43 protein-coding genes, 1 tRNA gene and 1 pseudogene (2 of these 45 running past the window's edge) are annotated in these 57,671 nt (G+C 37.9%); 24 read left to right on the forward strand and 21 right to left on the reverse strand.

What is annotated here, in order from left to right:
* From AC1M9E_RS03500 to AC1M9E_RS03510, 3 genes are all read right to left on the reverse strand, one after another.
* A protein-coding gene (locus tag AC1M9E_RS03500; RefSeq protein ID WP_488225033.1) for an OmpP1/FadL family transporter crosses the window boundary here: on the reverse strand, window positions 1–431 show its start. The gene continues 820 nt to the left of window position 1, outside the view; only the first 431 of its 1,251 coding nucleotides appear in the window; its start codon is at window positions 429–431; its stop codon lies off the left edge, out of view.
* Window positions 432–650: 219 nt separating this feature from the next.
* Window positions 651–726: transfer RNA gene (locus tag AC1M9E_RS03505), tRNA-Arg, on the reverse strand.
* 70 nt (window positions 727–796) lie between these two features.
* The gene (locus AC1M9E_RS03510) at window positions 797–2,146 is read right to left on the reverse strand and encodes an amino acid permease (protein ID WP_481954634.1); all 1,350 of its coding nucleotides are present in this window, start codon (window positions 2,144–2,146) and stop codon (window positions 797–799) included.
* Window positions 2,147–2,468: 322 nt separating this feature from the next.
* On the opposite strand from AC1M9E_RS03510, the gene prpF reads away from it, so the two are divergent.
* From prpF to AC1M9E_RS03525, 3 genes are all read left to right on the forward strand, one after another.
* Complete coding sequence (prpF, locus tag AC1M9E_RS03515) at window positions 2,469–3,656, forward strand: 2-methylaconitate cis-trans isomerase PrpF (RefSeq protein WP_481954635.1); 1,188 nt, start codon at window positions 2,469–2,471, stop codon at window positions 3,654–3,656.
* A 234-nt stretch (window positions 3,657–3,890) separates the two neighbouring features.
* Window positions 3,891–4,853: a GGDEF domain-containing protein gene (locus AC1M9E_RS03520; RefSeq protein WP_481593594.1), complete on the forward strand. Its 963-nt coding sequence runs from the start codon at window positions 3,891–3,893 to the stop codon at window positions 4,851–4,853.
* Between the two features lie 136 nt (window positions 4,854–4,989).
* Window positions 4,990–5,901, forward strand: a complete 912-nt coding sequence (locus tag AC1M9E_RS03525) for a polyprenyl synthetase family protein (protein ID WP_092767007.1) — start codon at window positions 4,990–4,992, stop codon at window positions 5,899–5,901.
* Between the two features lie 34 nt (window positions 5,902–5,935).
* Here AC1M9E_RS03525 and putP read toward each other — a convergent pair whose 3' ends face one another.
* The 5 genes from putP to AC1M9E_RS03550 all read right to left on the reverse strand — a co-directional run bounded on the left by putP (window position 5,936) and on the right by AC1M9E_RS03550 (window position 10,655).
* A complete protein-coding gene (gene putP / locus AC1M9E_RS03530; protein ID WP_092767008.1) occupies window positions 5,936–7,426 on the reverse strand; it encodes a sodium/proline symporter PutP in 1,491 nt (496 codons plus the stop codon).
* Window positions 7,427–7,594: 168 nt separating this feature from the next.
* The gene (locus AC1M9E_RS03535; RefSeq protein ID WP_035268029.1) at window positions 7,595–8,449 is read right to left on the reverse strand and encodes an SPFH domain-containing protein; all 855 of its coding nucleotides are present in this window, start codon (window positions 8,447–8,449) and stop codon (window positions 7,595–7,597) included.
* A 24-nt stretch (window positions 8,450–8,473) separates the two neighbouring features.
* Entirely contained in the window at window positions 8,474–8,947 is a 474-nt protein-coding gene (locus AC1M9E_RS03540; protein WP_092767009.1) for an NfeD family protein, read from the reverse strand.
* Window positions 8,948–9,033: 86 nt separating this feature from the next.
* Window positions 9,034–9,963, reverse strand: coding sequence for a patatin-like phospholipase family protein (locus AC1M9E_RS03545; RefSeq protein ID WP_481595096.1), 930 nt, complete (start codon window positions 9,961–9,963; stop codon window positions 9,034–9,036).
* Window positions 9,964–10,037: 74 nt separating this feature from the next.
* On the reverse strand, window positions 10,038–10,655 hold the full coding sequence (locus AC1M9E_RS03550; protein WP_488225034.1) for a lysophospholipid acyltransferase family protein: 618 nt from the start codon (window positions 10,653–10,655) through the stop codon (window positions 10,038–10,040).
* Between the two features lie 137 nt (window positions 10,656–10,792).
* Between AC1M9E_RS03550 and AC1M9E_RS03555 the strand changes: the two genes are divergently transcribed.
* From AC1M9E_RS03555 to AC1M9E_RS03610, 12 genes and pseudogenes are all read left to right on the forward strand, one after another.
* Window positions 10,793–12,079 carry an MFS transporter gene (locus AC1M9E_RS03555; protein ID WP_481607709.1) on the forward strand — a complete coding sequence of 429 codons (1,287 nt, stop codon included), beginning with the start codon at window positions 10,793–10,795 and terminating at the stop codon, window positions 12,077–12,079.
* Between the two features lie 110 nt (window positions 12,080–12,189).
* Entirely contained in the window at window positions 12,190–12,909 is a 720-nt protein-coding gene (locus AC1M9E_RS03560) for an HAD family hydrolase (RefSeq protein ID WP_481589115.1), read from the forward strand.
* A gap of 140 nt (window positions 12,910–13,049) precedes the next feature.
* A complete protein-coding gene (locus AC1M9E_RS03565) occupies window positions 13,050–13,958 on the forward strand; it encodes an AEC family transporter (RefSeq protein WP_481590505.1) in 909 nt (302 codons plus the stop codon).
* A gap of 125 nt (window positions 13,959–14,083) precedes the next feature.
* A complete protein-coding gene (locus AC1M9E_RS03570; protein ID WP_488225035.1) occupies window positions 14,084–14,596 on the forward strand; it encodes a hypothetical protein in 513 nt (170 codons plus the stop codon).
* Between the two features lie 245 nt (window positions 14,597–14,841).
* Window positions 14,842–14,991 (forward strand): annotated as a pseudogene (gene tatA / locus AC1M9E_RS03575) (twin-arginine translocase TatA/TatE family subunit); the annotation flags it as partial.
* Between the two features lie 54 nt (window positions 14,992–15,045).
* Window positions 15,046–15,444 carry a Sec-independent protein translocase protein TatB gene (gene tatB / locus AC1M9E_RS03580; RefSeq protein ID WP_051586589.1) on the forward strand — a complete coding sequence of 133 codons (399 nt, stop codon included), beginning with the start codon at window positions 15,046–15,048 and terminating at the stop codon, window positions 15,442–15,444.
* The gene (tatC, locus tag AC1M9E_RS03585; protein WP_051586588.1) at window positions 15,437–16,183 is read left to right on the forward strand and encodes a twin-arginine translocase subunit TatC; all 747 of its coding nucleotides are present in this window, start codon (window positions 15,437–15,439) and stop codon (window positions 16,181–16,183) included. Before tatB ends, tatC begins: the two co-directional genes overlap by 8 nt.
* A gap of 137 nt (window positions 16,184–16,320) precedes the next feature.
* Window positions 16,321–16,659 (forward strand): hypothetical protein, encoded by a 339-nt coding sequence (locus tag AC1M9E_RS03590; RefSeq protein WP_035268003.1) that lies wholly within the window; start codon window positions 16,321–16,323, stop codon window positions 16,657–16,659.
* A gap of 94 nt (window positions 16,660–16,753) precedes the next feature.
* A complete protein-coding gene (locus AC1M9E_RS03595) occupies window positions 16,754–18,541 on the forward strand; it encodes a cholesterol oxidase substrate-binding domain-containing protein (RefSeq protein ID WP_481607708.1) in 1,788 nt (595 codons plus the stop codon).
* Between the two features lie 235 nt (window positions 18,542–18,776).
* Window positions 18,777–20,045, forward strand: coding sequence for an HlyD family secretion protein (locus tag AC1M9E_RS03600; RefSeq protein WP_481607707.1), 1,269 nt, complete (start codon window positions 18,777–18,779; stop codon window positions 20,043–20,045).
* 11 nt (window positions 20,046–20,056) lie between these two features.
* Entirely contained in the window at window positions 20,057–22,189 is a 2,133-nt protein-coding gene (locus tag AC1M9E_RS03605) for a peptidase domain-containing ABC transporter (RefSeq protein ID WP_481607706.1), read from the forward strand.
* A complete protein-coding gene (locus AC1M9E_RS03610; protein WP_481607705.1) occupies window positions 22,186–23,727 on the forward strand; it encodes a TolC family protein in 1,542 nt (513 codons plus the stop codon). Before AC1M9E_RS03605 ends, AC1M9E_RS03610 begins: the two co-directional genes overlap by 4 nt.
* Before the next feature lie 58 nt (window positions 23,728–23,785).
* Here the strand turns inward: AC1M9E_RS03610 and AC1M9E_RS03615 are convergent, their stop codons facing one another.
* The 3 genes from AC1M9E_RS03615 to AC1M9E_RS03625 form a co-directional block, all read right to left on the reverse strand.
* Complete coding sequence (locus AC1M9E_RS03615; RefSeq protein ID WP_092767019.1) at window positions 23,786–25,123, reverse strand: CitMHS family transporter; 1,338 nt, start codon at window positions 25,121–25,123, stop codon at window positions 23,786–23,788.
* Window positions 25,124–25,459: 336 nt separating this feature from the next.
* Window positions 25,460–26,782 carry a polyamine export protein PaeA gene (gene paeA / locus AC1M9E_RS03620; protein WP_035267989.1) on the reverse strand — a complete coding sequence of 441 codons (1,323 nt, stop codon included), beginning with the start codon at window positions 26,780–26,782 and terminating at the stop codon, window positions 25,460–25,462.
* 141 nt (window positions 26,783–26,923) lie between these two features.
* Window positions 26,924–27,916, reverse strand: a complete 993-nt coding sequence (locus AC1M9E_RS03625; protein ID WP_035268043.1) for a LysR family transcriptional regulator — start codon at window positions 27,914–27,916, stop codon at window positions 26,924–26,926.
* A 681-nt stretch (window positions 27,917–28,597) separates the two neighbouring features.
* Between AC1M9E_RS03625 and AC1M9E_RS03630 the strand changes: the two genes are divergently transcribed.
* Together AC1M9E_RS03630 and AC1M9E_RS03635 are read left to right on the forward strand one after the other, a co-directional pair.
* Window positions 28,598–30,199, forward strand: coding sequence for an isocitrate lyase (locus tag AC1M9E_RS03630; RefSeq protein ID WP_035267987.1), 1,602 nt, complete (start codon window positions 28,598–28,600; stop codon window positions 30,197–30,199).
* Window positions 30,200–30,393: 194 nt separating this feature from the next.
* Window positions 30,394–30,981 (forward strand): 1-acyl-sn-glycerol-3-phosphate acyltransferase, encoded by a 588-nt coding sequence (locus AC1M9E_RS03635; RefSeq protein WP_180028109.1) that lies wholly within the window; start codon window positions 30,394–30,396, stop codon window positions 30,979–30,981.
* A gap of 31 nt (window positions 30,982–31,012) precedes the next feature.
* Here AC1M9E_RS03635 and AC1M9E_RS03640 read toward each other — a convergent pair whose 3' ends face one another.
* From AC1M9E_RS03640 to trpS, 4 genes are all read right to left on the reverse strand, one after another.
* Window positions 31,013–31,750: a sulfite exporter TauE/SafE family protein gene (locus tag AC1M9E_RS03640; RefSeq protein ID WP_481607704.1), complete on the reverse strand. Its 738-nt coding sequence runs from the start codon at window positions 31,748–31,750 to the stop codon at window positions 31,013–31,015.
* Between the two features lie 169 nt (window positions 31,751–31,919).
* Window positions 31,920–33,629: a flotillin family protein gene (locus AC1M9E_RS03645; RefSeq protein ID WP_488225036.1), complete on the reverse strand. Its 1,710-nt coding sequence runs from the start codon at window positions 33,627–33,629 to the stop codon at window positions 31,920–31,922.
* A gap of 18 nt (window positions 33,630–33,647) precedes the next feature.
* The gene (locus AC1M9E_RS03650) at window positions 33,648–34,286 is read right to left on the reverse strand and encodes a YqiJ family protein (RefSeq protein WP_481607702.1); all 639 of its coding nucleotides are present in this window, start codon (window positions 34,284–34,286) and stop codon (window positions 33,648–33,650) included.
* A 387-nt stretch (window positions 34,287–34,673) separates the two neighbouring features.
* Window positions 34,674–35,687: a tryptophan--tRNA ligase gene (trpS, locus tag AC1M9E_RS03655; protein WP_092767023.1), complete on the reverse strand. Its 1,014-nt coding sequence runs from the start codon at window positions 35,685–35,687 to the stop codon at window positions 34,674–34,676.
* A 202-nt stretch (window positions 35,688–35,889) separates the two neighbouring features.
* Here trpS and AC1M9E_RS03660 point away from each other — a divergent pair, with 202 nt between their 5' ends.
* The 4 genes from AC1M9E_RS03660 (at window position 35,890) to AC1M9E_RS03675 (ending at window position 48,224) form a co-directional block, all read left to right on the forward strand.
* Window positions 35,890–36,813, forward strand: a complete 924-nt coding sequence (locus tag AC1M9E_RS03660; protein WP_488225037.1) for a DUF808 domain-containing protein — start codon at window positions 35,890–35,892, stop codon at window positions 36,811–36,813.
* Window positions 36,814–36,868: 55 nt separating this feature from the next.
* Window positions 36,869–37,768: a KPN_02809 family neutral zinc metallopeptidase gene (gene ypfJ / locus AC1M9E_RS03665; RefSeq protein WP_092767025.1), complete on the forward strand. Its 900-nt coding sequence runs from the start codon at window positions 36,869–36,871 to the stop codon at window positions 37,766–37,768.
* A 204-nt stretch (window positions 37,769–37,972) separates the two neighbouring features.
* A complete protein-coding gene (locus AC1M9E_RS03670; RefSeq protein ID WP_179998547.1) occupies window positions 37,973–39,472 on the forward strand; it encodes a cation:proton antiporter in 1,500 nt (499 codons plus the stop codon).
* A gap of 577 nt (window positions 39,473–40,049) precedes the next feature.
* Window positions 40,050–48,224 (forward strand): BapA/Bap/LapF family large adhesin, encoded by an 8,175-nt coding sequence (locus AC1M9E_RS03675; protein ID WP_488225038.1) that lies wholly within the window; start codon window positions 40,050–40,052, stop codon window positions 48,222–48,224.
* A gap of 96 nt (window positions 48,225–48,320) precedes the next feature.
* On the opposite strand, the gene AC1M9E_RS03680 is transcribed toward AC1M9E_RS03675, so the two are convergent.
* Window positions 48,321–49,283, reverse strand: coding sequence for an alpha/beta fold hydrolase (locus AC1M9E_RS03680; protein ID WP_092765922.1), 963 nt, complete (start codon window positions 49,281–49,283; stop codon window positions 48,321–48,323).
* Window positions 49,284–49,388: 105 nt separating this feature from the next.
* On the opposite strand from AC1M9E_RS03680, the gene AC1M9E_RS03685 reads away from it, so the two are divergent.
* On the forward strand, window positions 49,389–49,712 hold the full coding sequence (locus AC1M9E_RS03685; protein ID WP_481588556.1) for an MGMT family protein: 324 nt from the start codon (window positions 49,389–49,391) through the stop codon (window positions 49,710–49,712).
* 32 nt (window positions 49,713–49,744) lie between these two features.
* Here AC1M9E_RS03685 and AC1M9E_RS03690 read toward each other — a convergent pair whose 3' ends face one another.
* Window positions 49,745–50,185 carry a universal stress protein gene (locus AC1M9E_RS03690; RefSeq protein WP_092765923.1) on the reverse strand — a complete coding sequence of 147 codons (441 nt, stop codon included), beginning with the start codon at window positions 50,183–50,185 and terminating at the stop codon, window positions 49,745–49,747.
* 412 nt (window positions 50,186–50,597) lie between these two features.
* Between AC1M9E_RS03690 and AC1M9E_RS03695 the strand changes: the two genes are divergently transcribed.
* Complete coding sequence (locus AC1M9E_RS03695) at window positions 50,598–52,004, forward strand: KAP family P-loop NTPase fold protein (protein ID WP_481588554.1); 1,407 nt, start codon at window positions 50,598–50,600, stop codon at window positions 52,002–52,004.
* On the opposite strand, the gene AC1M9E_RS03700 is transcribed toward AC1M9E_RS03695, so the two are convergent.
* Window positions 51,987–52,604 (reverse strand): CatB-related O-acetyltransferase, encoded by a 618-nt coding sequence (locus tag AC1M9E_RS03700; protein WP_481588553.1) that lies wholly within the window; start codon window positions 52,602–52,604, stop codon window positions 51,987–51,989. The genes AC1M9E_RS03695 and AC1M9E_RS03700 overlap by 18 nt on opposite strands.
* A gap of 104 nt (window positions 52,605–52,708) precedes the next feature.
* Between AC1M9E_RS03700 and AC1M9E_RS03705 the strand changes: the two genes are divergently transcribed.
* Window positions 52,709–53,332, forward strand: coding sequence for an FMN-binding negative transcriptional regulator (locus AC1M9E_RS03705; RefSeq protein ID WP_488225039.1), 624 nt, complete (start codon window positions 52,709–52,711; stop codon window positions 53,330–53,332).
* A gap of 44 nt (window positions 53,333–53,376) precedes the next feature.
* Here the strand turns inward: AC1M9E_RS03705 and greA are convergent, their stop codons facing one another.
* From greA to carA, 3 genes are all read right to left on the reverse strand, one after another.
* Window positions 53,377–53,853 carry a transcription elongation factor GreA gene (gene greA, locus AC1M9E_RS03710; RefSeq protein WP_035266896.1) on the reverse strand — a complete coding sequence of 159 codons (477 nt, stop codon included), beginning with the start codon at window positions 53,851–53,853 and terminating at the stop codon, window positions 53,377–53,379.
* A 95-nt stretch (window positions 53,854–53,948) separates the two neighbouring features.
* Complete coding sequence (carB, locus tag AC1M9E_RS03715; protein ID WP_488225040.1) at window positions 53,949–57,182, reverse strand: carbamoyl-phosphate synthase large subunit; 3,234 nt, start codon at window positions 57,180–57,182, stop codon at window positions 53,949–53,951.
* 14 nt (window positions 57,183–57,196) lie between these two features.
* A protein-coding gene (gene carA, locus AC1M9E_RS03720) for a glutamine-hydrolyzing carbamoyl-phosphate synthase small subunit (protein WP_488225041.1) crosses the window boundary here: on the reverse strand, window positions 57,197–57,671 show its final stretch. Its footprint extends 668 nt past the window's final position; only the last 475 of its 1,143 coding nucleotides appear in the window; the start codon falls outside the window, past its right edge — the gene reads right to left on this strand; it ends in the stop codon at window positions 57,197–57,199.

Here is a 57,671-nt window from a genome sequence, read left to right on the forward strand (position 1 = left end):
CCATAAATATTCAAATTTTCATTAGGTTGAAACCCAACAATAGCTGATATGTTATTTGAATTTACTTTAACCTCTGTTGAAGAGAGAGGAAGTGTACTATCTGGCAGTAATCCTGGAAGTAATCCATCTGTGTAATAGGCTGATGCTCCAAAGGGTTGATCATAGAGTAAGCCGAAAGAGAATTTTTCATTTAATTGCAGTTTTAATGCAGCACTTGGGAAGTAATAATCCTCAGCCATATCACTGATATTTCCAAGTTGGTTTTTACCAGATACATCAGGGTCAATAATGGAGATACCAGCTTCAAAATAGTTATTCGGTTGTAAAAATGCTCCTATCGATTGACCTGAGCGATCCATAGCGGCTGCATAAGCCCCAGAAATCGGTAATAAAGCAAATAATACAGATACACTGATGGTTTTTAATTTCATGTTATCTATCCTTAGATAATGTGAATTTTTAATTTAATAGAATTTTTTTAGTTATTTCCTTAAGAGCTGATAAATAAACGATTTATGCTAAAATGTTTATTTTTTACTCTACAAACAACATATCATAAAGGTAATGAGATGCAACAAAAATTTGACTGAAATGACATTATTTTTTTTATTTTGGGTCAATTTGTTGATAAGTGTATTAATCTTAGAAAATGGTGCGCCCTGCGGGACTCGAACCCACGCCGGTCACTTAGGAGGCAACTGCTCTATCCAGTTAAGCTAAGGACGCATACTAATCTGATCAAATAAATTTCTGAAAAAAAGTTATTGCTTAGCAATAACTTTTTTAATGCGTCTTACTATTTTCGGTAAAGTAATTTAAATAATACCAACATCAGGATAATCCAGATCGGAATCATGATCACAGCACCGCTTAAGCCCTGAGTCCACATGATGTAAAGCACGACAATAATAAACCCAAGAACCAAATAGTTACTGGCTGGTGACCATAGAGCAGGAAATTTTGAAGTGGTATTTGACAGTTTCATCGCTTGTTTAAATTTCAAGTGAGTCAACGCAATCATCGCCCAGTTAAGTACTAGAGCACCAACAACAATATAAATTAAATTACTTAAAGCATCTTCAGGTGCAAAATAGTTTAATAAAACACATCCGAAAATTAACACTGCTGACAACAATACCGCAGGAACAGGTACACCTTGTTTATTGGTTTTTTCAAAAATTTTAGGGGCATTCCCTTGTTTTGCTAAACCAAAAAGCATACGGCTATTCGCGTACATTCCACTGTTATATACCGATAGCGCAGCAGTCAAAATAATAAAGTTGAGCAGGTGAGCAGCCCAATCAATACCCAGTTGACTGAAGATCATTACGAATGGACTTTTATCTAGACCACCAAGTTGTAGTTGATTCCATGGAACTAAAGAAAGAAGAATTGTAAGCGACCCAACATAGAAAATCAGAATACGGAAAACAACTTGATTAATTGCTTTAGGAATCGTTTTCTCTGGATTTTCAGCCTCAGCTGCCGCCATACCAATCAGTTCAATGCCACCAAAGGCGAACATCAGGAATGCCAACATGAAGAATAAACCTTCGAATCCATGAGGGAAGAAACCACCGTGAGTCCAAAGATTACTGAATGATGCAGTAGAGTCAGATCCTGCTGTAAACAACAAGAATAGACCGAAGACAATCATCGACACGACAGCTGCTACTTTAATAATAGACAGCCAAAACTCTGATTCTCCATAAAATTTAACATTACAGAGGTTAACTAAGGTAATGATAATAAAGAAGAAAAGAACTGATGACCAAGCAGGAATGTGAGGCCACCAATAGTTAATATATTTTGCAACAGCTGTTAATTCGGTCATCGCGACCAAAATATAAAGAATCCAATAGTTCCAACCTGCTAGGAATCCAGGAAACTTACCCCAATATTTATTTGCAAAATGACTAAATGATCCAGCAACAGGTTCATGAACAATCATTTCGCCTAATTGGCGCATAATTAAAAAAGCGATTAAACCACCAATTGCATAACCCAAAATAATAGATGGGCCGGCAGATTGGATCACGTGTGCGGAACCTAAAAATAAGCCTGTACCAATTGCACCACCCATAGCGATTAATTGGATATGACGATTCTTTAAGCCACGCTGAAGTTGTGAAGACTTGTTATTCAAAGTATTCAGCCCGACGATTGAAATAAGTTACAAGATTGTAATAGATCAAATTGCATTAGCCTAGTACGTCAGCGTTCATGAATGTGTTTTATGATTTTAATAAAATAAAATTATTATAGAAAATTGATTTAATTATTTTTTAATCAATCATTTAATTTTATTAGAATTTATTTTTGTGAGAGTGAATTAAATTTAATCTATCGTAATTGATGGAAATTCATACCATAGTGTTAAGTGCTCATGTTCACATAAAAAATCATTTATACTGTGTTGAACTAAAAATCACGATTGATAACAAATATTAAAAGAGAAGGAATGAGCTATGAGTTCAACACCACAAATTAAAATTCCAGCCACTTATATGCGTGGAGGAACGAGTAAAGGTGTTTTCTTTAACTTAAATGATTTACCTAAAGAAGCTCAAGTTCCAGGTAAAGCAAGAGATCAGATCTTATTACGTGTGATAGGAAGCCCTGATCCTTATGGCAAACAAATCGATGGAATGGGTGGTGCTTCATCTAGTACCAGTAAGACAGTCATTCTCTCTAAAAGCGCTCAATCTGATCATGATGTAGATTATCTTTTTGGACAGGTTGCGATTGATCGACCATTTGTCGATTGGAGTGGCAACTGTGGCAATCTTACGGCAGCAGTAGGCTCATTTGCGATTTCAAATGGTCTCGTGAGTGCAGAAAAGATTCCAGAGAATGGGATTTGTACGGTAAAGATTTGGCAGGTCAATATCCAGAAATCGATTATCGCGCATGTCCCAATTACAAATGGTCATGTTCAGGAAACAGGTGATTTCGAGCTTGATGGGGTAACATTTCCAGCTGCAGAGGTGCAAATAGAATTTTTAGATCCCGCAGATGATGGAGAGGATGGGGCTGCAATGTTTCCCACAGGAAATGTGGTTGATGAGCTGGAAGTCCCAGATATTGGTCGCTTTCAGGTGACGCTGATTAATGCGGGTATTCCAACTATTTTTATGTGTGCTTCAGACTTAGGGTATGAAGGAACTGAACTTCAGGATCATATCAATAATGATGTCGAGGCCTTGGCCAAGTTTGAAAAAATTCGTGCTTATGGTGCTGTAAAGATGGGTATTATTCAGCATATTGATGAAGCGGTTCAACGTCAGCATACACCTAAAATTGCATTTGTATCTGCGCCTAAAAATTACATCTCATCTAGCGGAAAAGCAGTACAAGCTGATGAGATCGACTTGACGGTTCGTGCTTTATCAATGGGTAAACTACACCATGCCATGATGGGAACCGCAGCTGTAGCGATTGGAACCGCCGCTGCAATTCCTGGAACATTAGTCAATTTAGCCTCAGGTGGTGGTGAAAAAAAATCAGTCAGATTTGGGCATCCTTCTGGAACACTCAGAGTAGGCGCTGAAGCGGAGAAAATTAATGACCAATGGACGGTAAAAAAGGCCATTATGAGTCGCAGTGCTCGAGTACTCATGGAAGGATGGGTGCGAATTCCTGGCGATACGTTTTAAGATGAAAAAACCACTTTCGAGTGGTTTTTTTACGCGCTTAAAATATGTGATAAGTATACTAAATTAGTCTGGAAGCATTACTAACAGTACGATTCACTCATAAATAAATAAGACTATGACAATTTTGACATGTTATATTAAGGAAATAAGTCAACGTGATTATATTCACCGAATTCATAAAATTAAGTTGCTGAATAGCCTTCGCTCCACGAATAATTAAAATGAGAAAGACCAATGAAGAAGGATAATAATTTTGAGCAGGATACGCCCAAGATTGATCAAGAGTTTCTAAACCAAATTCATGCTACAAATAAATTAGATTTGGTATCTGTGATTGCCAAAATCCCTGTGCCTGTGGCGCTAGTTCAGCATGATGGTGTATTTATTAGTGCAAATCAATTATTTGCTGATATCTATGAGAGTGATGCACTCTATTTACTCGGAAAGAAATTAGGTTTCGTATCAACGACGGTTTACCAATTATTTCAAGATGCGCTGCAATTGTTTCGACATGATTCACGCTTATACAAAATTGAAAATGAATTCTATTCAAAAGGGCATTTTTTTCAAATTTATTTTAGTGCTTTAAGAGATAAATCAACCTCTTTGGATTGCGTGTTGATCGTATGTGCAGATATAACAAAATTGAAAAGACGTGAACGTGTCTTGATCCAAAATAATAAAAGGTTGTTTGAAGAGCTATATTTGGATCCTGTGACTGGGATGAACAATAAGCTGGCATTTGAACAGTTTTTAAAAGATCGCTTCCTTATTCAAGATCGGAAAAATTATTCTTTTATCAAGTTTGAAGTCGAAAATTTTAAAAAGTTTAATCAGCTCAATAGTTATACCATTGGCGATGAAATTTTGAGTCGTATTGGATCTCTGATTAAAGAGGAGTTGAATCAAGATTTAGCAGAAGTCTATCGTTTGAATTCTGCAAGTTTTATCTTGGTGATTCAAGAATCGACTCCTTGGAAAATTCTCACCATTGCTGAACGCCTAAAACAAACATTGGTCCGTGAAAAAATTTATTTCGATCCTCAAGAGGATGAGGTACTCACGTGTGCGATTGGGATTTTTCATCCTAATTGCCAGAAAATGTACTCAGAAAAGCAAATATTAGAAACCTTAGATCGGGCTGTTGACATTGCACATGTATTGGGTCGAAACTCGATTCATGTGTTAGATGAATAGTCACTCTTCATTTAAACCTATCACTAAATAAAACAAATCAGCATTGTGTATTGTAGCAATCACAATTGGTTGTAGAATAAAGACAATTTTATATATACCGACATGAAACGGTATAACTTGAGGTTCAAAGACGGCAGTGACAGTACATATCTCTGTGAATAGTGAAGTATTACAACGTGCTCAACAGCAAATCCAACAGGATCTGAAAATTGCCCTAGATGCTTTTTTCATTCCAGAGCCTTTGAAAAGTGCTGTAAATCATGCAGTCATGTTAGGTGGAAAACGGGTTCGTCCAGCTTTAGCGTATGCAACAGCAGAATTAAGTGAAGATCATAAAAATTTTGCTGCTGTGCGACGTGCAGCAGTTGCAGTCGAGTTAATTCATTGCTATTCACTTGCTCATGACGACTTACCATGTATGGATAATGATTTGTTGCGTCGTGGTCAACCAACTTGCCATGTTGCATATGGTGAAGATACAGCACTACTTGCGGGAGATATCTTGCAGTCGATGGCATTTGAGGTTTTAGGAAGTCGCCTTTTTGATACACAAGTCACTGTAGATCCTTCTATTGTGTTGAAGCAAATGCAGATATTGGCGACATCATCTTCTAAGATGGTTTGTGGTCAAGTCCTAGATTTGCAAGCGGAAGGCAAGAAAATTGATCAGGAAGCATTGGAAAATATTCATCGTAATAAAACTGGTGCACTGATTCAGGCGGCAATCATGATGTCAGCAGTGACAGTGATGGACGGTGTAGATGCAGGCATTCCAAAATTGCGTGAATTTGGTCAAGCATTAGGTTTAGCATTTCAAGTTCAAGATGATATTTTAGATATAGTTTCAGATACTGAAACGCTTGGAAAGACCGCTGGAAAAGATGAACTTGTCGAAAAATCGACATATCCAGCTTTATTGGGTTTAGATGCTGCAAAAGAATATGCAAATAAGCTTCATCAGCAAGCGATTAGTGCTTTAGATTATTTTGGTGATTCAGCATCTGAACTTAAACAGATTTCAGCTTTTTTACTTGCTCGAAAGAGTTAAAAAAAAGAGGACTGAATGTCCTCTTTTTTATTTGTTATTTTGTCGCTTTATATAATCGGTCTGCTTCGTCAAATCGGTCAGTAACATCAGAATTTGGTTGCTTACCTAATAAACTCACAACAATGATTGCGATGAGGGAGCAAATAAAGCCAGGAATGATTTCATAGATTCCAGTATCAGCCCAAATATTTTTCCATACAATAACGGTCACTGCACCAATGATCATCCCCGCCAAAGCGCCATTTAATGTCATGCGTTTCCAGAATAAAGACAGAATAATGAGCGGGCCAAATGCTGCCCCAAAGCCTGCCCAAGCGTAGGCAACTAGACCAAGTACTTTAGATTCAGGGTTTGACGCTAAAACAATCGCAAGTAAAGCTATCAGTAGCACCATCAAGCGACCCACCCAAACCAGTTCTTTTTGAGAAGCAGTTTTACGGATGAAAGATTTATAAAAATCTTCGGTTAAAGTGCTTGAACATACAAGAAGTTGACAACTCAATGTACTCATTACCGCAGCCAAAATTGCAGCTAATACAATGCCTGCGATCCATGGGTTAAATAGAACTTTCGTTAACTCCATAAATACAGTTTCAGGGTTAGCATTCACAATATTAGCGAACTGTGGATTTTGCTGAAAATAAGCAATACCGACATATCCAGCAGCCACTGCACCACCAAGGCACAGAATCATCCAAGTCATACCAATACGACGAGCATTAGGAATCGATTTAACTGAATCAGCAGCCATAAAACGTACGAGAATATGAGGTTGTCCGAAATAGCCTAAACCCCAAGCCAGTAATGAAATAATTGCGACGGTACTTAAGTTACCCATTAAACTGCTTGCTTCTGGTCGCGCTGCTTCAAGTGCTAGATTCACTTGAGATAAATCGGAAAAAGTCAGTAAAGCCACGATGGGGGTAAGCAATAAGGCAAAAATCATTAATCCCGCTTGGATGGTGTCTGTCCAAGAAACAGCTAAGAACCCACCAATAAAAACGTAACTGATCGTTGCAATTGCACTAATCCAAAGGGCAGTGCTGTAAGAAAGATCAAACATACTTTCAAATAATCGAGCGCCTGCCACCATGCCTGAAGCACAATAAATGGCAAAGAAGATTAAAATGACAAATGCAGAAACGATTCGTAGAATTTTTTTCTGATCATTAAAACGATTGGAAAAGTAATCTGGGAGTGTAAGGGCATTGTGTTGAACTTCAGTATGAACTCTGAGACGTCCTGCTACTAACAGCCAGTTGAGCCATGCACCAATAATTAAACCAATTGCAATCCACATTTCTGATAGACCAGAAAGATAAATAGCACCTGGCAAACCCATAAGTAACCAGCCACTCATGTCAGAAGCACCAGCTGAAAGGGCTGTTACAAAACTTCCCAAACGTCGTCCACCCAAAATATAATCTGAAAAGTTCGTGGTCGCTCGATACGCGATTAAACCAATCACGACCATGGCGACAATATAGAACAAGAAAGTGATTAAGGTGGGATCAAAGGTGCTCATACAATTTCCATGATGCAGTTAGACGATAGATTGTTTTCATGCAATCTTTCAGGATGCGAAATTTAACCATAAATTTAAAATAAATGCTGAAGAATTGAATCTTGAGTCATATCAATAACAAAGGCAGCCGAAGCTGCCTTTTTAAATTTTGAAGAGTGTTTGAGCGATTTAAGGATTATTACGACCCATTACCCCACGAATCGTATTCATGATGTCAGCAGGCAATACCACAGTTTTAGCATTATTAGATTTAGCCATATCCTGCATTGCTTTTACATATTGTTCACCAAGTAGATAAGCGACAGGGATCTCTTTGTCGCCTACAGCATTGGTAACCATATTAATGGCTTTTTCTGAAGCTTCAGCGAGTACAACTTGAGCCTCAGCATCACGACGTGATGCTTCAAGACGACCTTCAGCTTCAAGAATCGCAGCTTGTTTTTCACCATCAGCACGTGTCACTGTCGCACGACGCTGACGTTCAGCTGCGGCTTGGGCTTCCATTGCGGATTGCATTGTACCTGATGGTTGAATATCTTGGATTTCAACCGTTTTAAGCGTAATTCCCCAATCTGAAATATCATCAGAAATTGCTGCTTTTAGCTTCGCTTTAATGTGATCACGTGAAGATAAAGCATCATCCAAGTCCATTTCACCTACGATTGAACGTAAAGAAGTTTGGACAAGGTTTTGGATTGCCCAAGTATAGTTTTCGATACCGTAGACTGCTTTTTCTGGTGTAGTAATGTTGATATAGGCAACAGCGTTCATTAAAAGAACTGCGTTATCTCTTGTAATCACTTCCTGAGATGGAATATCGAGAACGATATCTTTTGTCGTGACTTTATATGCGACTTCATCAACATAAGGAATCACAAAGTTTAGACCTGGACTTAAGGTTGTATGGTATTTACCCAGACGTTGTACGATCCATTTATAGCCTTGAGGAACAATACGAACCCCTTTAAAAATAGTGATCCCGACGAATGCCAAAAATGCGATGGCAATAATTGAACCAGACATTTCTACTCCTTTAAGAATTATTGTTTATAACGGTGAGTTGAGGTTATTGTGCGCTTGAACGACCAGCTCATTACCTAAAATATCTGTAACTCTGACACGATCACCGACCTGAACAGGGTTCAGTGTTCTGCAATTCCATTCGTCAGAGCCGAGAACTGGAAGCTGAAACCGAACTTTGACTAATTCAGGTTCATGACCAATTTGAATCACCATCCCAACTTGTCCGATTGTCGCTTCACGTGAGAGCCCCGCTTTAGTCTTATCAACGGAAAGTGGTTTAATAAATTTAAACCAAATCACCGTACATGAAATCGATAGGACAACCCATAAAATAATTTGAGCTGGAAGCCCCATAGAAGGAAATAGCCACACCAGTATGCTAATAATGACTGCAGCTATACCAAACCACAGTGCAGCAAAGGCCGGTAAAATGAGCTCAGACAGGATGAGCAAAATACCTAATACAAACCAATGCCAAGGTTCAATCAATAAGTCCATACATCTACTCTAATCGTTATCTTGTTATAGACGAAAACATCTATATCAAGATAACAGACTAGGGCAGAGAAGCCTATAAAAAATGCTTAAAAGCGAGCTGTTGGTGCAGGTTTGAAAGCAGCAGGAGATTTTTTGAAATTGGCAATTGCGGTATCTATTGATTTAATTTTCAGTTGCGCTGCTTTCTCACCTTCAAGTATTGCCTCATTGCTGGCTTTCAAATCCAAAGTTCCTAAATGGCCAACTTTTGGCTGAATCACGACTGTAGCTGCATTGAGTTCAGTATTGATACTTTGTTGACCCATAATATTAATCGTTTGATCCAACAGTCCCCACATGCTCATCGGCTTATTGCCTGCAGGGCGTGCAGAAATATCAACTGCTATCACAATATCTGCACCCATATTTTTGGCAGTTTGAACTGGAATTGGACTCACGAGTCCACCATCAACATATTTGGTTTTGCCAATCGTTGTTGGAACAAAGACGTTAGGGATACTACATGACGCTCTTACGGCTTGACCTGTATTACCTTTGACGAAATCAGCGCGTTTACCATTATCTAAACGTGTGGCAACTGCAGCAAATCGAATCGGGAATAGTTCAATCGGTTTGTTCCCAACCTGTCGATTGACATAATCTTGGAGCTTTTGACCGAGGACCACACCCTGTCGATTTAAAGTTAAATCACGAATATCGGACTCTTTCAGTTGAAGTGCAATTTGCTGTAGTTGATAGGGAGATTTGCCTGAAGCATAAATACTACCGACAAAACTTCCAGCACTTGTACCCGTAACAATTTTGGGTTTTATACCATGAGATTCTAAAACCTTTAATACACCAATATGCGCAAAACCTTTTGCACCACCACCGCCTAGAGCAATAGCGATCACTGGCTCGCGTGCTTGAATTTGAGTGGATTGTGTAGGATTTTTTACAGTAGAGTTACAGCCTGATAGCGCCAATAAACTCAGGCCAATGAAGCTGATTTTGGGAAGATTGAGGAGCAATGACATAGACATTAATCTGCTAAAAAGTGTCAAAATTTTAGGCATATCTCAACAGATTGCTGTCTATTTTTCTAGCATTTTTACAAAAGTTCTTTAAAGGGTAATGCTAAACGATTCATATTTTTAGGAGAAATTTTTCCACGATAATATTCTAATATTTTGTGCAGATCAGATTCATAGTCTCCCGTCATTTCGAGGCTTCCTAAACATCGAATGATTTTATGATCATAATCAAATGCAAACATTACCACTGGTATATTTGCACCTAAGGCAATGTGATAAAAACCGCTGCGAATGTTTTTAGCACTTTTTCGTGTACCTTCAGGTGCCATTGCCACCCAAATTCTATCTCGTTTATGAATAGCTTGAACAATTTGTTGAGTCAAGCCTTGGGGGGTATCGCGTTTTACCGGAATCACCCCGATCCATTTGAGTAAATGTTTGAGTGGAGATTTGAACAGACTATCTTTTCCAAAGATTGTGACTTCAATGCCAATGCCAAGCATCGCGAGAAAGGCATACAGTCCATCATAATTTGATGTATGGGGGGACACAATTGCGACAGCTTTGGGAAAATTTGGAAATTCTCCTTCAAAAGACCAGCCTTGTCGAAGATAAAGCTGTTTGAACGCTGCTCGACTCAACTTTGAACCGCGTTGAGGAACTTGTGATGGTGATTTTGGAAATCTATTGTTCATTGTGCGTTGTATAATTGCTTTTTAAACTTATTATAAAGACCTTGTGTATGAGATACATTGGCAGAATAAGAATCAAGTGACAAGGACATCTCAATACGGATTGATTAAGAAAACATCAGTTGCAGGATACCTCTTTCATGTCACCAAATACCAAAATGTATGTGCTTTTATTTTCACTCTATTGGGCGCAAGGATTGCCAGTAGGATTTATGACACATGCTTTGCCCGTGATTCTGCGTGCTGAAGGTGTTTCCTTAACGCATATTGGTGGATTTGGATTGCTGATGGCTCCGTGGGCACTCAAAGTTTTATGGGCTCCATTGGTTGATCGCCTTCATTTGTTCAATCAAGGGCATTACCGCAGTTGGATTATACCCACTCAGTTACTCACAATTATCACATTGATTATCTTATCATTTATCCCCATTCAATCACTGAATCAACCTCAATATCTCTTTGGATTTTTCGTGGCATTGTTGATGATGAATAGTTTCGGAGCGACTCAAGATATAGCAACCGATGGCTTAGCTGTGAATATTCTAAAAGGTGAACAACAGCATTTAGGCAATATGTTCCAAGTGATTGGTTCAAGGTTGGGCTTTATTGTGGGAGGCGGTGCGATATTGTGGGTATTAGATGCATTGACTTGGCAAACCACTTTTTTATGCTTGGCTATTTTGGTGGCATTTAATACGCTACCCGTATTATTGTATCGTGAGCCTCAACATACTTCACAAAGCATCAATAATCATCAAGATGATGATTCATCATCTAAAACTCAAAGTTTCGTGAAAGCTTTAAGTCATTACTTAAAATATTTTTTTCAAAATCGAGAACTCAGACTTTGGTTTTTTGTATTGTGTAGCATTAAAGTGACGGATGGATTGTCTGGACCTATTCTTAAACCATTGTTGGTCGATTTAGGACTATCTAAGACGCAAATTGGTGTCAATGTGACCATGCTTGGAGCATTTGCTGCTTTGATCGGAGCAGGTATTGCAGGTTGGCTACTTAGGTTTTATTCGCGTCAAAGTGCTTTAATTACTTTTTCACTGCTTAAATTATTGAGTCTCATTGGATTTGCATGGTTATCGCATTATGAGGCTCGACCTTCTGAATTGAACGTCGTGTGGATCTATATCATCAATGCTTTAGAAGATATGTTCGCTGCGATGTTATTGGTGATTATTCTAACCTTGGTGATGCAATACAGTCGGAAAGAATTTGCAGGAACAGATTTTACTTTCCAAGTCGCATTGATGGCTTCTATTGCGGGAGCACTGTATACCTTGAGTGGCATATTAGGCGATTGGCTTGGTTATACCTCATATCTCATTTTGATCTGTATATTAGGATTATTTTTGTTCATACCAATTTTAGTATGGAGTCGGTATACAGTTCAAAACAAACATCCATGGAATTAGTCTGTAATCTATCTTTTATTCATTTTCATGCTTAGGATGAAATAAAAAGGAATAATCGAGATTGCGGAGAGTTGATAGCATGGGCAAATGAATACACTCCTCTAAGCACTATGAAAATTCAAGCTGTTATTTTTGATTTGGACAATACACTGACACACCGAGATTTAAGTGTTCAAACTTTTAGTCGGGCATTATTTAATACTTATAAACAGCAAATCGATCAATCTGCCTCGTCTGCGCAAGCTGAGATTCTCGAAACGATTCGATATATTGATCATGGTGGCTATCCCATCCGAGAAAGAATGACTGCACCTACCATTGGTGGTTCCGTCGCTCATGCATTACTCAATCAGTTGAAATGGAAAAAAGCACCAGAATTAGATGAATTAAGTGACTATTGGTTTAATCAATTTGGACTAAACGCAGTCATGATGCCAAATGCTATTCAGACGCTTGATCAGCTTAGAAGCGAGGGATTTAAGTTGGCAATCATTTCGAATGGAGGACATTTCACTCGACACAAAATTATCGAAGGTTTAGGAATCGCGCATTATTTTGATGTAATCATGAGTTCTGAGAAGGCAGGTGTGTCAAAGCCTCAAGCAGAAATATTTCATATGACTTGTCAACAATTAGGAATTGCACCTGACCATTGTCTTTATGTTGGTGATCATCCAGTGAATGATTATTGGGCTGCTACTCAGGCTGGATTAGATGGGCTATATTTGGCGGGGTTCCACCAATCCTTGGCTGAACATCAACCGCCCTTAAATAAAACAATTCAGACTTTGCCTGAAATTTTAGCGTATATAAAACAAGTCAATGCATGATGTAAATGATGAATTTTTGAGACGATCAGCTTGATGCAGTGTAATATAAAATGATCAGTTCAAAATGCATGCAATAAACTACTGTGGTTGATTGAGCGTATTAGGGCTGAGCGATCTGCACTCGATTAGGCTCATCATTTATGTACAGCATTGTTTTATCCTTAGTGCCGCTGATAGGACTCATATTAATTGGATATTTTCTTAAACAGAAATCATATTTAACAGACGAGTTTTGGGCGGGTGCAGAGAAACTTAACTATTTTGTGTTTTTTCCTGCCATGCTTTTTGGTAATTTGGCTCAAGCTGATATTCATATGGAGATGGTGAGTAAAATTTTAGTCATTTTACTCGTGGTCTTTCCAATTGCTTGTGCGGTTTTATATATTTTAAAAAGAATTTTTCAGACCCCAACACGAAGATTTGGAGTCTATGTTCAAAGTAATGTACGTTTTAATACCTATATTGGTTTAGCAGTTGTTGCTTCGCTTTTTCCAGCAGAAGGCATGACGATTTTTGCATTACTGTTGGCGATCAGTATTCCTGTTGTGAATATCATCTCGGTATTGGCACTGACCGATGATGAAAATATGAATTTTCGCGCAGTGATTATATCGTTACTCAAAAATCCTTTAATTTTAGGTTGTCTGGTTGGGGTGCTCTACAATGTATCCGGGCTGCCATTATGGAAAGGTGCAGAGTCATTAATTTACCAACTTGCGATATGTAGCTTACCTATGGGACTAATGTGTGTCGGTGCTGCATTGCAATTTGTGGCTCTTAAAAAAGAATCATTACCTCTAATGATCAACACGCTATCGCGTTTATGTTTAATGCCGATTTTGGCTTGGCTGGTCTGTAAAATGCTGGGCTTCAATGCTTTAGAGACGCAAATCTTTATTTTATATTTTGCATTACCAACGGCTTCAGCTGCTTATATTCTGACAAAAGTATTGGGTGGTGACAGTCAATTAATGGCTGGCATAATTAGTCTGCAAATTATCGGTGCTGCAATCACACTACCCATCGTTTTGACTTTAATATTGCACTAAAACTCAGAAGTATAATTCCAAATATTTAGAATCATTTGAAAGTTTATCGATTCAATTTGAATTAGATTATGTATTTGTGTTGAATTATGAGAAAATGCAAGATTAAGTTGAATTGAAGTACTCCCATGACACACCACAATGCTGAATCTTTAAGTGATATCGAAATTTTAGATATTTTGCAGTCAATGAAATCTGACGAACTTAATGTTGAGGCGAATAAACTGATTCGAAGTGGTGGTAAAGAGGGGCGTCAGGAAGCACATAAAAAAGCCTTGGTTGCATTACATCAATCTTTTGAAGAAAAGTTTGTTGAAGCAGTGACACTTGCGCTAGGCTTAAATGAAGCACAAGCAAAAAAAATTAAATATAAAAAAGACAGAATTCGTATTCTTAAAGCGCGTGGTATTGATTATCTTGAGATTGATGGTGCTGAAACAGCACAAGTTTTATCGCAGGTTGCACAGGCGATTACACGTGAAGAAGCAATCGTAACACATGATCTACACAATATTTTTCCATTTTGGAAAGAAGGCTGGCCAATGGTTCAGTTAGATAATGCGTATGCTATTTTAGCTGAAGATATCGATATTCATTATCAAGCAACTTTAGATAAACTTTTAGAAATCTATGATCGCTAATACTTTATTATTCAAGTTAAACAAAGAATTGAAAACGTAGTTTAGCGAACCAAGTGACTGAAAACCGATTTAAGCAAAGGCTTAAATCGGTTTTTTTACTTTTATCAGTAGCTTATATTTTGAAAGCAGAATAAAAAATCTTAACAGACTCAAATATGTATGCTGAGATTGTTAGACATTTCAAGAGTTCTATGCATTGTTGGTCTGTTATTATTAAGCAATATTAAAAAATAAGGATAACTATAATGATGGGTCTTTCAATTGGTCATATCGCACTATTTGCCATAATTATTTTGGTCATTTTCGGTACAGCTAAATTAAAGAATTTTGGCAAAGATGTCGGCGGCGCTGTAAAAGATTTTAAAGATGCTGTTCGCGAAGATAAAAAAGACACTCATCAATAATCTTTTTTAAACAATATTCAAAGCAATATTGTGGTGTTTTAACCTATGTTTGATGTTGGGTTTGGAGAACTACTCTTTCTTGGACTGATTGTAATTGTGGTCTTGGGTCCTGATCGTTTACCCGATGCGATTCGTTTTGCGCTTCGAAGCTTGAAAAAAATAAGTGAAATAAAATCCGATATTAAACAGAAAGTAGATCTAGAACTTGAGCTTCATCAACTTCGTGAAGAATTAAAAGACGAAATTCAGAATGTTAAACAGCTTGAAACTCAAATGCAGGAATATTTCGCGCATCTAGATGATCAAATTGATCAGAAACAAAAACAATATTTCCCAATACAAAAGTTTTATGTTCCAGCACCTTATAAAACAGATTTTCTAATGACTCATTTAGCGCATTGGTCGTGTGTTGATATACATGTAATGGGAGTGAGATATGTCTGAAACTTCCGACCTCAAAAAAACACTGAGTCATTTTTCTGATTATTTTGAAGAATTTAGGCGAAATTTAATTCATGTCGTTATCGGCTTTTTAGTTATTTTTGTTGGATTAGTGCCATTCGCGAACAAAATTTATAACGCGATCGCACTGCCTCTACAAGCTAAATTACCTGCAAATGCGCATATGATTGCGACAGATATTACCAGTACATTTGTAGCACCCATTAAGTTGGTATTTTTTGTCACGCTGATCATCCTTTTTCCTTTTATTTTTTATAAATTATATGTTTTTTTAAAACATGCGCTTTATCTGAAAGAACGTAAAATTTTCTTTTTCTTTTTTCCCTCAAGTATTGTGTTGTTTTACTCGGGCATTGCACTGGGATACTTTTTTATTCTGCCCGCTGTATTGGGATTCTTTATTGGAGTTTCGCCAGATAGTGTGACCCCTATGACAGATATTCAACAATACTTATTGTTTTGTATTAAGTTTTTCTTCGTCTTAGGGCTGATTTTTCAAGTGCCATTGGTCATTATGATCACGGTGTATTTTGGATTAGTAGACATTGAGACCATCCAAAAAAATAGACCTTACATTTTTATCTTTTGTTTTTTTATTGCCATGTTTGTAACGCCGCCAGACATATTATCAATGGCGATTGGGGGCACAATGATCTATCTATTATTTGAAATTGGGCTGTTATTTTCAAGAATATTGAGTCAATCGAATTATCAAAATTAATGTTAAATAAATCACAAAATAATTAAATAGTGTCATACAGTTTTCATTATAGATACACAATTCATTCTGTATATTAAAAAGTGCTTAACAAAAGTTAGGTGTATCTAACATAAATTCTTTATAACGAGGTTTTAATCATGAGCTTAGTAGAATTAAAGCAAGAAGAAATCAATGAAGTATCTGGTGCTGGAACATTGATTGGTGACTCAATCATCCACGGTGTGAACTTATTCAATCAAACACTTAATTCAAAACTGATTTCATCAGTTGGTGTTGTATTTAGTGCAGTAGGTTTAGGGCTAGTACACCAAGCTGCTGATACTACTGGTTTAGTGGCATCAAAAACATTAATTGGTCTTGGTCGTGCACTTGGTGGCGATGTAGCTGAAACTCCAAACCATTACGAAAAAGAAAAGGCAGAAGGTCAATATAAACTTCTTCCGACTTTAAATGGCGTTCGTGCTTGGCTTTCATAAGTTTTAAATAAAGTGTTAAAGGCAGACTGGTCATGAGTACTGGTCTGCTTTCAGTAACAGAAATAATAAAGCTAAACTTTTGGTGGCTATAACAATGCAGAATTCATCAGAACAAATAGATCACGATAAAAGAAACTTTCTAAAAACAATGGGTAGCTTAGCTGCTGTTGGTGCTGTTTCAGCATGGCTTCCAACACAAAAGGCAGAAGCTTGGTTTTTTCCTTTACAAGAAAGATTAGTAAATTTCCCAACTGAAATCTCAATTTTTAAACAGAAATATGAAAATTGGTCTGGGGAATCTCGTTATGAAAATGCATGGACAGCATCACCGAGAAATCAAGAACAAGTTTTAAAAGCCATTAACTGGGCATATCAAAATGGCTATAAAGTCAGACCCAAAGGGATGTCACATAATTGGTCACCTTTATTGTTGGATGATCAAGACAAGATTACTAAAATTTTATTGATTGATATGCCAACGCATATCAACAAAGTCAGTATTGATGCAAAAGGTATTGTGACTGCCGAAGCAGGCATTCAAATGGAAGCATTGTTAACCGCAATGGAATACCGTAATCGTGGATTTGTAGCAGTGCCCGCACCTGGAGATTTAACTTTGGGTGGTGTGTTGGCCATTGATGGTCATGGCACAGGTGTACCTGCCGTAGGGGAAATAAAACAAGAAGGTCAAACTTATGGTTCGATCAGTAATTTAGTGGTATCGATCACTGCTGCTGTTTTCGACCAACGAGAAGGTCGATATGTTGCGAAAACCTTCCTGCGAAATGATCCAGAAATTGGTGCATTTTTAGTTCATATAGGTCGTGCATTTATTTTATCTGCACAATTACAAACGTCAAAAAATCAATATATTCGTTGTGAAAGCTATACCGACATTCATATCAATGAGCTATTCGCTCAAGATAAGCATGCTGGACGTACCTTCTCTCATTTTCTGGATAAATCTGGTCGTGCAGAAGCAATTTGGTTTCCATTCACCGATTATCCTTGGTTAAAAGTTTGGACTGTTACTCCGTATCGTCCTTTGACTGCTCGACAGACAGTCAAACCATTCAATTATTGGTTCTCAGATAATTTGATCAAACCTATTACTGATTTGATTCATAAAATCATCGTCAATAAAAGTACTTATCTCACGCCAACCTTCGGTTTTACTCAGTATGAAATCTCTAAACTAGGTTTAAATGGTACGCCATTATCTGGAATCACGACGATTTTGACTGGTGGTTTGGCTTCCACTCAAACTTATGATTTATGGGGAACGTCAAAAAACGTTTTACTGTATGTCAAACCAACAACTTTGCGTGTTACGGCAAATGGCTATGCTGTCATTACCAGTCGTGCAAACGTTCAACGGGTTATTGCTGATTTTTGTGATTATTACGGCATTAAGATGAAGCAATATCAAAAAATGGGTCGTTTCCCAATGAATGGACCTGTTGAAATTCGAGTTACGGGCTTGGATCATCCAGAAGATTCAATTGTTCACGGCGCTCAAACAGCAGCATTATCAGCCATTAAACCTTGTCCTGATCATCCTGAATGGGACTGTGCCGTTTGGTTTGATATTTTAACCTTGCCAGGTACGCCATTCTCAGCGCAATTTTACACAGAAGTTGAGGAGTGGATGTCACAACGTTATCAAGGTGATTCTTTGATGCGACCAGAATGGTCTAAAGGGTGGGGCTATACCAATCAAAAAGCTTGGGATAGTTCAACTTATATCGATTACGAAATTCCACGCGTCCATGCTCAGGGTCAATCTAATCATTTAACCATTCAGTCGAGTAGTCATATTTTAAAGCAATATGATCCTCATGCTTTGTTCACAGCACCTTTAGTCAATCGAGTTTTGAAATAAAACAAGATGAACGCTTCGTTTTTAATCTATTGAAATCAGTATCCAACTGAGTTTATTCAAAGCAGATTTAGCTGAGCGAAGTGTGGGATAGAACAGGAGACAACACAGATCATGACTATTTTATTGAAAACTTTTGGTTTGTGTTTGTCTCTTTTAAGCACGCTGTTGAAATGTAGTCAACTTGATGAAAATTCAATATAAAAACCCGTACTTGAAAAATTAATTACAAATATATATGACAAATAAGCTGTTTAGAGACAAAGCGATTGATGCACAAAAGTCAAAGTGGATTGGTGAAGTCATTTTGATTCGACCATTTTCATTTACGGTACTCACGATTGTTGTCGCCATTTTTACTGTTTTATTAGTGAGTTTTATTTTTTTTGGAAGCTATACGAAGAGGACGAGTGTTAAAGGATTATTGATTCCTAATACAGGTTTAATCCGAGTTTATAGTGCTGAAGGGGGTACAGTCAGTGAAAAATTCGTCAAAGAAGGTCAATTAGTGGAGAAAGGGACACCATTAATTACATTAAAAATGACGCGTTATAATAGTACAGGTAACTATAATGAGTCTGTACAAAAACAAATTGAGTTAAAAAAACAAAGTTTAGATACTGAAAAAAATAAACTAAAAGACTTACATTTAAATAATGTTCAACAATTAAATGCAGAAATTCAATCTATACGTTTAGATTTAATAAAATTAGATGGCTTAATTGCCGAGCAACGCCAACGTCTAGCACTTGCACAAGAAAATGCACATCGTTATCGAGATTTAAAAGATAAAGAATATATTTCGATTGAAGAATATCAACTGAAGCAAGATAACTATATCAGCCTAAAAGTTGCATTACAGAGTTATGAGCGTGAAAAAAATACTAAACAAGCTGAATTAGAAAATAAATTATTGGCTCAGCAAGGACTAGCATCGAAGTTGGAAAGTGAGCTGACTTTGGTCGATCGTCAATTAGCTTCGAATCAGCAAGAATTTTTAGAAAATAAAGCGCGGGATAGTTTGCTATTACAAGCCAATGCGACAGGAAAAATAGCATCGATTAATGCAGAGGTTGGTCAGTTTATTTCTCCTAATATTCCTGTTATGAATATTGTTCCGACGCCTTCTTATTTAGAAGCACATCTTTTTGTACCCAGTTCAGCAATTGGATTTATAAGGACTGGTCAAACCGTAAAACTTCGTTTTCAAGCCTATCCTTACCAAAAATTTGGTCAAGGTGAAGGTGTGATTCATTCAATCTCAGCGACGACGATGAACCCACAAGAACTGACCAATTTAGGCGAGTTAAGTCAGGGTGTAACACTTAACCAAAGTGAACCTGTGTATTTAGTCAAAGTCAAATTAGAACAACAGTTTGTAAAAGCCTATGGTGAAAGTAAGCCTCTTAAAGTGGGCATGGCCTTTGATGCAGATATCATGCAAGAAAAAAGAAAACTATATGAATGGGTACTCGAACCGTTATATAGCATCACTGGCAAGATATAAGAAGAAATAACATGCAGATATTAGACAAAATTTCTCTTGGATTTGGACGGAAAATTCCAACCATTTTACAGACGGAAGCGACAGAATGTGGATTAGCCTGTATTGCGATGATTGCGCATTATTATGGCTATGAGTCTGATTTATTAACGTTAAGACGTCGTTTTTCAGTTTCTCAAAAGGGTTCAAATCTCAATCAGCTGATCAAAATTAGTAATCAGTTGAAAATGGTAACACGCCCATTAAAGCTGGATTTAGAAGATTTAGATCAGCTTAAAACCCCGTGTATTTTACATTGGGATTTCAACCACTTTGTGGTATTGCAAGAAGTCAGTGCCAATAAAGTCACGATTTTAGATCCAGCATTTGGTAAACGTGTACTGACACTCAATGAGGTGTCTGAACATTTTACGGGTGTTGCATTAGAGCTTTGGCCAGATACTGAATTTGAAAAAAAAGAAGATAAAAATCAGATTCAGCTTAAAGGTCTAATCGGTCATGTTCGTGGTTTATGGAAATCTCTCGGGCAAATTTTAATCTTGGCCTTAGCCTTAGAAGTTTTTTCATTAATTAGCCCATTTTTTATGCAATGGGTGATCGACCATGTGATCGTATCTGCAGATCGGGATCTCTTAACGATACTGGCTATTGGGTTTGGCATGTTGATGTTGCTTCAGCAGTTTATCGGGCTACTTCGTTCTTGGATCATGATGTATATGAGCACACATTTAAGTGTGCAGTGGCAAGCCAACGTCTTTAATCACATGATTAATGTTCCTGTCTCTTATTTTGAAAGACGATCACTCGGTGACATTGTTTCGCGATTTGGATCAATTGGTAACATTCAAACCACGCTCACCACAACGTTCTTAGCTGCGATTCTTGATGGATTAATGACAGTATTTACGTTGATTTTAATGTTTGTATACAGTCCGAAGTTAGCTTGGATTGCAATTTTTACCATGGGCTTATACGCCTTAATCCGATGGATTTGGTATGCACCTTTGAAGCGAGCGACTGAAGCGCAAATTATTCATGCAGCGAAGCAAAGCAGCCATTTTATGGAAACTGTGCGTGGAGCTAAAACCATAAAACTGTTCCAGCGACAAGATGTTCGCCGTTCGACTTGGTTAAACCTTATGGTCAATCAAGTCAATGCTGGATTAACGACCCAAAAGTTAGGTTTAGGATTCTCATTGGCGAATGGAGTCTTATTTGGGATTCAGAACATTCTAATTATTTGGTTAGGTGCCACATTGGTATTGGAGGGTAATTTTACAGTTGGTGTGCTGATGGCATTTATGGCGTATAAAGGCCAATTTGATAGTCGGGTTGCAGGACTAATCGATAAGTTTATCGAAGTTAAAATGCTTCAAATTGATGTAGAGCGTTTATCCGATATTGTGTTAACAGAACAAGAAAAATTATACGGTGATGCTGAAATCACAAATGTAGATCAGGTTGAGAATGCAATTGAAGTCGAAAATCTGCACTTTAAATATTCAGAAAATGACCCTTATGTACTCAAGGGGATTAGTTTTAAGATTCCCCAAAATCAATCTGTCGCCATTGTCGGGGCAACAGGTTGCGGTAAGACCACACTGCTACATGTTCTGTTAGGCGTATTTAAACAGAATGAAGGTGAAGTCAAAATCATGGGGCGTGACTTTGAACAATTAGGATTAAACGCTGTGCGAGATCAAGTCGCGACAGTGTTACAAGATGACATTCTATTTGCTGGTTCAATCGCAGAAAACATTTGCTTTTTTGATTCAAATCCAGATATGCAATGGGTACAACAATGTGCAGCATATGCCGCAATTCATGATGACATTAGCCGTATGCCAATGGGATATCAAACCTTAGTGGGGGATATTGGTAATATGTTGTCAGGAGGACAGAAACAACGAATTTTATTGGCTCGTGCTATCTATAAAAAACCAAAGATTTTATTTATGGATGAGGCGACCAGTAGTTTAGACGTATTAAAAGAACAAGAGGTCAATGCAAATCTCAAGCATTTGAATATTACCAAATTGATTATTGCACACCGTCCAGAAACGATTTCATCTGCTGAGCGGATTATCGCTTTACAAGATGGCGTGATTGTCCGTGATATGTTGACCAAGGATTTGCAACCTAAATGAAAATTCCATACATCGCTTTCATTGTTGTTGCTGAGTCGCTATTCGTACATAGTTCGTTGGCTTATGCAGAGAGTTGGTTGTCAAAACTGACTCCAAATCTAAAAAAACAGCGCGAGACTTTATGGTTTGATGAGCTCACGGCTCAGCATAAAGCCCGTGAGAATGAGACAAAACGTAAGCAAATAGAACAACAACTCAATCAAAGTGTGTCACTTGACCTTCAAAATCAGAAAATGTTAAGTCAACCTCAACATTGTTTATCTCAAAATAGTCTCAAGAATGAACAGCAGATAGAGCTCCTTGATGCCATTGAACGTGCAGTTTGTCGTAATCCTGAGACAAAAAGTACTTGGGCACAAACGCGTATTCAAGCTGCTCAGCTTAAAATCTCTAAAGCAAATTATTATCCTCAAGTGAATAGCACCTTGAATTACGATTGGTCACGTGATGATAATCAAGTAAAAGATCGTCCTGTTTTGAGTTATGACACTGACTTACGCCGTTACGGACTTGGAATAAGAGCCAATTGGCTACTTTATGATTTTGGTAGTCGATTTTATCAAGCAGAAGAAGCCGAAAAATTATTAGCGATGTCTTTGGCACAGCATGATGTAGCTTTGCAAAATATGATCATCAAAACGATTTCGACTTATTATCAAATTATTCAGGCTGAGTTAAAGTTAAATAATATTAATGAGTTGGTTGTACTTGCAGAAAAAAACTATGAAATTGCAAATGCTCGATATCGTGCGGGTGTTGGTATCAAATCAGATGCATTACAAATGTCCGCAAATTTGGCGAAAGCAAAGTCAGATCAAACTAAATTTTTAGGTGATTTAAAAATAGCAAAAGGACTTTTAGCATCATTAATGGGTGAGCCTGCATACCAAAATTTCAAAATTAATAATCAATTAAAAATTCCAAAAGAGCTAGATCTTAAACCGATTGAAATCCTCATTCAGGATGCTGAAAAAATGCATCCAAAGTTTAAAGCTGCACAGTATGATTCACTCGGAGCTGAAAATAAAATTAAGGCAATACAGCGGTCTAGATATCCATCTATTAGTTTTAATGGCATTTATGATCAGCAAAAACAAACGAGTGAAAGTTATGGAAGTGATCGCCAATCTCTACAAGCGGGTGTGCAAGTCAATTTCCCATTGTTTGATGGTTATAATCGAAAAAATCAAATTGTCATTGCTCAAGAAAACTTAAAATTAAAGCTATTAGAGCAGGAGAGATTGAAGCTTGAAATTAATGCTGAAATCTGGAAAAACTATAATGAGCTAAATGCAATTCATGACAATATTAAGGCGCTAACGATATTGAATCAAAGTGCTTCAGAAGCCTATGAAGTCGCTCAAGGACGTTATAAAGCGGGTGTAGGAAATTTACTAGAAGTGCTTAATGCTCAGAATGTGTTAAGTGAAGCAAAAATGAATTATTCCACCTTGTTGACAGAGTTTTTAGTGGTGAGGTATCAACTTCTATCTAACATGGGAAATTTGAATATTTGGAATGAGACACGAGCTCAATAAGTTTTTATAAATAAGAGAATGGAGTGATCAAAAAATCACTCCGAAACTCGAGATACAATTAAATAGCAGAATAGAATGGGAACATCCCAAATATTAATCCACTTGCAAGCATCACTAAGCACGTAATAATCGCCCATTTAATGGTAAATTTTTGGTGTTGACCAAACTCAATCCCAGCAAGCCCGCAGAGTAAAAAGGTAGATGGAACTAAGGGTGAGAGCAGATGAACGGGTTGACCAACAATCGATGCACGTGCCATTTCCACAGGAGAGATGCCATAATGTGCTGCAGCTTCAGATAAGATGGGCAGAACACCATAGTAAAAAGCATCATTTGACATAAAGAACGTTAAAGGCATGCTTAAAACGGCTGTGATTGGTGCCAAATATGGACCCATACTATCTGGAATAATCGCTACTAACTCTTTTGACATGGCATCAACCATACCCGTGCCAGTGAGTAAACCTGTAAAAATACCAGCGGCAAAAATAATACCAACGACATTTAAAGCACTACCAGCATGATGAGCGACTAGGCTTTTTTGCATATCAATATCACGATAGTTCACGACTAAAGCAATACACAATGCAATCATAAATAAAATAGGCATAGGCAAAATACCCATGACTAGGCTGGCCATCAGTGCAAGAGTCAATAATCCATTGAACCATCTCAAATGCGCTCGATTTGCCTCTGGGTTTGATGAAATTTGAATATTGTCGCCATGGCTAATATCCAATTCCATGATGCCTAATCTTTTTCGCTCCATTCGGCCATACATGGTTCCTAAAAAGTACAACCAACCAATGGCGAACAGCATCGGTAAAATCATAGGAACAAACACATCGCTAGGATCTACATGGAGTGCACTTGCCGCACGTGCAGTAGGTCCACCCCATGGCGTTAAATTCATGATTCCACTGGCTAACATCATGAGACAGGCCATAATTAAAGGGCTCATGCCTAATCGCTTGTAAAGCGGTAACATGGCAGCAACACAGATCATATAAGTGGTAGAGCCATCACCATCTAAAGACACGATCAATGTTAAGGTAATCGTACCTAATACTACTTTGAGGGGATCACCTTTTACCAATCTGAGAATAAATTTCACTGATGGATCGAATAAACCTGTATCAATCATGATGGCAAAATACAAGATAGCAAATAGCAACATGACGCCGGTAGGTGCTAACTTTTTAACACCATCTAACATCATTTCACCAAGTTCATTAAGTTGAATATGGTTCAAACTATCTACAAAAAAACCTAATCCATATGCAATTAGCGCAAAAAGAACGGGAATAAGCGTGAGTGCGACGAGGGGAGTCATACGTCTAGACATAATGAGGTACATAAAGCACAAAATCATGCCCAAACCAAGCAAGGTCAACATGGATCTATCCTTAGATTAGCGTTTTAATCAATATTGTTTCTATTACAGTATTTGTTATCTTCGAAAACGCCGACCATCTTAGAGAAATTTATGATTAAACTAAATATTGTTTAGAAAATATTAAAATAACCATAATTTTTATAAAAAATAGTAGTTAAAATTCATAAGTTTAAAATTTATATTTTGTGATTGGAGACATTAAAAATGATTTTTAAGTGTGATAGTTGTAGTAAAAATTGAGTATAAATTCTAATTTTAATAATTTTTGAAGGCGAAAAATCTCAAGTTTAATTAGATAAACTGAATAAAAAATCCACCTGAGTGGTGGATAGTGTCTTATTCAACAGTTGATTCTAATTCTGCTTTTTCATCAAGTAATCTGGTCACGAGTAGTTGGTCAATTTTAAAATGGTCAACATCGACCACCTCAAATTTATAACCATTAAATACTACACTATCAGCAGGACGTGGAATCTTACGAAGTTTAAACATCATAAACCCAGCTAAAGTTTCATAGTTTTCATCATCAGGCATTTCATCAATTTCTAATGCATGCTTGACATCTTCAATAGGTGTACTGCCTTCAATCAGCCAAGAATGATCATCCCGCTTGATAATTTGAAGATCTTCATCCGTTGGCGTAACCCAGTCACCCATCACGGTAATCATAATATCAGATAGGGTAATAACACCAACCACCAAGGCATATTCATTGATGACTACGGCAAACTTTTCTTTACTAGATCTGAAGCGATCAAGTAATTCTGATAGTGTAAGTGTATCTGGAATCGTTAATACATTACGGATAGTGGATTCATTCAACTGATTAAATTTTTGATTATTTAAAATACGAATCAAGATATCTTTAGCATCAACATAGCCAATCACTTGATCAATATTTTCATTGCAGACTAAATATTTTGAATAGGGAAATTCAGCCAGTTTTTGACGAATACTTTCTTCTGATTCATTGATGGTAAAGAAAACTACGTTTTCACGTGTAGTCATGCTCGAAGGAACATTTCGTTCTTCAAGTTCAAATACATTTTCAATAAAGTGATGTTCTTGTTTTTGTAAGACACCTGCTTGTGCCCCTGCATCCATTACCGCGGAAATATCATCAAAAGTAATATTATCATCACGAGTAGTATTTACTTTGAATAAACGGAATAAGAGGTTGGCAATTGCATTAATAAACCAAGCTAATGGACGACAAACAGTAATGAATACCTGAATAGGATTAATTAAAGAGACAGCGATTTTTTCAGGTGCAATCATTGCCAATCGTTTAGGCATAAGATCAGCAAATAAAATAAACAGTGATGTCACTAAAGTAAATGATAATGCAAAACCAATTGATTGTGACCAAGGACCATCATAGAAACGATCGACCAAAATCACAAAATAAGGTCTAAATGCAGCTTCACCTAAAATCCCCCCCAAAATTGCAATAGCATTTAAGCCGATTTGCGAGGCAGCAAAGAAATCAGCTGAATTCTCTTGAAGCGTAAGCACCTTTTGTGCACGATCATCACCAGACTCAGCCAAAATTTTCAGTTTCACTTTACGTGATCCTGCAAGTGCGATTTCACTTAATGATAAGAATCCAGCTCCAGCAATCAAAATCATAATGATCACGAAATTCTGAAAGAGGCTCACACGAACACCTTTGTTTTTAAATTATTTATGAGGAAAGTTTTATCACAAAAAACATAGAGGTAGTGAATTTTTACACTACCTCAATATCATAGTTATTGAGTAAAAAATTTTAAAGTATTGATTTAAATCAGCTCTACTCAATCAAAATTGTGAGAAGTGGGTATTGTTATTTGAAAGAAATTCACGATTTTCTTCCTCAGTCATTTGACGAGCAACATATAAAATCAACTGACGTAACCAACGATGAGCAGGATGATGATGTAATAGAGGGCACCACGCCATTTTGAGTTCAAATTCAGGAATGTAAAATGGAGGGTCTTTGAGCATCAAGTTTTGACTTTTAGCTTGTAGGCGAGCGATTTTCGTCGGTAATGTCGCAATGAGATCAACATTAGACGCTAATAAACCTGGCATTTGATAATGACGTGTAAATACCGAAATTTTGCGTTTTTGACCAATACGCTCTAAAGCTTGATCAATCCAACCTAAACCGGCTTGTTTCTCTGGGTTAACACCAAATCCTACCCCCATCCCAGTTTTAGAAACCCAGATATGTTGCGCATCTAGATAACTTTTTAGATTCAAATTATTTACGGCAGGATGCTTATTATTCAGTAAGCATGAAAAGCTGTCACGCCACACCAGAACCTGATGAAAACTTTGTGGTATTTCGTTGAAACGGTTGATGGCAAGATCAACTTTACCTTGTTCCATATCACGATAAGATACATCACTCGGTGTTAGAAAATCTAAAACAACATTTGGTGCTTCTGAACGCAGAGCCTTAACTAAGCGAGGCACAAGTGTCGCTTCAGCATAATCTGAAGTCATGATGCGGAAAACACGATTTGACGTATAAGGTCTAAATTCTGTTCGTGGTTCTAAGATCATAGATAGATCAGAAAGGGCATCACGAATACGAGGCTGTAGTTCTAAAGCCCTTTCTGTAGGAGTCATTCCTTCAGAAGAGCGAATTAAAAGCGGATCATTAAATAAGTTACGAAGACGACGTAAAATATTACTCATTGCAGGCTGAGTAACACCCAATTGTTCTGCTGCACGTGTAACATTCTTCTCTCGCAAAAGAACATCTAAGTAAATTAAGAGATTGAGATCAACCCGCTCAAGATTCATAAAAAAAATACCGAAAATAAATTTTTGAAATCGTGGAGAATTATGCCATAAGCGCTTAGGTTTGTGTGTTTTTATGCTGATTTTTTCAGCAGAATTTAACATATATTCATCAAATTTACGTTATTTTTGTCATAAGGCAGTACCTATACATTTATTTAAGAAATAGGGCTTTAGTTGTTTTTGAAATTACCATGCTATGTTCTAAATTGTTTTTAGGTTTATCTCAATTTAAATGCTTTATTGTTGATTCCATCAATATGGTTCACAGTTTAAAAAATATTCATTTAAAACTAACAGTTTATTAATGATGCTCTGTCAAAAAAGTCAATTGAAGGGTAAAATCTAAAGATGTTTGAAGAAAAAATAAACGTAATTGTGAGCTTGATACTTAAGTCTAATGAATAAGAATTACTCAAATTGTGTTAAAAGTGTACAAATACTTATTTTATAAATTTTATTAAAATCAATAATTTATTGAATGGTATTTCATTTATATTACGACTTTAATCTACATATTTTTTAAATAAATACTGAGAATTAAACGAAAATATTGGATTAATTTCTAGAGTCAATCTAAGCTAAGTCCATAGCAACGAAGCGCTCTAAATCTGAACAATTAATACCGAGTAGATTTAGTCCTTCGATTGATAAATCCTAAAATTATATACAGGGTAAAATATCATGACTACATACCAAACAGCGATTGATGCAATCCGCGAATTAAAAGCAAAATTCGGCAACACTTGGGCAGACATCAGTCCTGAAGATGCTGCACGTATGCAACTTCAAAACCGTTTCAAAACTGGTTTAGATATTGCGAAATACACAGCTGCGATTATGCGTCGTGATATGGCTGCTTATGATGCTGATTCTAGCAAATATACTCAATCTTTGGGTTGCTGGCATGGTTTCATCGCACAACAAAAAATGATTGCGAACAAAAAATACTTCGGCACTACTGAACGCCGTTACATCTACCTTTCTGGTTGGATGGTTGCTGCACTTCGTTCTGAGTTTGGTCCACTTCCTGACCAATCTATGCACGAAAAAACTTCAGTTCCTGCATTGATCGAAGAAATCTACACATTCTTACGTCAAGCAGACGCAAAAGAATTAAACGACTTATTCCGTGCACTTAAAAAAGCGCAAGAAGCGGGTGATACTGCTAAAGCTGCTGAAATCACTTCACAAATCGACAACTTCCAAACTCACGTTGTGCCAATTATTGCCGACATCGATGCTGGTTTCGGTAACGAAGAAGCAACTTACTTACTTGCAAAGAAAATGATCGAAGCGGGTGCATGTGCACTTCAAATCGAAAACCAAGTTTCTGACGCGAAACAATGTGGTCACCAAGCAGGTAAAGTAACTGTTCCACACGAAGACTTCATTGCGAAAATCCATGCACTTCGCTATGCATTCTTAGAAATGGGTCTTGACGACGGTATCATCGTTGCACGTACTGACTCTGAAGGCGCTGACTTGACTCAAAAAATCCCAGTGGTTAAAGAGCCAGGCGATATCGCTTCTCAATACATCAGCTACTTAGACACTACTGAAATTGATATTTCAGAAGCGCAAGAAGACGAAATCCTAATCAAACGTGATGGTAAATTACACCGTCCTAAGCGTTTAGCTTCTGGTCTATATCAATTCCGTGAAGGTACTCAAATTGACCGTGTTGTACTTGACTGTGTAACAAGTTTACAGAACGGTGCTGACCTTCTTTGGATCGAAACTGCAACGCCAAACGTTGAAGAAATCGCTCACATGGTGAACCGTGTACGTGAAGTTGTGCCAAATGCAAAACTTGTTTATAACAACTCACCATCATTCAACTGGACGTTAAACTTCCGTCAACAAGCTTACGACCGTTGGGTTGCTGAAGGTAAAGACGTATCTGCTTACGACCGTGCTAAGTTAATGAGCGCTGAGTATGACAATACTGAATTAGCTGCTGATGCTGATGCGAAGATCCGTACGTTCCAAGCTGATGCTTCTCGTGAAGCAGGTGTATTCCATCACTTGATTACACTTCCGACTTACCACACTGCTGCGCTTTCTACACATGAGCTTGCAGAAGGTTACTTCGGTTCTGAAGGTATGTTGGCTTATGTTGCTGGTGTACAACGTAAAGAAATCCGTGGTGGTATCGCTTGTGTTAAACATCAAGCAATGGCTGGTTCAGACATCGGTGATGACCATAAAGAAATCTTCGCTGGCGACAACGCGCTTAAAGCGGGTGACGATGCGAAAAATACAATGAACCAATTCTCTGCATAAGCACTGAACTAATTCAAAAAAACCCTGCGTAAGCAGGGTTTTTTTATTGTTAATGAAATTATTTAACTAAATACATGAGCCAATTTAATTGATGTATAGATAGAAAAACAGCGGTAGTAAAACCTAATACATATTTTGAATAAAAGTAATGCCAAAGCTGTTACAATCCCGAAAATTTACATTTGTATATTTATATGTTTGAAAAATTTGCTGAACAGAGTTTAAATGCATTAGGTTGGGAAATTGATAACCATTGGCCCTTAGATTTAGACCAATGTGTCATGATTGCTGCACCACACACCAGTAACTGGGATGCTTTATACGCGCGATTAGCGCTCAAAGCTTTAGGTGTAAATGTCAGAATTACAATTAAAGACAGCTATATGAAGTTTCCATTTGGTCCTTTTGTCCGGGCTATGGGAGGGATCGGAATTAATCGCCGACCAAAGAAAGAGGGAGAGGAAAGACCAAGCATGGTGCAATTAATGGCAGATCTTTTTAAAGATCATCCAAAATTGGTCATGTTGGTGACGCCCGAGGGAACAAGGTCAAAACAAGAAAAATGGAAAACGGGTTTTTACCATGTGGCAATTACAGCGAATGTCCCAATCGCTTTAGCATATATGGATTACAGTCAAAAAAAATGCGGTGTAGGTAAAATTATTTATCCTACTGGAGATATAGAAGTGGATATGGCAGAAATTATGGAATTTTATTCAAAGATTTCAGCTAAATTCCCCGAAAAATTTAGTGTTGACCAACGATATTCACACAACAGTTAATATATGGAGAAGGCAGAACAATCTGCCTTTTTTAATACAAGAAAATTGCGTTTAAGGTTAAAATAAAGCCTGAAAAAAACAATAAAGTTAAGACAATCGACTTAAATTTTTGCTCAGATATTTGATAAAAAATTTTTGCTCCAATGATCGCTGGTAGGCTGACCGTGAAGATCAAAATCCACAAATAGGACAAGTGATTTACGTTAATGGTCTGGTTAAATAAATAGATGAGCAAAGTAAACAGTTGAATGGCGAAATTAAAATGTCGAAGAATGTTGCGTTGCTCATGTTTAGGAAGTTGTTTTAGCATCACCCAAGCTGAGGGAATTGCACCACAGAATCCACCGAGCCCACCTAAAATTCCACCCAAAAAACCAATCAAGCCGTCCATCCTGAGTTCGGTATCTTTTAAGCAATGTAGTTGCGGATTAAAAAACATGAGTGGACACCAAATTAATAAAAATATCCCAAGTAGTAATTTGAACGTGTCTGCATTGATATAATGAAGCAAAAAAGTACCCAAAGGTACCCCAATTAAGCCAGCGATAATATAGACCCAAACGATAGAGGGCTTTATAAAGGTTCTTGGTTCTTTATACATTGAAATGATATGACACCATAGTGATGCACAAACGACCAAGGGGGCGGTGATCTGAGGCGGTAGAATCCATACCCAAAAAGACATCGCAATAAGAGCGAAGGCAAAACCTGTGAGACCTTGAATAAATCCAGCAAAAATTGCGCCTAGAATAAAGATACATAACGTCATAAGGTGACTGCATCAATTGCTAAAGCAGGAGTAAAAGAAAAATGCATGAGATCGTCGGATAAGGAAAACTGATCAATCCTAAAATAATATTTGTTATCTTAAAAATAATAAGAACAGCAATAGCTAGCAGTAAAGCGAATAAAAGCCCTGAAAATCAGGGCTTTTATTATTAATTGGTTTTAGGTTTTAGGTTTTGTGTTAGACCGTTGATGTCTCCACCCTGAATACCGAGTTCACTCATTAAGCTGTCAATAAGAGGGGCTTGCGAACGATATCTGAGTGCGCTATTCACCACTTGATCTGAAAGTGCAACGGATTGTGATTGATCTGATTGATCAGCTGAAGTTGTGGTGCCAGTAATGCCAGCAAGACCATTCACTTGTAATATCTTGATATCATCAATATTTTCCATTGGTTTAACACTTTCACGGATGATTTCAGGCAAATACTTCAAAAGTGCCAAACGAATTTGCATCTCAACTTGTTCACTCGACAAGATATTATTTGCTTCATTGACTGCGCGTGTCCCTTCAGCATCGACTTGGTATTGTTTTTCTAAAGCTTGAGCCAATAAAATTTTAGCATCAGCTTCACCTTTAGCTTTTAGGCGAACTTTTTCTGCTTCTGCTTCAGCCGCAGTACGCACAGCTTCAGCCTCATCTACAGCAGCTTGTTTTGATGCCTCGGCAGCCACAGTAATTGAAATAGCATCAGTTTCTGCAGCCTGTTTTGCAGCAACAAGTTCAACCGCTTTAATACGCTCAGCTCGCTGTGTTTCACGAACAGTCACAACTTCTTCCTCGGCTTTCACTGCTTGCGCACGGGCTTGGTCAGCAAGTGCTTTGGCTTCAGATTCAGCACGAGATTTCTCGGCAATCGCGATTGCGCGATCTTGTTCCGCAAGTTCAATGGTTTTCTTTTGTTCTACTTGCGCTTGTTCAATAATTTGTGCTTTTTGAATATTTTGATTTTCGACATCACGTGCAGCTGAAATACGTTTTAATTCAATTTCACGTTCTGCAGCGATTTGGGCTTCTTCTGCCTCACGCTTTTTGGCAGCTTCTTGTGTTGCAATTTCAGCAAGTTGTTCAGCTTTTCGAATCGAAATTTCACGCTCTTGTTGCATCTTTGCGTATTCTTCTTCACGCAGGATTTGAAGGCGTGCTTGTTCAGCTTCTAAATTTTTCGCTTTAATGGCTAAGTCAGCATCTTGTTCAATATCGTTACGTTTTTTTCGACGATCTTCAATAGTTTCTGTTAATTTTGTTAAACCTTCTGCATCAAATGCATTTTGTGGATTAAAAAATTTAAAGCTGGTCTGATCAAGACCTGTTAAAGATACAGTTTCGAGTTCTAAACCATTTTTGAACAGATCTTCTGAAACAACTTGTTGAACTTTCTGAACGAAGTCGACACGTTTTTCATGTAACTCTTCCATAGCCATTTCTGCTGCTACTGCACGCAGGGAATCTACAAATTTACCTTCAACCAAATCTTTTAATTCATTTGGTGACATGGTTTTTTGACCCAAAGTTTGTGCCGCGGTAGCAATCGATTCAGCTGTTGGCTTAACACGAACATAGAACTCAGCCATCACATCTACACGCATTCGATCACGCGTAATCAAGGCTTGATCAGCTGCACGTTTAACTTCTAAGCGAAGGGTATTCATATTGACAGGAATGACTTCATGTAAAACAGGAAGTACAATTGCACCACCTCCCAATATAACTTTTTCCCCACCAAAACCAGTTCTGACAAATGAAACTTCCTTGCTTGAGCGTTTATATAGTCTTGCAATAATGGTTCCGTTGACAACCAGCGCAATGAGAATAAGTCCTGCAATTATAATAATTTGATAAAAACTTGAACTAAACATTTTTTTCTCTAAGTTGATTTATTGTGAAATGGCTTGAAAGCCTTTGAGACTACGTTGTGTAAGTAAGACTTGCTGACCTTGTACGAATATTTCGTCAGCTTCAGGTTCGACTAAAATGTAATGTGTTTGACCAAAGCGATCTTTGAGTTTTGCTTGCGCAGGATAGTGCAGTCGAGCAGTGCCTAAAACGATTTCTGCTCGAAGTCCAATTAAATCGTCGCTATGAATTGCTGTGGTTTCATCTTTAGGGATGATCTTTGCTATCCATTTTGAGAATAGACGTACGAATGGCATACAGACCACAAGAACCAGTGGAGTAATGAGCCAGACTGTTAAAAATGATCCAAATACATGATGGATGATAGATTGGGCTAAGAAGCCAACAATTGAAAAGGTCGTGAGAAAGATGATCAGCCAAATTAATACAGGAATACGTCCAAGATAAAGCCAATCTAAAAATTGCATCCAAATACTAGATTGATGGTCAACGATCATTTCAGGAGAAGAATCTAATGAACTAGGTAGAAATTGCTCTAAAAATCCTTGACTACTGAGACCTGTTATTAATAGAAAGACTTCAAGAATGCCTATAAAAAACATCAAGCAGATACTAATACTGAAGAATAGGTTCGACGGATTTATAAACATGTCCCACATGGGTAGTCTCTTATAGATATTAGAATTTTTAACAAATTTTAATCAAAATAATAAAATAAAGTGACCTAATTATCAATTATATAATATTGATTTCATTTTGAATGGATTCAACATAAAAAAATACGCAGTGATTGGGGTGATCACTGCGCAGAACAACGAATCTGCTTACACAGTTTCGGTTAAGGAGAAATGTTATGAATTTTGGGGGTATTCATAACAGTAATTAAATGATATTCAATTTCATTTAGCAACTCATTGGTAGTCGGGTTAAAACGTGTAAGATTACGTTAATAAGTTTAATTGAAGGTTAATTTTAATTAGGTTAATAAATAGCCATAAAAAAAGCCGCAATGTGATGCGGCTTTAAGTGTGCTTATTTTTTGGGGATTAAAATTTAAAAACACCTAATCCAGCTTTGACTTCATCCAATGTTGCTTGCGTAATATCACGACACTTGTCTGTACCAGTTTTTAAGATATCCATAATATAATCAGGATCCTTAGCAAGCTCCATACGACGTTCACGAATAGGCGTGATCAACTCTTTTAAAACACCTTCAAGGCGTTTTTTGACTGTACCATCACCTAAACCACCACGACGATAGTGATCTTTAAGCTCTGCTACTTCTTCTGGATTTGGATCAAAAGCATCTAAATAAGTAAATACAACATTACCTTCCACCTGACCTGGATCTTCAATACGAAGATGGTTAGGATCTGTATACATAGCATTTACAGCTTTTTTAATGTCTTTATCAGAAGCATCTAAAACAATTGTATTGCCCAATGATTTAGACATTTTAGCTTTACCATCAAATCCTGGTAATCGACCAACATTCGATAGCAAAGCTTTACATTCAGGCAAAAGCTCTTGCCCAATCTGACGATTTAAACGACGAACAATTTCATTTGTTTGTTCAATCATTGGAATTTGGTCTTCACCTACGGGCACAATCGATGCTTTAAAAGCAGTGATATCAGCTGCTTGAGCAACTGGATAGCATAAGAATCCAGCTGGGATGTCACGCTCGAACCCACGCATTTGTATTTCAGACTTAATCGTAGGATTTCGTTCTAGTCTTGAAACTGTGACAAAGTTTAAATAAAGCATGGTCAGCTCATTCAAAGCTGGCAAGCTTGATTGAACGCAAATTGTTGTTTTTGTCGGGTCGATCCCAACAGCGAGATAGTCAGTTGCAACTTCAATAATATTACGTCTAACTTTTTCGAAGTTATCAGCATTGTCTGTAAAAGCTTGTGCATCAGCCAATAATAGATGTTGGTGATGGGAATCTTGCAAACCTACTCGTGAACGTAAAGAACCGACAAAGTGGCCTAAATGAAGTTGTCCAGTTGGACGGTCACCTGTCAAAATAACAGGGCGATTATCTTGATTACTCATTTTCTATACCAAAGTCATCAACACTAGGGCTGAATTTTTAAAATTTCGCAATATTGTACGGCATTATTTTTTTTTATGTCAGCATAAAGCATCGAAAGAATCGAATTAAAAACGCCTTATTTGAGATAGTATTAATAATGTTGATACAGAATAAATTGAAATAGAAGAATAAAATTCCAAAAAACAAAGAAGGATAACAATAATGGCAAATAGTTTATTGGTGCTATTAGATGATATAGCCACCATTCTTGATGATGTTGCGCTGATGAGTAAAATGGCTGCAAAAAAAACGGCCGGTGTATTGGGTGATGACTTGGCACTCAATGCTCAACAAGTTAGTGGTGTGAAAGCCGACCGTGAATTGCCTGTCGTTTGGTCTGTTGCAAAAGGCTCATTTGTTAATAAATTAATTTTGGTTCCATTAGCATTATTAATTAGTGTGATTGCACCTTGGCTTATAAATCCTTTATTGATGTTAGGTGGATTATTTTTATGTTATGAAGGTGTAGAAAAAGTAATTCACTCATTACACCATAAAAAAGCTAAAACATCTGAACAGGCCGAAAAAGAACTCGAAAACTTAAATGTAGATCTAGCAACTTTTGAGAAAGATAAAATCAAAGGCGCGATACGAACAGACTTTATTTTATCTGCTGAAATTATCGTGATTTCATTGGGTACAGTTGCAGCAGCTACTTTTGGAATAAAGGTTGCAGTCTTGTCAGTCATCGCAATTTTAATGACGATTGGTGTTTATGGTTTAGTTGCTATGATTGTTAAAATTGATGATTTGGGATTTTATCTCGTCAAACAAACGTCTACATTGAAACAGAGAATTGGTCAGGGCTTAATTGCTTTTGCGCCTAAACTTATGAAGACACTAACCATTGTCGGAACAATCGCGATGTTCTTGGTTGGTGGTGGTATTATTAATCATACCATCCCATTATTTCATCATTTTACTGAAGATTCCGTCGATTATATTGAACATATTCCAAATATAGGCAGTATCATCGGTGCTTTAACCCCGACGCTCTTAAACTTTGTCATAGGTTTTATTGCAGGACTTATCGTTTTGGTCGTTGTTTCAGGAATACAAAAACTATGGAACGCTAGAAAAGTTTAGAGTTTGATGAAATAACGTATTATATGAAGTTATATGATTAAAAAGGGCTGAGATTATGCGTTGGAAAGGCCGGAGAGTAAGTAGTAATTTAGAAGATCGCCGTGGAGGCGGTGGGGCTAAAGCTGGTGGAATTAGTATTCTCGGTTTAGTTGTTGCATTTGTTGCTTGGAAATTTTTTGGGGTTGATCCACAACAAGCCTATCAGGCAACTAAACAAGTGACTTCTAACAATCAGCAACAAGCGATAGGGATTGAAAACCCAACACCCGAGCAACAAGAAACAGCGGCATTTGTTGGTACGGTACTCGCTGATACTGAAGATACATGGACCACCGTTTTTCAAAAACAGGGAATGCAATACCAAGCACCGAAACTAGTGATGTTTAGTGGTGTAGTCAATTCAGGCTGTGGTACAGCCCAGTCAGCGATGGGGCCATTTTATTGTCCTGCAGACCAAAAAATCTATATTGATACTGATTTTTTTAAAGATATGCGTCAGCAAATGGGTATATCGGGTGAACGAAATCAATCAGAATTATCTACACAAAATGCTGCTGGTGACTTTGCACAAGCTTATGTGATTGCGCATGAAGTCGGACATCATATTCAAAATCTTTTAGGTATTTCAACTCAAGTCCAACAAGCTAGACAACGAGCTACTGAAGCTCAAGGGAACCAATTATCAGTCCGTTTGGAATTGCAAGCTGATTGTCTAGCTGGTGTGTGGGCAAAAGATACACATCAACGAACTCAATTCTTGGAGCAAGGTGATGTTGAAGAGGCAATGGATGCGGCGCATAAGATTGGTGATGATTATCTTCAGAAAAAGGCTAGAGGACATGTGGTTCCTGATAGCTTTACCCACGGCACAAGCCAACAAAGAATGTATTGGTTCGATCGTGGCATGAAAACAGGTGATGTGAACCAATGTGATACATTCAATACCTCAATCTAAATCTACCAAGCAGAATCGATTGATTTTTTTGCAAAGTTAATACATGTAGCCTGCTAATGGAATAATTTATTAGGAAGGCTACACATCTTTAAAAAAAAGGGATTGCGAGTAAACATTCTTTATATAAAATAAATAAATGGCTATAGTTTTTTCATTTAAAATTTAAATGATCTCATTTAAATAAAACATATCATAGAGTGCAAAATGGGCAACTTTTTTTTTCTCCAAGTATTTACAGTGGTTTTTGCCCTCTCAATTGCCACAACCATATTCAATAAACGAATTCTAGGTTTTCCCCAAGCGATAGGGGTGCCAATTGTTTCAGCAATTTTTGTCTTTATTCTGCAATGGGCTGCCAATTTATTAGGGGATAATCGTTTTATCACCATTAATTTGGCAAATATTGAAGAAGCAGTCCGTCATATTGATTTTTATGATTTTCTCGTAAATGGTGTTATTTGCTTCATTCTTACATCGTCGGCATTGAAATTTAAAGTGTCTGATCTAAAAGTGTATTGGAAGCCAATTAGTATTCTTGCCACTATTGCTCTGGTTTTGTGTGCAGCATTGTTTGGTGGATTATTATTTGGATTTCAATATTTGATTGGTAACCCTGTACCAATACTCGTACTTTTATTACTCGGTTCTGCTTTAGGGGCTACAGATCCAATCGGAATCAAAGGGGTACTCAGTTCTGTACGTGCACCACATCATTTAATGGTGAAATTGGAGGGTGAATCACTGTTCAATGATGCAATGTGTATCGCTGTATTTATGACATTGTTGAATGTGCTTGAAGGCGAGCATTTTAGTCTGTTGCTGACACTACAAACACTCCTTTATGAAATTGTGGTAGCTGTAATTATTGGTTTGGTATTTGGTTGGGGGATTTTACGATTGCTTCGCGGGAAGCATGAAATGGAATCATTAATCCTAACGACAGCTTTACTGGCTTGTGGTTCATATTTGGTTGCTTTATTTGCTCATGCATCAGCACCAATCGCATGTGTGATTGGTGGACTTATTGTTGGTAATAAATGGAAAGAAATTTTACAAAATCGTGAAATCCAAGAAGTAAATCACTTTTGGCATACAGTTGAAGGTATCATTAATTCTTTTTTATTTACTTTAATTGGTTTAGAGCTGTTTATTCTTGATCTTAATGCCAGCATGATACTTGGCGGTATTATCGCATTTGTAATTTTACATATTTCACGTTTTGCTGCGAACTTTCTGGCTTTTGCATTCTTCCCATCTTTTCGTAAGAAAAGCTATAACGGTAGCCTAGCAATTTTATCATGGGGGGGAGTAAGAGGGGGGATTTCATTGGCTCTAATTCTTGCGGTTGCTAATGTCCCAGAGTTAAGGCAATACAGTAGTATCTTGATTGGTTATACTTTTATTGTTGTTTTATTATCGGGCGTAGTATGTGGTTTAGGTTTGCCAGCAGTCATGAATGCTTTCTATTACAACCCTAATGAGGAAAAAGAGGGCTTAAAGGGAATATATCAGCGATTATGTAATAAGCTTAATCGTAAAGGATTTAAATATATTGTTGGTGAAGATAGTAAAGGTAATGAGATTATTACGATTTATAATCCTGAAGTGATATTAGATCGGACTTCTGATGATGGTGTGGCAATCGTCCATCATCCCGCTAAAGCTGAAGAGGTGAAGAAGTTAGAAAATCCCGAAAATTTCTAAAAAAATTATATTTAATTGAAGCAAGCATGATAGTGCTTGCTCTTTTTTTTATGAATTAAGCATGATCAATGCAGAAGATAACAGTGATATTGTTTAAATATTTTATTCAGTTACGCAGAATTTTATCGATGAAATATAAAATTAAAATGTGAAAATTACATCATATTTAAAGCAAATTTTATTTCTTAACTTACTAAAAAGTAAGTATTAATTTTCAATATAAAATGAAAAGTATACTAGTTTACTAACATTAAAATGTTAGGTGAGCAAGTTACCGTATGTAGTTAAGCTAAATATAGCAGAAATTATGATAAGTAAGCCTTTGAAATTTGGTGACCTGTAATATCCTAAAAGTAAGTAAACATATTAATTCTTATGTCATAAGTATTTGTAAATAAAAGATATATTTTGATTGTGGATGAGCGGTTACAAAAAGCTGATAAAAGACGTAAAATCTATTCGCATTAAATCTTAAAAATGTGATATAAATCTCACTTATAGATAATAGTGTCTATCTTTTTTGTATCTTAGATGTAGAAAGATCGATAAAAATAAAATTTATAAGTGAGAATTTACCATGGCTAATATCTCCGTAATATCTAAAGAGAGTCATCAGGTATTAGAGAATGTCAACTCTAGTCAAGTGGGGCTTAACGAAAACTCTGTAGTTGTCGTTCAAGTATCTAAAGATGATGTAGCTTCAATCACTCGTGATAATAATAATGCTCTAATCAATTTGCGTAATGGTGAAGTGATTGTGATTGAAAACTATTTCAATCCTTCATTTGCTGATAACAGCCTCGTATTCCAAGATGAAAGTGGTCAACTTTATTGGGTTAAATTTACCAATGAAGATGGCTCAATTGCAGAAACAATTCTGTATTACCCAATCGAAGAAATCGAACCTCTTCTTTATTCCGATGATTTTATCGGTGGTATTCTCCCTTGGTTAATTGGTGCTGGTGCAGCTGGTGCAATTGCGGCAGTCGCAGATAATGGTTCTGACTCTAATCCTACGCCTAACCCTCAGCCAAAGCCAAATGCATTATTAAATGCACCAATCGTCATTGATGATGTACCAGAGCATATCGGTGAAGTTGCTGATGGTGGTGTAACAAATGATGCTCGTCCAGAAATCAAAGGTTCTGGAGCTCAACCTGGTGCAATCATCAAAATCTATAATGGCGATGAACTAATTGGTGAGACGGTTGCATTGTCTAATGGTGATTGGAGTTTTACACCTGATCAAGATTTAAAAGATGGTATCTATGAGCTTTCTGTCACACAAACTGTAAGTGGTCAAGAAAGTGATAAATCACCGATTAAGACAATCACGCTTGATACTGTCCCACCATCAGACATCACTATTGATGAAATTGGAAATAAGGGTGAAACAAACTCAGAAACACCTAAATTATCAGGTGAAGGTGAGCCAGAATCTAATGTTGAAATAGAAATTAAAGATAAAGATGGGAACGTGGTTGATAAAGAAACTGTTCCTGTTGATAAAGATGGTAAATGGGAATATACACCTGAGAAAAACCTGGATGAAGGTAAATACGAAGTTATCGTAACGCCTATTGATAAATCAGGAAATAAAGGTGAAGAAGAAAAACAAGAATTCAATGTTGACTTAACTCCTCCAGACATAGACATCGATCCAATCCCTACTGATCCTGAACCTGAGGGTTGGGATACAGCAACGAATCAATCAACTTTTGCAATCGCTGCAATCGCAAATACTCTTTCGGAATCGGAGAATAATCCAGTGACTACAACTAAAAATCAAACTCCTACATTTACGGGAACCACTAAAGATAGTGAGAGCGTAAAAGTAGTGATTCGCGATAGTTCAGGTAAGATTATCGCAGAAGGTCCTGCTATAGTGACCAACGGTAAATGGCAGTTTAAATCACCTGTAACATTAGCTGAAGGTGACTATAAACTAGAAGCGACAGCATATGACGCGGCTGGTAATAGTAAATTCGCTACTTCAAGCTTTACTGTGGATATTACTCCACCTAAAGTAACGATTGAAGAGTTACCACTTACTAACATTGATGCGCCTACCTTTAAAGGTAAAACTGAAGATGGTGCAACACAAGTACGTGTTGAAATCAAGGATGCGGCTGGCAAGGTTGTTCAATCTGCAGTTGTGAATGTTGCAGCCGATGGTAGCTGGACATATAAGCCATCTAAAGCGTTACCAGATGGTACATATAGTGTCGAGGCTTCAGCTCGTGATGCGGTAGGAAATGTAAGTCAACCTGCTAAAACTACGGTTGAAGTTGATACAATCGATCCGGAAATTACAATCGATCCTCTAGAAGATACTAGTGATACAACTCCTGAAATTAATGGTAAGACTGAACCAGGCGCAACAGTAAAAGTTGAAATCTTAGACAAAGATGGCAACCCTGTAGCAACAGGTGATGCGACTGTAGATCCTGAAGGTAACTGGTCGTATACACCGACTGAAGCACTACCAGAAGGTGAATATACAGTTAAAGCTGAAGCGAAAGATAAAGCTGGTAACGTTGGTGAAGCGACATCTAATGGCTCATTTAAAGTTGATACAACTGCACCATCTGATACCGATGTAACGATTGATCCAATTGCGGATACAAACGATACAACACCAGAAATCACAGGTACAACTGAACCAGGAACAACAGTAAATGTCGTTGTTAAAGACAAAGACGGTCAAGTTGTTGCAGAAGGTCCAGCGACAGTTACAGGTGACACATGGACATATACACCATCAGTTGAATTGGCAGATGGCGAATATGACGTAGTTGCAAAAGCAACAGATCAAGCAGGTAACACAGGTGAATCTCAGCCAGAGAGCTTCGAGGTTGACACAGTAGCACCTGAATTAACCATCGATGAGCTTAAGCCAACAAACGATACTACACCAACAATCTCAGGTAAGACTGAGCCAGGTGCAACAGTAAAAGTTGAAATCTTAGACAAAGATGGCAACCCTGTAGCAACAGGTGATGCGACTGTAGATCCAGAAGGTAACTGGTCGTTCACACCGACTGAAGAATTACCAGAAGGTGAATATACAGTTAAAGCTGAAGCGAAAGATGCGGTGGGTAATACTGCTACTGAAACTGCGGATGGCAAATTAACTGTAGATACAACTGATACAGATGTAGCGATCGATCCAATTGCAGATACAAACGATACAACACCAGAAATCACAGGTACAACTGAACCAGGAACAACAGTAAATGTCGTTGTTAAAGACAAAGACGGTCAAGTTGTTGCAGAAGGTCCAGCGACAGTTACAGGTGACACATGGACATATACACCATCAGTTGAATTGGCAGATGGCGAATATGACGTAGTTGCAAAAGCAACAGATCAAGCAGGTAACACAGGTGAATCTCAGCCAGAGAGCTTCGAGGTTGACACAGTAGCACCTGAATTAACCATCGATGAGCTTAAGCCAACAAACGATACTACACCAACAATCTCAGGTAAGACTGAGCCAGGTGCAACAGTAAAAGTTGAAATCTTAGACAAAGATGGCAACCCTGTAGCAACAGGTGATGCGACTGTAGATCCAGAAGGTAACTGGTCGTTCACACCGACTGAAGAATTACCAGAAGGTGAATATACAGTTAAAGCTGAAGCGAAAGATGCGGTGGGTAATACTGCTACTGAAACTGCGGATGGTAAATTAACTGTAGATACAACTGCACCATCTGATACCGATGTAACGATTGATCCAATTGCGGATACAAACGATACAACACCAGAAATCACAGGTACAACTGAACCAGGAACAACAGTAAATGTCGTTGTTAAAGACAAAGACGGTCAAGTTGTTGCAGAAGGTCCAGCGACAGTTACAGGTGACACATGGACATATACACCATCAGTTGAATTGGCAGATGGCGAATATGACGTAGTTGCAAAAGCAACAGATCAAGCAGGTAACACAGGTGAATCTCAGCCAGAGAGCTTCGAGGTTGACACAGTAGCGCCTGAATTAACCATCGATGAGCTTAAGCCAACAAACGATACTACACCAACAATCTCAGGTAAGACTGAGCCAGGTGCAACAGTAAAAGTTGAAATCTTAGACAAAGATGGCAACCCTGTAGCAACAGGTGATGCGACTGTAGATCCAGAAGGTAACTGGACGTTCACACCGACTGAAGAATTACCAGAAGGTGAATATACAGTTAAAGCTGAAGCGAAAGATGCGGTGGGTAATACTACTACTGAAACTGCGGATGGCAAATTAACTGTAGATACAACTGCACCATCTGATACCGATGTAACGATTGATCCAATTGCGGATACAAACGATACAACACCAGAAATCACAGGTACAACTGAACCAGGAACAACAGTAAATGTCGTTGTTAAAGACAAAGACGGTCAAGTTGTTGCAGAAGGTCCAGCGACAGTTACAGGTGACACATGGACATATACACCATCAGTTGAATTGGCAGATGGCGAATATGACGTAGTTGCAAAAGCAACAGATCAAGCAGGTAACACAGGTGAATCTCAGCCAGAGAGCTTCGAGGTTGACACAGTAGCACCTGAATTAACCATCGATGAGCTTAAGCCAACAAACGATACTACACCAACAATCTCAGGTAAGACTGAGCCAGGTGCAACAGTAAAAGTTGAAATCTTAGACAAAGATGGCAACCCTGTAGCAACAGGTGATGCGACTGTAGATCCAGAAGGTAACTGGTCGTATACACCGACTGAAGAATTACCAGAAGGTGAATATACAGTTAAAGCTGAAGCGAAAGATGCGGTGGGTAATACTGCTACTGAAACTGCGGATGGCAAATTAACTGTAGATACAACTGCACCATCTGATACCGATGTAACAATTGATCCAATTGCGGATACAAACGATACAACACCAGAAATCACAGGTACAACTGAACCAGGAACAACAGTAAATGTCGTTGTTAAAGACAAAGACGGTCAAGTTGTTGCAGAAGGTCCAGCGACAGTTACAGGTGACACATGGACATATACACCATCAGTTGAATTGGCAGATGGCGAATATGACGTAGTTGCAAAAGCAACAGATCAAGCAGGTAACACAGGTGAATCTCAGCCAGAGAGCTTCGAGGTTGACACAGTAGCGCCTGAATTAACCATCGATGAGCTTAAGCCAACAAACGATACTACACCAACAATCTCAGGTAAGACTGAGCCAGGTGCAACAGTAAAAGTTGAAATCTTAGACAAAGATGGCAACCCTGTAGCAACAGGTGATGCGACTGTAGATCCAGAAGGTAACTGGACGTTCACACCGACTGAAGAATTACCAGAAGGTGAATATACAGTTAAAGCTGAAGCGAAAGATGCGGTGGGTAATACTGCTACTGAAACTGCGGATGGTAAATTAACTGTAGATACAACTGCACCATCTGATACCGATGTAACAATTGATCCAATTGCGGATACAAACGATACAACACCAGAAATCACAGGTACAACTGAACCAGGAACAACAGTAAATGTCGTTGTTAAAGACAAAGACGGTCAAGTTGTTGCAGAAGGTCCAGCGACAGTTACAGGTGACACATGGACATATACACCATCAGTTGAATTGGCAGATGGCGAATATGACGTAGTTGCAAAAGCAACAGATCAAGCAGGTAACACAGGTGAATCTCAGCCAGAGAGCTTCGAGGTTGACACCGTAGCGCCTGAATTAACCATCGATGAGCTTAAGCCAACAAACGATACCACTCCTGAAATTACTGGTAAAACAGAACCAGGAGCGATAGTTGATGTTGTGATCAAAGACAAAGACGGTGAAATTGTCTCTGAAGGTAAAGCAGAAGTTGATCCAGAAGGTAACTGGACGTATACACCGACTGAAGAATTACCAGAAGGTCATTACGATATTGAAGTAACTCCGACTGATAAAGCGGGTAACAAAGGTGATACTTCTAAAGAACAGTTAGAAGTTGATACAACACCTCCTTCTGACATTACTATTGATCCAATTGGTGGTGATGATTTCGAATCGAATGATCCTCAACCTGAAATTACAGGAACAGGTGAGAAAGGTTCGCTAGTGGATATCGTGATCACCGGTCCAGATGGCTTCGAAGAGAAGGCCACTGTTGAAGTTGGAGAAGATGGTAAATGGTCGTATAAACCAGAAGCTGAGTTGGAAGAAGGTGACTACAAAATCGAAGCTACTCCTAAAGATGAAGCTGGAAACGTAGGTAATCCAACTGAACAAGATTTTGTAATCGACTTGACACCACCAGATATCGATATTGATCCGTGGGAAGATGATAATGATCCTTGGTTAGATATCGATCCTTGGGATGATGAAGAAGCTGCATGGGATGTGAGTGAAGCTGCATCTGTACAGGCAGTATCATTAGCTGCTGAGCCTCAAATTGCTGCATTCTCTGCTTTCGCTGCACGCTCATTATTTATTGCTGAACCAGTAGTAACAGCATCTCAAGTAACGGCGGTTGATCCAAGTATTAATTATACTAATGATCCACAACGTACGATTAGTGGTAATACAGTAAATAATCCTAAAGAGGTTGCTGTAGAGATTAAAGATGCTAACGGTGCTGTGGTATCTAGTGGTTTAGCAGTGTTGTCTGCAGGCCGTTGGAGTTATAAACCAGCAGAACCTTTAGCAGATGGTATATATACACTTGTAGCCACTGCACGTGATGCTGCTGGTAATACTAGCCGTACAGTTTCTTTAAAATTTGGTGTAGATACACTTTCACCTGATTTGTCAGTTGAAGAGTTATATCCTACAAACGATACTACTCCAGCAATTTCTGGTTCAACTGAACAATATTCTAAAGTTCAAGTCGTGATTAAAGATAAGAATGGAAATACTGTTGTAGATGCACCAGCTTCTGTAGATAGCTCAGGCAATTGGACATTTACACCGCCAAGAGATTTAGCGGATGGAAATTACACAGTTGAAGTAACATCTACTGATTTAGCTAAGAACAAAAAAACTGAAACTCAGCAATTAACAGTTGATACTCAAGCTCCTGATGCTGTGATTATTAATCCAATTACAGATCCAAGTGACTTGAAACCAGTATTAACAGGTAAAGCTGAAGCGAATACTACTGTCGAATTAGTGATTAAGGACTCTACAGGTCGAATTATTGATTCTGCACTTGTTCCTGCTGATCAAAATGGTAATTGGACATATCCAATCAACAATAATTTACCAGAAGGTACAATTATCGTTGAAGCTAAAGCGATTGATGAAGCTGGAAATATCGGTCCTTCATCAAGCATCGGCTTCGATTTGGATGTAACTCCTCCAGATGCTCCAACGGCAACATTTAATGCAGATGGTTCATTAGTAACAGGTACTGCACAAGCTTTATCAACTGTTAAAGTAAAAGATGCAAACAACAACGTGATTGGTACAACCACTGCGGATAGCAATGGAAACTACTCAATTAAGTTGATACCAAGTTTGAATGATGGACAAAATGTATCTGTGACCGCTTCTGATGTAGCGGGTGAATCTGCACCACGTCAAGTGACTGCTCCAAACATTCCGTTGGATGCCATTGATAATGTTGCTAAAGCTGGTATTGAATACGAGTATCCTGTTACAGAGAAATTCATTAAAGATGCAATTTCTTATAATTGGTTGATTGGCTTCGCCGGTTTTGCGATTGGTAAAACAAGTGGTGCTACAGAGTTTACAATTGGTGCAAACAAAACTGCAGATGTGCAGCTTCAAGTAAAATCAGCATCATGGGGAACATTATTAGACTCAGTATCAATTGTTCTTTACCAGCAAAATAGTTCTGGTAAGTGGGTACCAATTGCCAATAATAAATCTGCAGGATTATTTGATTTCATCGGCTTATTTGGAGAAGTTGCTCATATCAATTTAGAAGATTTACCTGCAGGTAAATATTGCATAGAAATGAGTAATGGTAACCTTGCTTCTTTACCAGGTTATGTACAGACTAATTTAGTAATTAAAGAAACTAATACAAGTACAACGCCTGTTGTGAAGTCAATCACTGAAGCGAAGGGTAATGTCATTACTGATCTTGATGCTGTACATGGTAAAGATCTTGTAGTTGCCGGTGCTGTTGTGAAAGCTGTAAATGGTGTTGCGATTAATGGTGCAACAACAATTAAAGGCGAGTTTGGTACATTAACTATTGATGCAAACGGTACATATGCTTATAAGCCAAATGCAAACCTTAACGCGATTGGTAAAACGGATGTATTTAAATACACGATTACTGATCCTGTAACTGGTAAGTCTGATACAGCTCAATTAGTACTTCAAATTGATTCTAAATCAGGTTCACCATTGGCTTGGAGCAAATTCACACCAGAAGCAAACGCGAATGATGCTGATGCATTGGCGAATGAAACAGCAGGTAAGTTTAATTCTACTTACTTGAATGAAACAGTTTCTGCTAAAGGTTTGGATAAGTTGATCTTTAATGTGTTAAATGACAACAGCCATAACGGTGGTAACGGCGTTGACACAATCAATGACTTCCAATTAGGCAGCAATGTGAAGATTGATGTTTCTGAGTTGTTATCTGATAGTGCAACTGCTCAAAACATTGATAAATTCATCTTTGTCGAGAAAGACGGAAACAATACGAAGTTAAGTATTGATCGTGATGGCGCAGGTACAACTTATAACAAGGTTGACCTAATTACTTTCAACAATACTGATGTTTCACTTCAAGACTTGTTGAACAAAAACCACTTGTTGTTCTAATAGACTAATGTGAAAAAGAGGAACTTCGGTTCCTCTTTTTTTATTCAAGAATAAAAAAAATGGGACATTTAAAATGTCCCATTCATTGTCTATAACTTATTTGAGTAGATTAAGAAAATTTAAATAATGTTGTACGAGGATTTGTTCTTGTTCCAATATTGGTGTATGACCTACACCTTTTAAGATGATAGGCTCTTGAGCATTTTTCAGTAATCCTTTCAGTTCAGCTGCAGCTTCTACATTAATAATTTGATCACGATCTCCCCAAATGATGAGTGTTGGTTGATCGATTGAACGAGCAGCTAGCGCAAATGTTTCAGGTGTAAATGATTTGGACATGAGAATAAGTTGCTCAACGAGTTTCGTGTTATTCGTAACATTGGATATCATGAGCTTTTCTTGTTCGACTTTCAGTTCGTTCGGTATAAATGGAGGTTGCTGCGTAGCAATTTTAAATAATCGATCAAAATCTCCAGGTTTAGAAACGATAAAATTTTTGAGTAAGTTTGGGTCTTTTAAGTAAGGCGTATTGGCAGATTTAAATACACCTGCACTGTTAATGAGTAGTAATGATTTAGTATCGATTGGATACTGCGCAGCATAAAGTAATGCTACAGCACCGCCCATGGAGTGACCGGCAACATTTAGATTTTGATCAACATGAATGGCTTCCGCAAAGCGACGTAATTTTTCGGTTAGATTTGGAATTGAATAATCAAAATCTGCAGCTACTTTACTATCACCTTGTCCAGGTAAATCAGGGATAATGACGTGATAATGTGGTGTCAGATAGCGAGCGACTCGGTTCCAATTATCCCGACTGCCTGCAAGACCATGAACAAGCATAAGTACTGGTTTGCCTTTGGTTCCACCTTCACTGTAAGCCCAATCGATGTCGGAGACTTTAATGCGCTTGGTATTCAGTCCAGCCCAAGCACGTTCTTGTTGTAAAATATTTTGTATATTTATACTGCTTGGCGCGGCTTGAGTTGTCGATGTAATAGAGATTGTACCGACTGCAATTGAAGCAGCAAGTAAGTGTGAAAATATCCTTTTCATTGTATTTCTCTGTGTATTGTTATTGTGCAAATTTAGATTAAGTGAGTCTGTTATGAAATGCATTTGCTCAAATCAATCATCCGATAAACTATAGGTCAATTATTGATGAATCGATCAGTATCAGCGGAAATGGCACAGTTGATCTTGGCCACAGTATCACAAATTCCTTATGGGAAAGTAGCCAGTTATGGTCAAATTGCTGCGATGTCAGGACTGCCTAAACATGCCCGTTTGGTTGGTCGTGTTTTGAATCAATTAGATGTGAGTAGCGACTTGCCTTGGCATCGTGTCATTAATGCGCAAGGTAAAATTAGTCATCTGCGTTTGGATGATCAAGGTTTTAATTGCCAGCAAGCTAGATTGCTTAAAGAGGGTATTGTGTTTAACAATGGCAAAATAGATTTTAAAGTTTTTGGATGGTTCGAGTAGCTCCGTATGATGGTATACGGAGCTATCAGTTATTATTGCTTTACGACAAAAACAGGTACATTGACTTCAGTGATGAGGCTTTGTGCGACACTGCCCATAATTAATTTCTTGAATCCTGAGCGACCGTGCGAGCTGATAACAATCAGATCAATATTAAGCTCATCAATTGACTTCATTATTGTGCGGTGAATACTTTCTCCTTCGAGTATTTTAGTCTCTACGTCTACTCCATATTCATTAAACTTTGCTTTAGCTTGAGCTAGGTTATCTTCAATAAATTTTCGTGCTCGTTCTATTAAAAGATTCGACTGCCCATCTGAGAGATATTCTGCTGCGATATAGGGATCGAGTGTCATCACTTGAACAACAGTAATGTTGCTGTTAAATGCTTTAGCCAAATCAACAGCATGCTGAACGACGTTGAGTGCTACTTCTGAACCATCCACTGGAACGAGGATATGTTGATAACTCATGTTGTTCTCCTTTTTTAACCGTTTTAATTAAAAGTGTATAAGTTCATCATAGACCTTAATTGTTCAAAATAAAACCAAGTGTAAATCTATGGTTTTTTATATTAAGTTATTGTTTTTGATTTATTATCTTAAATTTTAGAGATATAAGATAGTAACGAACTATGAAGAATGAAATTTGATTAACTGAATCATAAAAAGATCAATTTGAAAGTATTGTAATGAGTAGAGATGTAATTATGGGTGTTTCAGATCTCTATAAACTCTAGAGTTGATATTTAGAATTAAAAAAAGTATTAGCCTTACTTTAGCGACTATATTTTGAAAACCCACTCCGTTTGAGTGGGTTTTTTTATGTCTTTAAGAGTGATAATGATAAGATATTTGGAAAATAAGCAACTGAATTTTAACAACAATGAAAGATTATCCAGTAAATATCATTCATGAAGATTTAGAGAATATTGAAATCGCTTGGGAAGGCGATTTATGGGATCGCCGTCGTCTAGGTGAGCAATTAGAACGTTATGTAGATCGCTTAAATTGTGGTGCTGTTCTAGCTTTAGATGCTCGTTGGGGTGAAGGTAAGACCTGGTTTGTCAGACATTGGAAAAAGCATTTAGAAGATCAAAGTCACCAAGTTGTTTATTTAGATGCTTTCGCCAATGATTATTTAGATGATCCATTTTTGACGATTGCAGCAGAGATTAGCCATGCTTTGAACGATGTAAATGAGATCGATGATGCTGATATTAAAGATTTTAACTCTAAGACTGCTTCGGTATTAATTTCTTTGGCGGCTGTCATGCCATTAATTGCTGCAAAAGCAGGTTTGCATTTGGTAGGACTAGGCGGTGCAGGTGAAGCTTTACAAGAGGTCTATAAAGAGGGCAAAGATGTATATGACACAGCAAGTGAAGAAATAGCCAATAAAGTTAAAGAGCACATTGAGAAGAAGATTGAAAATCATCATATCGAAAAGCAAACCATTCAAGATTTTAAGCAAGAGCTCGCTGAACTTGCTGCAAAATTAGAAAAGCCATTGGTATTTATTATTGATGAGCTAGATCGTTGCCGACCTGATTTTGCTATTCGTTTAATTGAAAGGATTAAACATTTTTTTGACATTCCAAAAATTGTTTTTGTTTTGGTAATGGATAAAACCCAATTTTCAAAAGTGGTTTGTCATAACTATGGTTATGATGAAAGTCTTGGTGAAGAATATTTAACAAAGTTTATTGATTTTACTGTTGAATTTCCTAACTTAGGAAAGACGCAGTTGTATGAAGAGGTAATAGCACAGCAGTTATATCGTATCGGCGAATTAACATCTGTAGATACTAAAAATGAATTGTTTTTTTGGATTTTAAGTTTGCAATCTAGCAAAGAATACAATTCTAGAGAGTTGGTGAAAAAAATTAATCAATATGCACTCTTGAGAACAAATGATTTCAAGCTTAATCTAATTTTAAATGCTTTCATCTTTGATGAAAATTTTAATATTTCAGCTAATTATTTGCATAAGATAATTGATTATTTATTCAACTATTTAAACGGCGATAAAAATGGATATACGACAAAATCTTATTTTATCCGACAGCAATTATTGAACGAAAAAAATATCGATGACATTATTATTTGCAATTTGTATGAAACACTTTTAGATATAGAAGAAAGATTTAAGACTGTAGGGCAACAGGATCATAAAAATCAAACTCTTCAAAGATTCTTGAGCCCTTATTGTATTAGTAAATTAAAAGATATTAAGGATTTTAATTCGATTTGGATGCAATATATAAAAACAGGACTATTTGAAAAATATTGATAATTTTTCAATATCATCGGTCTGCAACTGTTCACGCATTTTTAAAAACTGCTTTTCATCTAAGTCATATAACTTAAGAGAAAGCAATTTTTTAATATCTTGTTCAGGGAAACGGTATTTAATAATTTTAGCAGGTACACCACCGACGACAGCATAAGGCGGTACATCTTTGGTCACGACTGCACCTGTAGCAACGACTGCACCTTCACCAAGTTTTACCCCTTGCATAATCATGGCACGACTACCAATCCAACAACCATCACCAATGACAGTATCGCCAGCAGGCACAAAACTACGCGTATCAAAAGGAAATGCTGAAATCCAGTCGGTACGGTGTAACTGATTTCCACCCATCATGATGACACACTCAGCGCCAAAACAGACAAAATTACCAATATAAAGCTGATCGATGGGTTTTTCTGGTGTCGAAGCTTTGTCATGTAGATAACGCACTACACAACGCTCAAAACCTTGATCCCAATAGGCTGAGTAATAACTGTAATTGCCTTTAATATGAATATTCGGATTTTTGACTGTTTTAGAGATAAATTCGAATTCGCACCAGTGATTGATAGGGGAGTTGATCAGCTTTTCAGACATGGTGAAATAAAAGGAGAATATTTTAGGGCATTATATACCAATTAAAACTTACATCCTGAATAAAAACTTTTATATTCATTGAGCATTAGAAGAATGGAAAAGCTATGTTTGTTGAAACAGAATTTAGAGAAGATAGACCTGAAGAAATATATAGAATAATAAAGGAGTATCCTCTTGCATCTTTGGTCGCACAGACCCAAACAGGGTTAATTGCTGAACATATCCCGCTCATATTAGTAGATGAACAAACATTGAGAGGACATGTTTCATTGCAGAATACACTATTCAATCATTCGATTTTGAATAATCAAATACTATGCATCTTTAAAGCAGAGGATGCTTATATTTCACCGAATTATTATCCTTCAAAATTTGAAGATCACAAAAAAGTACCTACTTGGAATTATCAAGTCGTACACATTAATGGTGATATTCAGTTTTTTCATGATCAGAAAACTAAACTTGCAGTATTAGGTCAACTCACTCAACAACATGAACGTATCACGAATGGTAAAAATGCTTGGAAAATGGCAGATGCACCAAAAGATTACTTGCTGGAAATGCTCGACTATTTGGTTGTATTTGAAATTAAAATTGAAAGAATCATCGCTAAATCAAAACTAAGTCAAAATAGAGAGGAAAAAGATTTTCGTAATGTTATTAAGAAGCTTCATGAAGCTGGAAAAGTGCATCTAGCAAAAACAATGAATCAATTAAAAAGAGAATAAAAAAACCCCTCATCAGAGAGGTTTTTAACCTAAAATATCAAGAATTAAAGATATTCTACGCTCACAATTTCGTATTCAACTTCACCTTGAGGTGTCGTAATCTTAACTTCATCGCCTTCATTTTTACCCAAAAGACCACGCGCTATAGGAGAGTTCACAGATATTTTGTTAATTTTAAAATCTGCTTCGTCATCACCAACGATTTGATACGTTTTACGTTCTTCAGTATCCAAATTTTCAATTGTAACTGTCACGCCAAAAACTACGCGTCCATTTTGCTCAAGCTCTTTAACGTCAATCACTTGTGCAGCACCCAATTTTCCTTCGATATCTTGGATACGGCCTTCACAGAAACCTTGTTGCTCACGTGCAGCGTGGTATTCCGCGTTTTCTTTAAGATCTCCGTGTTCACGCGCTTCAGCAATCGCTGCTGTAATGCGAGGACGATCTACAGTTTTAAGTTGGTGTAATTCTTTCTCAAGCGCTTCTTTGCCTTGAGGTGTCATAGGATAACGTTGCATAGTTGTCCCTCAAAAAAGTAAGTATGAAAAAATACTAAGTCTATAAATGAAAAAAAGCCCGCCACCAAGAGGTGACGGGACTTCTTGGTAGTGTATTAACCTACTGTTTGTAAGTCTTGCAAACGATATACATCCATTGGCAATTTGATTGCTAAAGCTTGGCAAACTGCATCTGCACCATTAAGGGTAGTCGTATGATAGACCTTACCTTGAAGTGCAGAACGGCGGATTGAGAACGAATCCTGCTGAGCTTGTTTACCTTCTGTTGTATTGATAATGAGGTGTATTTCGCCATTTTTCAAGCGGTCCACAATATTTGGACGACCTTCAGTCACTTTATTTACACGTTCACATTCAATACCAGCCGCTTTGATGACATCGTAAGTACCACCAGTAGCAAGAATTTTGAAGCCAAAGCCAGCAAGTTGTTTTGCAATACCTGCTGCACGTGGTTTATCAGAATCACGTACAGAGATGAACGCATGTTTAACTTCACCTTCCGTTGGAAGACCTGGTAAACGCTCATTTGCACCTAATACAGCTTTATAGAACGCTTCACCAAATGTTTTACCAACGCCCATTACTTCACCTGTAGATTTCATCTCAGGCCCAAGGATTGGATCAACACCAGGGAACTTGTTGAATGGGAACACTGCTTCTTTAACAGAGAAGTGCTCAGGGATAATCTCTGTAGTGAATCCTTGAGACTCTAAAGATTGACCCGCCATACAACGTGCAGCGACTTTCGCTAAAGACTCACCGATACACTTAGATACAAACGGAACTGTACGTGATGCACGTGGGTTCACTTCTAGAATGTAAACGTCTTCGCCTTTAACAGCAAACTGTACGTTCATTAAACCAACAACACCAAGCTCTTTCGCCATCGCGATAGTTTGACGGCGCATTTCGTCCTGAATCTCTTTAGAAAGAGAGTAAGGAGGGATCGAACATGCAGAGTCACCTGAGTGGATACCTGCTTGTTCGATGTGCTGCATGATACCGCCAATCACAACGTCTTTACCGTCAGATACGCAGTCTACGTCAACTTCGATCGCGTCGTCTAGGAAGCGGTCAAGAAGAACAGGGGCATCGTTAGAAGCTTGAACAGCATCACGTAAATAGCGACGTAATTCTTCGTCGTTATATACGATTTCCATTGCACGACCACCAAGTACATAAGATGGACGTACTACAAGTGGATAGCCAACTTTCGCTGCTTCAGCCATACCTTCTTCAGCAGATTTTACAATGCTGTTATTTGGTTGACGAAGTTGCAGACGTTGAATCATTTGTTGGAAACGTTCACGGTCTTCTGCACGGTCAATCGCATCAGGAGATGTACCAATAATTGGTGCACCAGCTTCTTCTAAAGCACGAGCCAATTTAAGTGGTGTTTGACCACCGTATTGAACGATAATGCCTTTAGGCTTCTCAATACGTACGATTTCTAATACGTCTTCAAGTGTAATTGGTTCGAAGTACAGGCGATCAGATGTGTCATAGTCAGTAGAAACCGTTTCAGGGTTACAGTTTACCATGATGGTTTCATAACCGTCTTCACGCATTGCAAGAGCAGCGTGTACACAGCAGTAATCGAATTCGATACCTTGACCAATACGGTTAGGACCACCACCGATCACCATGATCTTGTCTTTGCTAGACGGGTTTGATTCACATTCGTCATCGTAAGTTGAATACATATACGCTGTGTCAGATTCAAACTCAGCAGCACAAGTATCGACACGTTTGTAAACAGGGGTTACGCCCAAGTTCCAACGGTGTTTACGGAATTGTTTTTGTGAAATACCCATCAAGTTCGCAATGCGAAGGTCAGATAAACCTTTACGTTTGAACGAACGGATGTTGTCCGCATTTAGATCGCCAAAACCTAAAGTTTTGATTTGGTTTTCTGTTTTGATGATGTCTTCGATTTGGATCAAGAACCATTTGTCGATCTTAGTCGCTTGGAATACATCTTCTAATGTAAAGCCGTGACGGAATGCGTCAGCCACGTACCAAATACGCTCAGGACCCGGAACACGTAATTCTTGTAGGATTTTCTCACGCGCGCCTTCAGCACCCACTTCGATTTTTTCATCAAAGCCAGTTGCACCTACTTCAAGACCACGAAGTGCTTTGTTTACAGACTCTTGGAAGTTACGACCAATTGCCATAACCTCACCAACAGATTTCATCTGTGTGGTTAAAGTTGCGTCAGCTTGTGGGAATTTCTCAAAGTTGAAACGTGGAACTTTAGTTACAACGTAGTCAATCGCAGGTTCGAAGGAAGCTGGAGTGGTACCACCAGTGATGTCATTTTTAAGCTCATCAAGGGTATAACCAACCGCTAATTTCGCAGCGATTTTCGCAATAGGGAAACCAGTTGCTTTTGAAGCCAATGCAGAAGAACGAGATACACGTGGGTTCATCTCGATCACAACCATACGGCCAGTATTTGGACAAATACCGAACTGTACGTTAGAACCACCAGTTTCTACACCAATCTCACGTAACACTGCTAAAGATGCATTACGCATTAACTGATATTCTTTATCTGTTAATGTTTGCGCAGGTGCAACAGTGATTGAGTCACCTGTGTGTACGCCCATTGGGTCAAAGTTTTCAATCGAACAGACGATGATACAGTTGTCGTTTTTGTCACGAACAACTTCCATTTCGTATTCTTTCCAACCAATTAAAGACTCATCGATCAATAATTGTTTTGTTGGAGAAAGGTCGAAACCACGTTCACAGATTTCAAGGAATTCTTCTTTGTTGTATGCGATACCACCGCCTGAACCACCCATGGTAAATGATGGACGGATAATCACTGGGAAGCCGAAACGTGCTTGAATTTCTAAAGCTTCTTCCATTGATTCAGCGATTGCTGCTTTTGGACATTCAAGACCAATTTTACGCATTGCTTGGTCGAAAAGTTTACGGTCTTCCGCTTTTTCGATCGCTTCTTTCGTTGCACCAATCAATTCAACATTGAATTTTTCTAAAATGCCATGCTCATCAAGGGCAAGGGCACAGTTCAATGCAGTCTGACCACCCATTGTTGGAAGAACTGCGTCTGGGCGTTCTTTCTCAATGATCGCTGCAACTGTTTGCCAAGTGATTGGCTCGATATACGTTGCATCTGCCATTGCAGGGTCAGTCATGATCGTTGCAGGGTTAGAGTTTACCAGAATTACACGGTAACCTTCTTCACGTAATGCTTTACATGCTTGTGCGCCTGAGTAGTCAAACTCACACGCCTGACCGATAACAATTGGACCAGCACCAATAATTAAGATGCTTTTAATATCCGTACGCTTTGGCATTATTTGCTCCTCAATTACTTCTTAGATGCTTCAATAAGTTCGATGAAATGATCGAACAATGGTGCGCAGTCATGTGGACCTGGGCTTGCTTCTGGGTGACCTTGGAAACTAAACGCAGGCTTATCTGTACGATGAATCCCTTGAAGAGTTTGATCGAACAATGATTTGTGCGTCGCTTTAAGGTTTGCAGGTAATGTTTCTGCATCCACTGCGAAGCCATGATTTTGAGAAGTTATCATCACTGTACCATCTTCGATGTTTTGTACAGGATGGTTAGCACCATGGTGACCATGAGGCATTTTCACCGTTTTAGCGCCAGAAGCGAGAGCAAGAATTTGGTGACCCAAGCAAATACCAAATACAGGTACGTTACGGGCATCTTCAACAATTGTTTTTACAGCTTCAATTGCATAGTCACATGCTGCAGGATCGCCAGGACCATTCGATAAGAATACGCCATCTGGATTTAGAGCAAGAACTTTTTCAGCA

The organism is Acinetobacter sp. 24-47-47 (assembly GCF_057737035.1).

Bases quoted from the DNA above. Each gene is read 5' to 3' on its own strand.
- AC1M9E_RS03695 (WP_481588554.1), top strand. From the start codon at position 50,598: ATGAAAGATTATCCAGTAAATATCATTCATGAAGATTTAGAGAATATT.
- AC1M9E_RS03550 (WP_488225034.1), bottom strand. From the start codon at position 10,655: ATGAACAATAGATTTCCAAAATCACCATCACAAGTTCCTCAACGCGGT.
- AC1M9E_RS03690 (WP_092765923.1), bottom strand. From the start codon at position 50,185: ATGAGTTATCAACATATCCTCGTTCCAGTGGATGGTTCAGAAGTAGCA.
- tatC (WP_051586588.1), top strand. From the start codon at position 15,437: ATGTCTGAAACTTCCGACCTCAAAAAAACACTGAGTCATTTTTCTGAT.
- AC1M9E_RS03705 (WP_488225039.1), top strand. From the start codon at position 52,709: ATGTTTGTTGAAACAGAATTTAGAGAAGATAGACCTGAAGAAATATAT.
- AC1M9E_RS03590 (WP_035268003.1), top strand. From the start codon at position 16,321: ATGAGCTTAGTAGAATTAAAGCAAGAAGAAATCAATGAAGTATCTGGT.
- AC1M9E_RS03540 (WP_092767009.1), bottom strand. From the start codon at position 8,947: ATGGACTTATTGATTGAACCTTGGCATTGGTTTGTATTAGGTATTTTG.
- AC1M9E_RS03535 (WP_035268029.1), bottom strand. From the start codon at position 8,449: ATGTCTGGTTCAATTATTGCCATCGCATTTTTGGCATTCGTCGGGATC.
- putP (WP_092767008.1), bottom strand. From the start codon at position 7,426: ATGAGCACCTTTGATCCCACCTTAATCACTTTCTTGTTCTATATTGTC.
- AC1M9E_RS03650 (WP_481607702.1), bottom strand. From the start codon at position 34,286: ATGTGGGACATGTTTATAAATCCGTCGAACCTATTCTTCAGTATTAGT.
- AC1M9E_RS03670 (WP_179998547.1), top strand. From the start codon at position 37,973: ATGGGCAACTTTTTTTTTCTCCAAGTATTTACAGTGGTTTTTGCCCTC.
- AC1M9E_RS03700 (WP_481588553.1), bottom strand. From the start codon at position 52,604: ATGTCTGAAAAGCTGATCAACTCCCCTATCAATCACTGGTGCGAATTC.
- AC1M9E_RS03520 (WP_481593594.1), top strand. From the start codon at position 3,891: ATGAAGAAGGATAATAATTTTGAGCAGGATACGCCCAAGATTGATCAA.
- AC1M9E_RS03570 (WP_488225035.1), top strand. From the start codon at position 14,084: ATGACACACCACAATGCTGAATCTTTAAGTGATATCGAAATTTTAGAT.
- AC1M9E_RS03680 (WP_092765922.1), bottom strand. From the start codon at position 49,283: ATGAAAAGGATATTTTCACACTTACTTGCTGCTTCAATTGCAGTCGGT.
- AC1M9E_RS03595 (WP_481607708.1), top strand. From the start codon at position 16,754: ATGCAGAATTCATCAGAACAAATAGATCACGATAAAAGAAACTTTCTA.
- AC1M9E_RS03545 (WP_481595096.1), bottom strand. From the start codon at position 9,963: ATGTCATTGCTCCTCAATCTTCCCAAAATCAGCTTCATTGGCCTGAGT.
- AC1M9E_RS03605 (WP_481607706.1), top strand. From the start codon at position 20,057: ATGCAGATATTAGACAAAATTTCTCTTGGATTTGGACGGAAAATTCCA.
- AC1M9E_RS03675 (WP_488225038.1), top strand. From the start codon at position 40,050: ATGGCTAATATCTCCGTAATATCTAAAGAGAGTCATCAGGTATTAGAG.
- AC1M9E_RS03615 (WP_092767019.1), bottom strand. From the start codon at position 25,123: ATGTTGACCTTGCTTGGTTTGGGCATGATTTTGTGCTTTATGTACCTC.
- trpS (WP_092767023.1), bottom strand. From the start codon at position 35,687: ATGAGTAATCAAGATAATCGCCCTGTTATTTTGACAGGTGACCGTCCA.
- greA (WP_035266896.1), bottom strand. From the start codon at position 53,853: ATGCAACGTTATCCTATGACACCTCAAGGCAAAGAAGCGCTTGAGAAA.
- AC1M9E_RS03625 (WP_035268043.1), bottom strand. From the start codon at position 27,916: ATGAATCTTGAGCGGGTTGATCTCAATCTCTTAATTTACTTAGATGTT.
- AC1M9E_RS03560 (WP_481589115.1), top strand. From the start codon at position 12,190: ATGAAAATTCAAGCTGTTATTTTTGATTTGGACAATACACTGACACAC.
- AC1M9E_RS03645 (WP_488225036.1), bottom strand. From the start codon at position 33,629: ATGTTTAGTTCAAGTTTTTATCAAATTATTATAATTGCAGGACTTATT.
- AC1M9E_RS03565 (WP_481590505.1), top strand. From the start codon at position 13,050: ATGTACAGCATTGTTTTATCCTTAGTGCCGCTGATAGGACTCATATTA.
- AC1M9E_RS03685 (WP_481588556.1), top strand. From the start codon at position 49,389: ATGAATCGATCAGTATCAGCGGAAATGGCACAGTTGATCTTGGCCACA.
- AC1M9E_RS03610 (WP_481607705.1), top strand. From the start codon at position 22,186: ATGAAAATTCCATACATCGCTTTCATTGTTGTTGCTGAGTCGCTATTC.
- AC1M9E_RS03635 (WP_180028109.1), top strand. From the start codon at position 30,394: ATGTTTGAAAAATTTGCTGAACAGAGTTTAAATGCATTAGGTTGGGAA.
- AC1M9E_RS03640 (WP_481607704.1), bottom strand. From the start codon at position 31,750: ATGACGTTATGTATCTTTATTCTAGGCGCAATTTTTGCTGGATTTATT.
- AC1M9E_RS03555 (WP_481607709.1), top strand. From the start codon at position 10,793: ATGTCACCAAATACCAAAATGTATGTGCTTTTATTTTCACTCTATTGG.
- ypfJ (WP_092767025.1), top strand. From the start codon at position 36,869: ATGCGTTGGAAAGGCCGGAGAGTAAGTAGTAATTTAGAAGATCGCCGT.
- AC1M9E_RS03600 (WP_481607707.1), top strand. From the start codon at position 18,777: ATGACAAATAAGCTGTTTAGAGACAAAGCGATTGATGCACAAAAGTCA.
- prpF (WP_481954635.1), top strand. From the start codon at position 2,469: ATGAGTTCAACACCACAAATTAAAATTCCAGCCACTTATATGCGTGGA.
- tatB (WP_051586589.1), top strand. From the start codon at position 15,046: ATGTTTGATGTTGGGTTTGGAGAACTACTCTTTCTTGGACTGATTGTA.
- carB (WP_488225040.1), bottom strand. From the start codon at position 57,182: ATGCCAAAGCGTACGGATATTAAAAGCATCTTAATTATTGGTGCTGGT.
- AC1M9E_RS03630 (WP_035267987.1), top strand. From the start codon at position 28,598: ATGACTACATACCAAACAGCGATTGATGCAATCCGCGAATTAAAAGCA.
- AC1M9E_RS03660 (WP_488225037.1), top strand. From the start codon at position 35,890: ATGGCAAATAGTTTATTGGTGCTATTAGATGATATAGCCACCATTCTT.